The organism is Stappia sp. TSB10GB4 (assembly GCF_900185745.1).
Lineage (GTDB): Bacteria > Pseudomonadota > Alphaproteobacteria > Rhizobiales > Stappiaceae > Stappia.
Window position 1 is genome coordinate 1 of the sequence record NZ_FYAV01000041.1, and the last position, 56170, is coordinate 56170.

Consider the following 56170-nt stretch of genomic DNA (forward strand, 5'->3'; position numbering starts at 1 on the left):
CCACGCCGGCCGGGCTTGAGGGAGCGGCAAGCCGAGAGGGAGATGGAGCGTTCGATCGATCACGTGAGGCGGACACGCCGTGCGACCCGACCGGCCGTCGAGGCCGTGGTTCCGTTAGGCGCCGCCCCACGCGCAACCCATCTTGGGCCATGGCGGTTCACCATGCCGCCGAAACAGGCCGGACATACGAACCGCTGTCGATCCGAGCGAGCCTCAACTAATCGCTTGCCCTCAGGGGGCCGTCCACATACGCCGCCGCCACCACAGCCACAGCACCGGCGTGACCGAAACCGCCGCACCGGAATGACAAACACGCCCGGCCACGCCGGCCGGGCTTGAGGGAGCGGCAAGCCGAGAGGGAGATGGAGCGTTCGATCGATCACGTGAGGCGGACACGCCGTGCGACCCGACCGGCCGTCGAGGCCGTGGTTCCGTTAGGCGCCGCCCCACGCGCAACCCATCTTGGGCCATGGCGGTTCACCATGCCGCCGAAACAGGCCGGACATACGAACCGCTGTCGATCCGAGCGAGCCTCAACTAATCGCTTGCCCTCAGGGGGCCGTCCACATACGGGTCGCCATGCTGGAGACACCCGGAAAGCAACTGGTGGCGTCCTACTATGTCGGCTTCGACCGCGACAAGGCCAGGGATGCCGCCACCGCATTGCTGCGGCGGCATCCGGACCTCGGCTTCATCTATTCCTCCTCCACCGACATCGCACTCGGCGTTGCCGATGCCATAGAAGCTTCCGGCCTTGCCGCCACGGTGGCGACCAACGGCTGGGGCGGCGGCAGCGCGGAGCTCGAAGACCTGGCAAGGGGCCGGCTCGCCCTGACCGTGATGCGGATGAACGACGACAACGGCGTTGCCATTGCCGAGGCGATCTCTCTCGACGTGCAGGGGCGCGGGGACGAGGTTCCCCTGGTCTTCTCCGGTCCTTTTGCCCTCGTTTCCTCTGGTGACGCCCCCGAGCGCATCGAGGAGCTGAAGCGGAGGGCGTTCCGCTACTCGCAATGACACGCAAGGCCGACTTCCGCTTCAATCGTTTCGTGCTCGGCCTGTTCGCAGTTGCCCTGCTGACGACCTCCGCGGCGCTTTTCGCGATCAGCTATATCGGAAGCCTGTCCATTGCCGACCAGGAGTTGAAGCGCTTCGCCCGCAAGGAGGCGACGCTCTCCCGCCTTGTGTTCGACCAGACATTCAGCCGGCTCGACACCTATCTGAGGGCGCTTTCAGAGAACGCCGCACTGCGCCGCGCCATATGGTCGGGCAACGACCGGCTGGCTCTCCAGATTCTGTCCGATGCCGCCCGGGAGCCGATCGGCGCGCAGCTCGAACTGCTGACGATCGACCGGGCCGACAAGCCCGACTGGGTGAATGCCGGCGCCTCGCTCTACGATCTCGACCAGATCCTGACGCCCACCTTGCGCGAGCGGATGCCGACCGGCCAGTGGCACCTTTTCAGCGGCGGCGAGACCGGCGCAACCGGTGCCCCCATTCTGCTTGCGGCCATCACAGTGCCGGTGATCGACGATCTCGACGGCCGGGTGCTGGGCCATCTGATCGGAGGCTATGTCTTCAACGACAGCAAATATTTGCTGTCCGGCCTTTCCCAAGCGCTGGACACGGACAGTCTGGCGCTGTTCCTCGAAGACCGGATCATCTCCGCCAGCGGCCCGTTGCGCGACAGGTTCCGCGACGCACCCGACGTTCTGAAGCAACTGCAGGCAAAAGACCATCTGCTGGCGGATGATCGGCTGCTGATCAGTTCCCGGCTCGGAGAAGCGCCGGCCGGCCGCGCCCTTCATCTGGTCAGCGACCGCCCCGGCGAGACGATCGACAATATCCAGAGCACCTATCAGACGCTGTTCACCCCATTCCTGCTCTATGTTCTGGCCGGATCCGTTCTCGGCGCCTATGCCCTGCATCGCTTCACCAGTCCGGCACTCGAACGCCTCGTCAAATATGCGGATCGCATCCGCCAAGGCACATCCGACCTCACCTATCGACCCGGCAAGATCCGCGAATTCAACGCTCTCGGCCTCGCCTTGCAGGAAACCTTCCGCGACCTCAAGGAGACCGACGCCCAGTTCCGCGCCCTGATCGACGAATCCCTGCAAGGGGTCTGCATCCATTCCAACCAGAGGGTTCTTTATATCAACGACGCCTTGCTGCATCTGCTCGGCTATGACCGCGAAGAACGGCACAAGGTGATCGGCCTGTCGGTGCTGGACCTGTTCGCGCCGGAAGAACACGAGCGTCTCAAATCCTATGGCCGCGCGCGCGAATCGGGTGCCTCGGCACCCGAAGTGTACGAGGCGCGCGCCCTGTCGCGCCATGGCGAGCGGGTCTGGGTGGAACTCCATCTCCGCCAGACCCGGTGGAACGGCGCCAATGCATTTCACGTTACCGTTTCGGACATCTCGGAGCGAAAGCGGCAGGAGGAGTTGATCGTCCGCCAGGCCAATTTCGACGGACTGACTGGTCTGCCGAACCGCACACTGTTCCGGGATCGCCTGATCCAGGCAATGTCCCGTGCCCAATGGGACGGCAACATCGTCGCCCTGCTGTTTCTCGATCTCGATCGGTTCAAGAATATCAACGACAGTCTCGGACACAGCATCGGCGACCAGTTGATCCAGGAGACGGCCGCACGCATCGGTGCGGTGCTGGATGATCACGACACCGTCGCGCGCCTTGGCGGCGACGAATTCGCGGTGATCCTCAGCAATGTGCGCAGCGTGATGGATGTTGAGATGGCCGCTGCCCGGCTGTTGGAACACCTGGCGCGGCCGCTGGTGGTGGGAGACGGCGTCGAGGTCTTCACCACCGCCAGCATCGGCATCACCGTCTTTCCCAGCGATGGCCGCGACGACGAACTGCTGTTGCGGCAAGCCGACACCGCCATGTATCACGCCAAGGCGGAAGGCGGGAACAAGCTGCGCTTCTTCTCGGCCCACATGAACGAGCAGGTGGCACGGGCGCTCGAAATGGAGGGAGCCCTGCGCAAGGCTCTCGAAAAGCGGCAGTTCACGCTGAACTTCCAGCCGGTGATCGACATTGCGCACAACCGGGTGGCCGGCTGCGAGGCGCTGCTGCGCTGGAGCGATCCGGAGCGCGGGATCATCTCTCCGGCCGAGTTCATACCGATCGCCGAAACCACCGGCCTGATCGTGCCGCTCGGCGCCTTCGTGCTCGAGGCCGCCTGCCTCTTCTATCAGCGCTGCAGGGCGTTGGGGCTCGACCTGCCCGGCATCAGCGTCAACGTCTCGCCGCGCCAGTGCCGGGACGAGAATTTCGTCGAACTCGTCCGCGATACGCTGGAGCGAACCGGAATGCCGCCGGAGCGGCTGCACCTGGAGATCACCGAGAGCGTCATGTTCGACGAGACGGGCAGCAATCCGGTCGACACGCTGAATGCGATCCGCCGGCTCGGCATCGGCCTTTCGCTCGACGATTTCGGCACCGGCTTTTCCTCGCTCAGCAACCTCAAGCGGTTTCCCATCGACATCCTGAAGATCGACCGCTCCTTCATCCGCGACCTCGAAACCGACAGCGACGACCGGGCGCTGGTCGAGGCGATCTTGGCGATGGCGACGAGCCTGGGCATCACCGTCATCGCCGAAGGGGTCGAGACGGAGGGGCAGTGCACCTTGCTCGGCCGGCTTGGCTGCACCCGCATCCAGGGCTTCTATCTCGGCCGCCCGATGCCGGACGAGCAGTTCCGCGAGTATCTGCAGGCGCATGACGGCCCGCATCGGACACAGAGAACCGGCACTGCCTGACCGGCCTGCGAAACGTCCCGCAGCCCGCCCTTGGCCACCATTCCCCGCCCCGCGCTGTCTTCCCTCTCCGCCGATGCCGTAAGGGCCATTGGCTCGGATCCGCTGCCCGCGATCGGCCGCATGGTCGGATGCAAGGCCGGGCGATCATTCTTCAACCTTGAAATGGCAGCCAGCAGGCGTACTATACCAATCTGATAACACTTTATGGAGGCGGCGCGCGATCATGCTAGCATTGCGAGAGGCCGGCGGGGATACCGGCACTCCGACTCCACTTGACGAGCCGCTCATCGCGGCGGCGCGGACATTGTTGGCGGCCCTGCGGCGGCGTGCGCCGGATGACGAGCGCGCCTGCCGGCTCGATGCCGAGACGGTGGCCGAGTTCCGCGCGAACGGATTTTTCTCGCTCCTGCAGCCGCGCGCCTTTGGTGGCCAGGAAGCCTCGCCGCGCACCTTGCTGCGCCTGCAGGCGGTCCTCGGCGAAGCCGACATGTCGGCAAGCTGGGTTCTGGGCAACATGGGCATCGTCGCCTTCCATCTGGCCTTGTTTGCCCCGCAAGCCCAGGCCGATGTGTGGGGCGAGGCGCCCGAGGCCATTCTTGTCTCCAGCAACATGCCGGGCGGCCGCGGGCGGCGACTGCAGGACGGCAGCTTCGAGCTGAGTGGCCAATGGCGGTTTTCGAGCGGCGTCGACCACGCGGACTGGGTGGTTCTCGGCGCCCTGTGCGAGGCCGAAGACCCGGGTGCTGCGCCGATCCCCTCTGCCGTGCTGCTGCCCCGGCGCGATATCGTCATTGCCCCCGACTGGGATGTCGTCGGCCTGCGCGGCACCGGCAGCCATGGCATTCGCGTCGACACCGTCCGGGTGCCGGGCCACCGCGTGCTGCCGCATCGCGAGCGCTTTCTCGGTCGCTGCCCCGGCCATGCCGTCAACACCGGCCCGCTCTACCGCATACCCGTCCCGCAACTGCAGTTTCGTACGATCTCGACGGCCTCGATCGGCGGACTTGCCGGCATGCTCGCCGATTTCCTCGCCGCAAATGGCGCGCGCACCTCGATGTTGTCGCAAAAGATCGCCGAGGATCCGCACGTTCAGAGCCTCTGCGCGACGATCGACGCCGATCTCGCCGCCATGCGGGCGGTGCTGGAGACCGACATCGGCACGCTCGAGGCGGATGCGGCGAACGAGCGGGACACACCGCTCGCCGCTCGCAGGAGCTTCCGGCTGAACGCCACCCGTGTCGCCGACCGGTGCTTCTCCCACGCCGCCGGACTGTACCGCGCGGCGGGTGCTGAAGCGCTCTACCGGGGCAGTCCGCTGCTGCGTGTCTTCAACGATCTGCTGGCCGCCCGCCAACATGCCGCCAACCAGTACGAAGTCCATGCGCGCATCGATGGCGCGGCCTTGTTCGGCGCCGAGCGGGAGGACATGCTTCTATGACCTCGCACCCTCACCCGGCCGATCCCGCGACGGCGGCGGCTCTGGCGAGCTCGCACGGGCCGCTCGCTTTTTCGGTGGCGTTCGATCCCCGTGACGAGGACGAGGTGCTGGCGCGCTGGCGCGCGCTGCTGCGCTCGAACCGCTGGAGCGACGGCGACCAGACGCGAGAATTCGAAGCGCTGTGGGCCGAGCGGACGGGACTGGAGGCGGTCGCCTTCAACAATTGGAGCGGCGGCGCCCTGGCGGCGCTGGATTTCATCGGCTTGTCGGGCGAGACCGCGCTGTCCCCATCCAATACCTTTCTCGCCACGCCCCGATCCATCCAGAAGGCCGGTGGAGCCGTGGCCTTCTACGACTGCAATCGCCATGACCTGTGCGGCTCCTTCGAGGATTTCGTCGCCAAGGCGGAGCAGCATCGGCCGAAGGCAGCGTGGATCGTCCATGTGGGCGGGCATATCGCGTTCGATATCGAAAAGATCGCCACCTACTGCCGGGAGAACGGGATCTGGCTGCTGGAGGACTGCGCCCATGCCCACGGCGCCCGATGGCACGGCCGCGCGGCGGGCAGCTTCGGCGATGTCGGCGTCTACTCCTTCTATCCTACGAAAACGATTTCGACGGGCGAAGGTGGCATGCTGGTGACGGACAATCCGGACCTGGCGGCCCATGCCCGTTCCTATCGCGACTATGGGCGCGGCTCCCGCTACCGCATTCAGGGCATGAACCATCGCATCGACGAATTTACCGCCGCCCTTGGCGTGGTTCAGACCCGGCGGCTCGATGACATCCTCGCGTGGAAGGCGGCCTATGCGCGGGACGTTCTCGACCTTCACCATCCGAACCGGGTGCGGCTGCCGGACGGCATGACCAGCGGATATTACAAGTACATCGTCTTCGATCCCGTCGAATCCTCGACCGGCAAGGTCTACGAGTTCCCCTGCCACCGCATCCTGGAGCACGATGTCACGCTCCCGAACACCGAGTGGATCGCCCGCAATCATTGGTGCGTTCCGCTCTACTATCCGCGCGACAGGAGTTAGGTTGGTATGAGATTGGCATCATTCCGGTATGGCTCTTACCGGAAGTCCGTGCTAGCATGGCATAACTAGCTCGAGTTTGCGCCCCACAGTTGCATTCGGAGGTGGTTCATGATCCCTGAACGATTGCGCGCAACAGACGCTTCCGTCTCCGGCTCGCCGATCTGGCTCTGGCTCGACCCGACATCCCGCTGCAATCTCGCCTGCCGGCTGTGCTACACGAAGCAGAGCCATGGCAAGGAGGACATGGCGCCGGAGGATCTGCGCAGGATGCTCACCGACCTGCGCGACAGCCGGTCGGTCGACGTTCAGAGCATCCACCTCAACTGGCGCGGCGAACCTTTGATGAACCCGCGCTTTGCCGAACTCCTGGCAACGGTGGCGGACGTGATGCCCGAGGTCGCCCTGCAGTGGCACACCAACGGCATCATGCTGACCGAGAAGCGCGTGCGCGAGATTCTCGCGGTCCAGTTCCCGCACAAGATTTTCGTCTCGCTCGACGGCGGCAACGCCTATTCGCACGACCTCAACCGGGGGCCCGGAAGCTTCCAGAAAACCCTGCGCGGGCTGGAGACCCTGCTCGACGCGGCCGAGAGGACGCGCCCCGACCTGACCATCGGCGTCTACCAGATCGACCTCGACGAGCCGCTGGAGGACTACGACCCGCAGTTCCTGAAGCTGCTGGCGCGCGTCCACCAGCATGAGAAGGTCAAGCCGCTGCTGCCCGGCGGAGCGGAGCAGGCGGTCGACCGGGTGGAATCCCTGCAGGACGACGGCACCCTCGACCGCATGCTGTCGGAGGTTGTCCTCCCGCATCTTCCGGTGCCCCAGCTTCCCTGCTTCTGGGCAGGACACGTGTTCTGCGTCGGCCCGACCGGCGAGGTCGCCGTCTGCGTCATCAGCCATGGCAAGGCAGGCGTGATCGGCAACCTGCTGACGGATGGGGTCGACCGTGTCCTCGCCGGGGCCCTCGCCTTCCGCTGCCGTCTCGCCGACCACGGCCGCGCCTCCGTCGGGCACTGCAAGAACTGTCGCAAGCCCGCCGGCCGAATTTTCCCGCAACACATGCAACGCCGACAAGCCGCAGCTTGACCCGACACGACAGGAGGAATGCGACATGAAGCCAGCGTGGGCGATCGGTCTGATGACCGGGACCGTTCTGGATGGCTATATCGACATCGCGATGATCAAGACCGATGGGCAGAGCATCGAGGCCTTCGGCCCCTGGGAACTCGCGCCCTATCCTGTCGACATTCGCGATCTGCTGGCACGGACCTTCACCGCGGCCCTCGAATGGCGTTTCGAGGGGCCGGAGCCGGCGATCTTCCGCGAGGCGGAGATCGCGCTGACGGAGGCCCAGTCGCTCGCCGTCAACGCCTTTCTGGACAAGCATGGCTACACCGCCTCCGACATCGCCGCAGTCGGGTTCCACGGCCAGACGGTGCTGCATGTGGCGCCCCAAGACGGTATCCGCGGCCACACACGGCAGCTCGGCGACGGCGCCCGCATGGCCGAGATCGTCGGCACCAATGTGGTCTACGACTTCCGGTCAGCCGACATGGCGGCGGGCGGGCACGGCGCGCCGCTGTCGGCGATCTATCACAAGGCCGCGCTGCGGAAGGTGCGCGCCGGCTCCGAAACCGCGATCCTCAACCTCGGCGGCGTCGCCAACCTGACCTGGTGCGACGGCGACGAGATGATCGCCTTCGATACCGGCCCCGCCAACGCTCCGGTCAACGACTGGATCGCACAGCACACCGGCGGCGACATGGACGTGGACGGCGCCTTGGCCGCCAGCGGCTCCGTCGACGAGGAGCGACTGAAAGCCCTGCTCGAACACCCCTTCCTGGCGGCTCCCTACCCGAAGTCGCTCGACCGGTTCGACTTCTCCGCCTCCATGGCCGACGGCCTTGGGCTTGAGGACGGGGCTGCCACCTTGACCGCCTTCACCGCCGGTGCGGTCGGCAAGGCGCTCGATTTGCTGCCCGTCCGTCCGCGCCGGATCATCGTGTGCGGCGGCGGGCGCAAAAACCCTGTGATGATGCGTGAAATCGGCAAGCGCACCGGCGCGGAGGCCCTTCCGGCCGAAAGCGTCGGCTTGCGTGGCGACGCGGTCGAGGCGGAGTGCTTCGCCTATCTCGCGATGCGCTCGCTGCGTGGCCTGCCGATCAGCTTCCCGCACACCACGGGCGTGAAGACGCCGCTCGCCGGCGGCGTTCTCGCGGCCGCGCGCTCGGCGGCCTAGGACCGTTTCCGGCGGCCGCCGCGAATTGTGGCCGCCCGGCAACGGGTTTCGCACATGCCACGCACCCGCTTGCGGTGCGGATAGGAGACGCAAGGAACCAGGCCGCAGGGGACCAGGCAATGGGTTCGATCGCTGACTACATCGCCGACCTGAAAGCCCGCTTCAGCGCCGCCGAGGGATGGGACGCGCGCATGAAGCTGATCCTTGCCCTGTCCGAAGGGCTGCCGGCGATGGACCCAGCGCGCAAGTGCGAGGAGACGCGCTTCCACGGGTGCCAGTCGCAGGTCTGGCTGGATCTCGGCTGGAACCGGATCGACGAAGTCGTCGAGGTTCAGGCCGATTCCGATGCGCGGGTGATGCGAGGGTTGCTTGCGATTGCCGTCGGTCTCTACCACCGACGCCGGCCGCAGGAGATTGCGGCCCACCCGCCCGATCTGCTGATCGAGGCCGGCCTGGTGGAAGCCATGGCGCCGAACCGTGCGAACGGTGTCTACCGGTTGCTGCGCCACGTGCACACCTACGGGTCGGCGCGGGTGGCGCATGATTCCGCCGCCGGCCCGCCACTCCGGCCCGACAGAGCGATCTCCGCATGACCGACGATCTGCATCCCGATGAGCGGCGTTACTATCAACGGCAGATGATCCTGCCGGGCTGGGGCATGGAGGGCCAGCGGCGCCTCAAGGCCGGCCGCGTGCTTGTCGTCGGCGCCGGCGGACTGGGCGCGCCGGTTCTGCAATATCTCGCGGCCGCCGGCGTCGGCACAGTCGGCATCGCAGATGGAGACTTCGTGGAACTGTCCAACCTGCACCGCCAGGTGATCCATACCATCGACGACATCGACCGCGCCAAGGTCGACAGCGCGGCCGACAAGCTGCGCCGCCAGAACCCGCATGTGGCAGTGGTCACCCATGCCTTTCCGGTCACCGCCGAAAACGCCGCCGACCTTGTGGCCGCCTATGACCTGGTGGCGGACTGCACGGACAATTTCGCGACCCGCGATGCCTTGCAGGCGGCGTGCCTCACGGCACGCAAGCCGTTGGTGAGCGGCGCCGCGCAGATGACCGACGGAACGGTGACCACATTCACTCCCTATCGCGGCGCCGGTCACCCCTGTTACCGATGCCTCTATCCCGCCGCCCTGTCCGCGACGCTGACGCCGTCATGCTCCGAGATCGGAGTTGCCGGCCCCGTCCTCGCGGTGATCGGCGGGTTCCAGGCGATGGAGGTGATCAAGATCCTGATCGGGGACGGAGATACCCTCTCGGGCCGTATCCTGATTGTCGACGGCATGGCTGCGCGGGTGACGGAGGTCGCGATCGAGAAACGCGGTGGCTGTCCGGTCTGCGCGGTTGCCTCTTTCAGCCCCCGGTGACCGGCGGGTAGATCTCCAGAACGGCGGAGGACGCAAGCTCATGATCGGGGGTCACATAGCGACGGTCGACCACATAGCGCAGGGCCTCGGGAGCGCTGAACAGCGCTGCGGCCTCGGCATGCCGGTCGGCAAGCAGCGCCGTCAGATCGGAGATGGTGCGAACATCATCGGACAGCTCAAGCTGCTCAATGGCGCACCCGGTCTTTGTCTTCAACCAACTCTGAAAGCGAACTTCCATGAAAAATCTCCTACTTTCTCCTTTTATCAAGACACAAGATAAATAAATGTCAAGCAAGACCGCAAATAATTCTGCGTTGATCGGCATAAACGTTCTCGACCTCTCGAGATATATTGCCGGCCCCTTCTGTGGTCAGGTGCTTGGAGACCTTGGCGCAGATGTCGTCAAGGTGGAGCGCCTCGATGGCGGCGAGGAAGGCCGACGCGTTGGCGAGATGATCGACGGGGAGACCCTGTTCTTTCTCGGCGCCAATCGCAACAAGCGGAGCCTTTCGCTCGACTTCCGCCATCCCGACGGTCAGGCGCTCCTGCGCCGGCTCGCCGCGACGGCCGACATTCTCATCGAGAACTTCCGGCCCGGTACGCTGGAGAAGATGGGCTGCGGCTACGATGTGCTCAGCGCGGCCAATCCGGGGCTGGTTCTGGTGCGCATCTCCGGCTTCGGACAGGAGGGACCGATGGCCTCGCATGCCTGTTTCGATGGCGCCGCCCAAGCGCATAGTGGCATCATGACGTTGACCGGACAGGCGGACGGGCCGCCGACCATGGCTGGCGTTTTCGTCAGCGACTACTCCACCGCGCTCTATGCGACGATCGCCGCACTTGCGGCGCTCCAGGCACGCCAATCGACCGGCCGCGGCCAGGTGGTCGAGGCGACATTGATGGACAGCGCCTTGTCGATGCTGACCACGCAGATCGCGGAGTCTCAGTTGCTGGGGATCGACCACACGCGCCTCGGCAACCGCGACCGCTATCTGGCACCGTCCCACTGCTTCAAGAGCCGCGACGGCAAATGGGTCTACATCGTCGCCGGCAACGACCATCACTTCGCACGGTTCGCCGAGGCGATGGGGCGGCCGGAACTGACCGAGGACGCCCGGTTCTCATCCTTTGTCGCCCGCAATGCCCATGTCGCGGAGTTGGAAACGATCATCGACGCCTGGGGGCTCGCGACCGATGCTGCCGACATCCTCGACCGCCTGCATGCCGTGGGCGTTCCCTGCGAACCCGTCGCCGAGATCCCGGACGTCATCACCAATCCGCAGCTCCGCCATCGCGGCCAGATCGCCGATGTGCCGCACCCGTCCGGCGGCACGGTTCCCGTGCCCGCCCCGGCGATCCGGATGTCGGAGACGCCCCCCGCCGTGCATCGCGGCCCGCCCGCGCTCGGCGCCCATACGGACGAGGTGCTTGCCGACTGGCTCGGGCTCGGCGAGGATGCCATCGCCCGGATCCGGGCATCGGGCTGCATCTGAGGGAGCGCCGCATGCCCGCATTCGCGCTCAAGGGCGCCGTGGTCGACTATCCGCAACTCGCCGACAGGGCGGCGGCGCTGGTGCGCGCCGGACTGCCGGTGGTGCTCGAACTGCACACTTTCGGCCCGCGGGATCTTCAGCAGGATCGCGCGCGCGCCACCTGCCTCGCCAATCTCGACCGGCTGCGCGCGGAGTACGGCCCCCTCGTCCTGACCGTTCACGTGCCGCTGCAGGAGGTCGGCCGCGTCACCCGCCTCGATTTCGATGCGGATCAGGTTCTGGATGCGATCGCCTTCGCCCGCGATGCGGGGGCGAAGGACGTGGTGGTGCACCGCTACTGGGGTCTGGTGTATGGCGACGCGCCGCAACGGGCGAGCCGCGCCGAGGCGAGCGACGGCTTCAACGCAACGATTGCGCGGCTCGCCCGGCAAGCCGATCCGATCCGGCTTCTCGTCGAGAATGTCGGCCATTACGCATTGCTGCCGCGCGATCGCGCCTCGTTCCTCGCCGGACCGCTCGATCATTTCTTTCCCTGGGAGATCGCCGCATTCCGGACGTTTCTCGACCGCGAGCGGATCGCCAATGTCACGCCGTTCGTCGACGTGGCCCATGCGACGCTGTCCGCGAACCTGTTCAACTGGCGCCGAACCTATCCGGCCGAAACCCGCGATGATGTCCGCTTCTCGGCGATCCTCGACGAGGATCTGGAGCGAGCCGACCGGCTGCATCCGTTCGATTTCGTCGACCCAAAGATGCCCTGGCTGCATGTCAGCGACAGCCGCTTCTACCCTGACCCGGCGCTGGCGCCGGCGGAGATCCCGCTCGACGCGTTGACCAGCGAAGGACTCGAACTGGGGGCGGGCAATCTGCCCTGGGCGGATCTGCCGCGACATGTCGGAGAGACGGCGGTTTTGGTGCTGGAGGTCGATCCCTCAGTCGGCGAAAGCCATCAGGCAAACGGGGCGCAACATCGGTCGCTGCAGGCGCTGCAACGGCAATTCCAGGCTCCCAGGTGAGACGGCGCGATTATCCTGTGGTCAGACCGTCCGCGGCGGGGGCCAATGCGCGGGCGGAACAAACGGCGCGAAGACCTGACCGGCATCGCCAAGTCCTCGGGCATGGCGGCACCCACACGCCGGATCGATGCGCTGCGGACGATTGGTCACATCGAGGCAGTCGGCGACGAGGTTCATCTGCATGCGCTCGAACGGCGGATCGAACCGCCCGGTGAGCCAGCCGATCGCGTAGCCGGCCGCCAGCGTGCCGCTCACCGTGGTGATGTAGCCGACCGTATCGATCTGCGGGATGTCCGCGGCCTCGGGCGGCACAGCGCCGCCGGCGCTTTGTGCAAGCAGCCGGGCCCGCTCCTGTGGCGACATCAGTTCCTGCGCCACCCGTACATCATTGATCATGCCTCGGCAGCGCGGACAGGGGTCGTCGGGGCGGAACAGGACAAGCTGGATGATCTGACCGGTGACGTGGCCGTTCGCCCCCTCGATCAGGCCGCCACAATCGATCGCCGGAACCAGGAAGCGCCGCGCCACGTCGCTGAGGGCAAGCCTGCTCGTGTGCTGGTCGGTGCAGCCGAGCAGCACATCGGCCTCGGCGATGGCCTCGACCACCGCCCGCTGCGGCAGGCGACCGTCGATGGCGACGACGTCGATGTCGGGGTCGATCTGGCGCACATGGTCGCGCGCGAGCACGGCCTTCTTAGTGGGCGCCGCCACATGCTCGGGAAAACTGGCATGGGTCCGTTCGAGATTGGACGCGCTGATCTCATCCGTGTCGACGATAACGATCCGTCCGACCCCGGCGCGTGCCAGGATCGGGATCGCGACCGAGCCGGTGCCGCCCGCACCGATCACCACGGCGCAGGCGCGGCGCAAGCGCTGCCAGGCCTCCACGCCAAAGGAACTGGTAAACCGGGCCACACGCTCCGGCGGAAGATCCGGCAAGGCCGGCGGATGTCCCTCCCGCCACAGGCGAACCTGCGGCACGCGCTCGATGATGACACGCTCCACCGCTGCTGCGGAGCCGCCCGCGCCATGGACCGCCGCCACCTCCACCGGCGCGTCGGCGGTCTGCCCCAGTTCCACCAACACCATGCAGGACGTGTCGGCGATCCGGGTCGCGACCGTCCGTTGCCAGTCTTCGAGCGCTCCAGCGAAGCCCGCGCCGGCATCCGCCGGAACGATGCGAACACGGCCGACGGTCAGACCATCCCGGCCAGCTTCCGGAGCTACGGCCGCGTCCACGCCGGTTTCGACGACGGTCAGAACCAAGGCCTCGCGCGTCTCGCTCGCCACCAGCAGTATGGGCAGATCGACGAACGTCCCGGTCGCGGCCGCAAGAGCGGCGCCGAAACCGTCGAGGTCGCGGCGCGACAGCCGGAGAACCACCCGTTTGTCCCGGTCGGACATGCTCCTCCCTCCTTCGATGGACCTGATGTGGCCGCCTCAGCCGCCCATCACGAACTCCCGGGTCACCAGGAAATGCATGCCCGTCTCGACGGGTATCTCGGCGCCAGGGGCAAGCCGCTCATAGGCGCCGGGGCCGACTTCCCGCTCGACAATGGCGTTGCGCACCGGCACGCCGACAAGCGTCGCGATGGCTTCGGCTGTCATCGCCGCATGCACGCCGGCCTCGCGGTCGAAGCGCCGGCGGTTGACGGTAATCTCCAGAGGGTCTTGCATCAGCAGCTCCCATGGTTACATGCGATCCCCGCCAGACGCCTCAGGCCTGGCGCAATCGCGGGTCGAGTTCGTCGCGCAGCGCATCGCCGAAAAGATTGAGCGCAAAGGCGACGATCAGGATGGCAAAGCCCGAGAAGACCGCGGCCCAGGGCGCAAGGAACAGAAAGCCGCGCCCCTCCGACAGCATCATGCCGAGCGAGGGCACCGGCGGCTGGGTGCCGAGCCCGAGAAAGGACAGGGAGGCCTCGACGAGAATGGCCGACGACAGCAGCAGGCTGAACTGCACCAGGATGACGCTGACCAGATTGGGCAGGATGTGCAGGAAGATGATGCGCGCGTCCGAGGCCCCGATCGCCCTTGCGTTCAGGACATAGTCGCTTTCCGCGACCACCAGGGCGGGGCCGCGCAACAGCCGCGCGAAAATCGGCGTGTAGACGATACCGATGGCCGTCGCCGTCGGGGTCGCGCCCGGGCCGAGCAAGGCGATCACGCCGATTGCCAACAGCATCACCGGGAAAGCGAACAGCACGTCCATCAGCCGCATGATGATGCGGTCGGCCCAGCCCTTGTAATAGGCAGCCGTCAGCCCGAGCAGGCTGCCGGCAAGAAAGGCGGCGAACACCGCGCCGCCGGAGATCATCAGCGACGAGCGCAGGCCGAACAGGATGCGCGACAGCACGTCGCGCCCGAACTGATCCGTCCCGAGCCAATGCGCCGCCGACGGTCCCTTGAGACGGGCCAGAATGTCCTGATAAAGGGGATCATAGGGCGCGATCACCGGCGCGAAGATCGCAGCCATGGCCAGCACGACGATCATACCGAGCGACATGTTGTAGAGCGTGGGGGCCGGAAGACGCGGACCTCGGCGGTGCGGAAGCACTGCGGCGGGCGGTTCGGGCGGGGGGGAGGTGCCACTCATCCCTGGATCCTCGGATCGATCATGGCGTAGATCACATCGACGATGAAGTTGACCAGCACGAAGCTGCAGGTGACCAGCAGGATGGTCGCCTGGATAAGCGGATAGTTGCGCTCCGCGATCGCGCCCAGGATCAGCCGGCCGAGACCGGGTATCGCGAACACCTGCTCAATGACGATCGCCCCGCCGAGCAGATATCCGGCCATGATGCCGACCGACGTGACGAACGGGATCAGCGCGTTGCGCAAGGCGTGGCGATAGAGAATGCGGCGCGCCGGCATGCCCTTGGCGCGGGCGGTGCGGATATAGTCCTGCTGCAGGGCCTCGAGCAGCGTCGAACGCAGCAAGCGGGCAAGATTGGCGGTGATTGGCAGCGACAAGGCAAAGGCCGGAAGGATCAGCCGCGTGAGATTGCCGAGCGGATCCTGCGAGAACGGCACATAGCCGAGCATCTGCACGCCGGGAGCAACGCTCGACAGCACCAGGATCATGAGGATGCCGAGCCAGAACGGTGGGATGGTCAGGCCGACGACCGACCCCGCCTGCACGAGCGCTTCTCCCCGCCTGCCCCGGATGCGGGCCATCAGGATGCCGAGCGGGATCGCCAGCACGATGGCGGTCAGCAGCGCCAGCAGCGTCAGTTGCAGCGTCGGCCAGACATGGGCTGCGATTTCCTCGATCACCGGCCGCCCCGTCCAGATCGAGACACCGAAATCACCCGCCAGCACGTCGGAAAGCCAGGCGATGTACTGTTCGTGGATCGGCAGATCGAGGCCGAGCCGGCTGCGAACCGCGGCGATGCGCTCCGGCGTCACCTCCGCGTTGGAGCCGAGCATGATCGCCACGGCGTCGCCGGGAATCATCCGGATGAAGGCGAACACCAGCACCGACACGCCGATGATGACCAGTGCCAGGTCGAAGAGTCGCCGTCGGAGCCGATTGAGAAACAGCATGGATCTTTGCGCCGTTGGTCCGTATGTCGTTCCTAGGGAGGCGAGACGGTCGCTCCCCGGCCTGCGGCCAAACCGTCAGCCAACGCTTTCGGAGAGGCCGTCCGGCACGGGCCCGCCCGGGACCCGTGCCGGCGGTATGGGTGCTCGCAGCGCAGGCGAGCGCGGGCTCAGTTTCCGAGCGAGACAGCCTTGAGCGAGGCGAGCGACCGGTTCGGATAGATCTGATAGCCGTCGACCTGCGCGCGCATGGCGGTGTAGATCTGGCCATAGGTCAGGAACAGCACAGGGCCGTCGCAGGCGAGCGTCTCCTGCGCCTCGCGATAGATGGTCTGGCGCTCGGCCACCTCCGTCTGCGTGCGGCCGGCTTCCAGCAGCGCGTCGAGTTCCTCGTTCGAGTACTTGAAGACGTTGGTCGACCCGCCGGTCTTGAACGTCCGGTAGAAGTAGTCGTCCGGCTCGATCGTGCCCGAGTTGAGCGAGACGAACAGGTCGAACTCCGAGTTCCGCCAGTCCTGCACGAACTGGCCGATCTCCGGAATGTTCAAGGTGACGTTGACGCCGATGGCCGCGAACTGCTGCTGGAGCACCTGGGCCATCGCCTTGGTGGAATCGCGCGGCAGGACGAGCAGCCCCAGATCGATCGGCGTCGTGACGCCGGCGTCCGCAAGCAGGCTCTTCGCCTTGTCCGCGTCCGGCGTGAAGCAGGCGAACTCGCTCGTCGGAACCGCGAAATTCGTCAGGGCGGGAGACAGCGGCCCGCCCGGTCTGCCGGCACCGAAGAGCGCGGCCTGAACCAGATCGTCGCGGTTGATGGCGTAGTTGAGCGCCTCGCGCACCTGCGGATTGTCGAGCGGCGGACGACTGACGTTCAACCCGACCAGCGAATAGGCAAGTTCCAGCGTGTCGGCGATCTCGATGCCCGGCTGCCCCTGCAACTGCAGTGCGTTCACCCCATCGATGTTGGGCAGGAGGTGATACTGGCCGCTGGTCAGGCCGACCTGGCGCGTCGCCGCTTCCGGAACGATATTGAAGTTGATGCCATCGAGCTTGGGCAATCCCTCCTGCCAGTAGCCTGCATTCGCCTCAAGCCCGATCTTCACGTTCGGCTGCCAGGTGGCGAAGCGGAACGGACCAGTGCCATCGGGCGTGCGCTGCAGCGTCTCGAGATCTTCCGCGTATTTCGCCGGCACGATCGCGATCGTCGACAGCGAAGACAGGAGCGGCGCGGAGGGAGCCGACAGCTTGAGCACGACGGTCAGCGGATCCGGCGTCTCGATCGCCTCCACCGCCGTCAGCCGGCTGGCAAGCGGTGAGCCGGTCGCCTCGGCGCGAACTCGCGCCAGGCTCGCAGCGACATCCTGCGACGTCATGGTTCCGCCGCTGTGGAAGGTCACGCCGTCGCGCAGCGTGAACGTATAGGTCTTCTTGTCGTCCGAGATGGTCCAGCCGGTGGCGAGGCCCGGAACGATGTTGAGGTCGCCGTCGAGCGCTGTAAGACCTTCATAAACGGTCCCGTCGATGATCTGGAACGACGAGAATGCCGTGACGATATGTGGGTCGAGACCGGACGGCGAACTGTCGACCGCCACCTCCAGCGAGGCAGCCCAAGCCGGGACCGAGGCCGCGGCGCCGATGGCCAGCGCGGCAGCGGATGCAATGAGGAACGCGCGCAGACTAACCATGAACCATAACCCTCCCGTGATGGATCAATTCCTGATGCGTCAATGTGGTGGCACGCGTCCCGGAACAGGGTTCGCGTCCCTGCGAAAACTGGCAATATCCCCTCCGGGGCACTCATGCCAACACCGTCTTGCGGCTCGTCGCCAAGCGTGTGTATGGTAGTCCACCTAAAAACCATTTACAAGTTTCCGGCGATTTAGAGCGGACCAATATCGGACAAATTTTGCGGATCACTCACAGAACGGGACAGCCGCCTGGATCGCGCGTCCGGATGTCGCACCGGAGGAATGGGCAGATGAGTTTACCGGCAACCGCCGCAACCACAAAGCAGGTCGTCCTTGCGGTCGATGGGCTTCGGCTGGAAGCGCGCATCGGAGCGCTGGTGGAGGACGTGTCGCTCGCGCTTGAGGAGGGCGAGATGATGGGTCTTGTCGGCGAGTCCGGAAGCGGCAAGACGATTACGGCGCTGTCGATACTCGGCCTGTTGCCGGCGGCTGCGGTCCGGCATGCCGCGGGGGACATCCGTTTTCGCGGTCGCTCCCTGTCGGGACTTTCGGAAACCGAGTTCAACGCCATTCGGGGCCGCGACATCGCGATGATCTTCCAGGAGCCGATGACCTCGCTCAACCCGATCATGACGATCGGCGCTCAGATCGGCGAGGTGCTCGAGATCCATCGCGGCCTGACCGGAACCGCACGCCGCGACGACGTCCTCCGACTGTTGGATCTCGTCGGCCTGCCCGCAAGCCCCGACCAGCTCGACCGCTATCCGTTCCAGCTCTCCGGCGGACAGCGCCAGCGCGTGATGATTGCCATGGCGATCGCCTGCGAGCCGGCGGTGCTGATCGCGGACGAGCCGACCACCGCACTCGACGTGACGATCCAGGCGCAGATCCTCGAACTGATCGCCCGCATGAGGGAGCGCTTCGGCATGGCGTGCCTGCTCGTCACCCATGATCTCGGCGTCGTCGCCGAGACATGCGACACCGTCGCCGTCATGTATGCGGGGCGCGTCGTCGAGCAGGGTCCGGTCGCCGCGGTGTTCCGGACACCGCTGCATCGCTATACCGAAGCGCTGTTGCGCAGCATTCCCGCAGCCAATCCGCCGGGTGTGTCCCTGCCGGCGATCCCCGGCACCGTGCCGGCGCCGGGCGCCCGTCCGCCCGGCTGCGCCTTTGCCGATCGGTGCGGCGCGGTGATCGCGCGCTGCCGCGCGGACCTGCCCCCCCGCATCACCCGCGATGATCGGGTGGCCTATTGCTGGAACCCTGCCGCATGACCCCAATGCTGTCGGTCGTTGACCTGGTCAAGCACTACCCGGCCCCCGGCGGCAAGTCGGTGCTGGCCCTCGACGGCGTGTCGTTCTCGCTCGCCCGCGGCGAGATCTTCGGCATTGTCGGCGAATCGGGATGCGGAAAGAGCACGCTGGCGCGCACATTGATGCGGCTGGCGACCGCGAGTTCCGGTCGGATCCTCTATGAGGGCGAGGACGTGATGGCCGCGCGCGGCCGGGCGCTCAAGCGCCTGCGCGGCGAAATCCAGATGGTATTTCAGGATCCGTTCGGCTCGCTCAATCCGCGCCATACGATCGAACGCATCATCGGCGAGCCGCTGGTGGTTCACAACCGGCCCGGCCGTGCGGCGCGCGTGCGCGAGCTCCTCGATCTGATCGGCCTGCCCCAGTCGGCGGCGAGCCGGCTGCCGCATCAGTTCTCCGGCGGTCAGCGCCAGCGGATCGCCATCGCCCGGGCCCTGGCCCTGTCGCCCAAGATCATCATCGCCGACGAGGCGGTGTCCGCACTCGACGTGTCGATCCAGAGCCAGATCATCAACCTGCTCGCGCAGTTGCGCCGCGATCTCGGCCTTGCGATCATCTTCATCAGCCACGACCTGTCCGTGGTCCGCCACCTCAGCGACCGGATCGGCGTGATGTATTTCGGGCGGTTCGTGGAACAGGCGAGCGCGGCCGACCTTTTCGCCACGCCGCGTCATCCCTATACACGGGCGCTGATTTCCGCCGTGCCCAAGCTTCCGGGTGCGGCAGGCGGGCCTTGCGGCAAACGCATCGTTCTGAGCGGCGATGTACCCAATCTGGCTCACCGCCCCGGCGGCTGCCTGTTTCACCCGCGCTGCTATATCGCCCAGGACCGCTGCCAGAAGGATGTTCCGCCTCTCGCCGCGACCCGGCCCGACAAGCCCGACTGGCTGAGCGCCTGCCACTATGCCGACGAGATCGACGGGTTGGTCGCGGAAACGGCGTCCGAAAACCGGTAGCTGCCAGCCGGCCAGATCACGGGATCGGCCGACCGCCGATCAGCACCGAGGCGACCGTCAGATCGGCATTCAGGGCCACGATGTCCGCACTTGCGCCACGGCGCAAATGACCGCGATCGGAAAGCCCGAGCAGAGCCGCAGGCGCCCGCGAGGCCATCGCGAGCGCTGCCGGCAGGGCAACACCGCAGCGCTCGACCATGAACCGGACAGCCGAGGCCATGTCGAGATCGGATCCGGCAAGCGTCCCGTCGGCGACGGTCAGACGACCACCTTCCCTGCGCACGGTTCGTCCATTGAGCTCGAACGTGTCGGCGGCACAGCCCACGGACGACATGGCGTCGGTGACCAGCGTCAGCCGTCCGACCGGACCAGTGCGCGCGACAAGATCAAGCATCGCCGGGTGAACGTGATGGCCATCCGCAATCAATCCGCAGAAGACCGCCGGATTTGCCAGCGCCGCGCCGGCAAGCCCCGGCTCCCGGTGATGCAGTCCGGACATGGCATTGAACAGATGCGTCACGGCCCTCGCCCCGGCGGAAAAGGCCGCTGTCGCGCGTTCGAAATCGGCCGCGGAATGACCCAGAGAGACGATCACTCCCTGGGCGGCAAGCAGGGCGATGTCGTCGAGATCGACGCATTCGGGCGCTAGCGTCGCCACCACGACCCCAAGGTCGGACCGGGTGAGCCGTGCAATGTCGGACGCCGCAAGCGGGCGGATGAAGCGGGCATCATGCACACCGTTTTTCTGCGGCGAGATATGCGGACCCTCGAAGTGGATCCCGACAATGCCGGGAACGCCCGCGGCAATCGCCGCGCCCACGGTGTCCGCGGCACGCTCCGTCACGGTCTGCGCATCGGTGATCACCGTCGGCAGCAATGCCGTCGTGCCGAAACGGGCATGCGCCTGCGCGATCGTCCGCACGCCGTCGACCGTCGGCACATCGTTGAGCAGCACGCCGCCGCCGCCGTTCACCTGCCAGTCGACGAAACCCGGCGCCAGAACCGCCGCCTCCACCACACGGGAGGGAAGCCCCTTCGGCAGGGCGTTGATCGGAACCAGGCCCTGCACGCGCCCCGCCGCGATCACGAGAGCCGTGTCGCGATGCATCGTGTCTCCGTCGAACACCGCCGGAGCGATGAGCGCCATACCGTCTGTCATATCGTCTCCGTCACTTTCTTCAGGAGCCTCGGCCGATCCGGATCGAGCCCCCGCCCGCGGGCCAGGTGGTCCACGAAACGGTAGAACGAAGTGATCTGACACAGCGGATCGAGGAGGGGGTCGGGAGCGGCGACACAGGGCAGTGCGGTAACGCCCGCCGACCCGCCAACCTCACCGAGCGGATCGGCGACGAACACCCGCGTGCCCGTCGCCGCCAGCCGCTCAACCGCCGAAACCAGACCCGGCCGCGCCGCGTCACGGGACAGGAAAACCAGTGCGCAGAGATCGCCGGCAGCGAGCTGGATCGGCCCGTGCATCACCTCGGCGGCGCTGAAGCTCTCCGCGTGCAGCTCGCAGGTTTCCTTCAGTTTCAGCGCCGCCTCCTGAGCGACCGCAAGCCCCGGCCCGCGCGCGATCACATAGACAGAAGAAGCGTGCGCCGCGACCGGCAGCAGCCCTGACCAGTCGCAGGCAAGCGCGCGGTGCAGGCACTCCGGCAGATCGGCCAGCGCGGCAGCCAGACCGCTGTCGCCGGCCCAGGCATCGACAATGGCCGCGGCGGCGCTGAGCGTGCAAACGAAGGACTTCGATGCGGCAACCGCTTCCTCGACGCCTGCACCGATATCGGCCACGTCCAGCGACACCTCGGCGAGCGGCGAGGCCACGGTGTTCACGAGCGCGATGGTTCTGGCTCCCTGCTCGCCGGCCATGCGCTGGAAAGCAACCAGATCGGGACTGCGTCCGGATTGCGACAGGGCGAAGGAGACCATATTGGCGAGCCGCAGCCGGCAGCCATAGACCGAGGCGAGCGACGGCCCAAGCGAAGCCACCGGAACGCCGACGCGCATCTCGCAAAGATATTTCAGGAAAGTCGCGGCGTGGTCCGAAGACCCCCGCGCCAGCGTCGCCGCCGCCACCGGCCGCATCGCCTTCAACCCGGCTCCGATCTCCCGATACCGCAGAGCCTGCGCGTCGATCTGCGCCGCGACCCGCTGCGGGATTTCCGCCGTCTCTCGGGCAAGGCGCGTCCCGACATCGCGTGAGGTCTGCTGCACGATCGGCTCCTAGAGCTTCTTCGGGAGGGTCAGTTCGACGACGAAATCGTACTTGTCGCCCCGGTAGTACGAGCGCGTGAACTCGACAGGCCGGCCCGAAGCAAGCCGCGAAAGCCGCTCGATATAGAGCACCGTTTCCCCCTCCTCGGCTTCGAGCAATTCGGCCTCGAAGGCAGGCAGACGGCTTGCACGCATTCGCTGCAACGCCTTTTCAGGCAGCGCCCCAACATTGGAAAGCGCCTCATAGAGCGAATTGCCAAGCGTTTCGAGATTGGGCAACAGACTGGCGGGCACGACAGCGAGTTCGACGGCCAGCGGCTGGCCGTCGGCAAGCCGCAATCGGTGCAGCTTGAGCACCTGCTCGCCAGGAGAAAGCCCGAGCATCATCGCCTCTGTCGGGGTCGGCATGGCATAGGCACGCTGCAGCCATTTCACCGACGGGATGTGTCCGAGCGACGTCATGTCGGCGCTGAAGCCGGTCAGCACGCCAAGCGACTGCTCGATGCGCTCGGGCCGGTCGCTGACATAGGTGCCCGAGCCGTGTCGCTGGCGCAGCAGCCCCTCGCGCACCAGCACGTCGAGCGCCTTTCGGATCGTCACCCGCGACAGGTTGGTGGCGCTTACGATCGCCCGCTCCGGCGGAAGGGCGTCGCCGGGTTTCAGCGTCGAGTCGCGGATCGCATCGCGCAGGTGACTGGCGAGCTGGATATAGCGCGGCGTCGGATTGGTCTCGTCGATCGGAAGCGCGTTGAGAAAAAGACGCTCGGCTTTGTTCATCCGTGTTTTTTCCTTTCTTGCGGACATCATGCACACCCGCAGGCCCGACATGTCTCGCGGTCATCGCCCGGAACGGGCCTTGCACCCGGCCTCATGCCATGTCATCCAGCGGCGGACGGCCGGCGAGGATCGCCGCGCCGTCGAGCGCATCACCTCGCGGCGGCGCCAGCCTGCGCCGCAGGTCCGGCGCGAGCCAGGTTTCCATGACACTGCCGAGCCCGCCGAGCAGCGACAGTCGCGGAGCGCCGTGCTCGATCAGCGCACGGCAGATGCCATCGATCTTGGCCGCCGCGTCCTGCATGATCCGCCGCGCGGCCGGGTCTCCGTCGTCCACGTGTCGGACCACCATCGGCGCGAAACGGGCATAATCCGTCGCCGTCGCCCCATCCATCCATTCGACCACCCTGGCGGGGTCTCCCGCGAAATGATCGAGCAACTCGCCGAGCAGCGCGGTGCGCTCTGCCCGCCCGTCATGGCACAGCATCGCCAGCCGCAAGGCACGCAGGCCGAGATAGGCTCCCGACCCTTCGTCGGAAATCGGAAAGCCGTATCCCCCGACCTTGATCGACCGGTTGCCGATCCGCGCGATGCCGCAACTGCCGGTGCCGACGATGACAATCCCCCCGTCCCCGCCATTGTGTGCGCCGAGGCAGGCAATGACGCCATCGCTTGCGAAAGCGATGCTGCGAAAATCGTGCGGCATGGCCTCCAGCGCGGCTAGCGCGCCGGACCGCGACAGTCCCGCAACGCCGATGCCCGCCCGGATCGGAACACTGCGCGCATCGGCAATGCCGGCTTCCGCGAGCGCATTGGCTACCGCGAGCGAAATCGCGGCCCAGGTCGCATCGATGCCGAAGCGCGTCGCCGCAGGTCCGGCAAGACCGCGCCCGAGAACCCGCCCGTCGCCCGTCTCGATCCGCGCCCGGCACCCAGTGCCGCCGCCGTCGACAGCGAGAAAGAGCGGCACCTCCGCCCCCTGCGGGCCTGGGATCGCGCTCATCCGCGAACCCGCTCGATGCTGGCCCCGCAGCGCGTGAGCTTGCCGTCGATGTCCTCATATCCCCGATCGAGGTGATAGACCCGGTGGACGATCGTCTCTCCCTCGGCGACAAGCCCGGCAAGCACCAGCGACATGGAGGCGCGCAGGTCGGTTGCCATGACCTGCGCACCATGCAGCGCCTTGACGCCGCGCACGGTCGCCATCGATCCCGATTGCCGGATGTCTGCCCCCATCCGCTGCAACTCCGGCACATGCATGAACCGGGCTTCGAAGATTCTCTCGCGGATGACGGATACCCCATCGGCAAGGCACATCATCGCCATGAACTGGGCCTGCAGGTCCGTCGGAAACCCCGGAAATGCCTCTGTCGTCACGTCGACGCTTCTCAGCGGCCCGTCCCGTTCCGCGATCAAGCCACGGTCGCTCGGGAAGATCCGGATGCCGGCTTCCTCAAGCGCCTGGCAGGCGGCGCCGAGATGTTCCAGTCGGCCGCCCATGACTTCCACCCGCCCGCCCGTCATGCCGGCGGCGATCATATAGCTTGCCGCCTCGATCCGGTCGGGCAGGATCGTATGCGCGACGGGACGCCAGCTCTGCGCCCCTTGCACCAGAATACGGTGGGTTCCGGCCCCTTCCACGGTCGCGCCAGCCGCCGTCAGGAACGCGGCGAGATCAGCGACTTCGGGTTCGCGCGCGGCATTGACGATCTCCGTTTCCCCGCGCGCCGCCGCCGCCGCCATCATCGCTGTATGGGTCGCGCCGACCGAGGGCGTCGGAAACACCACGCGCGCGCCGGAGAGGCCACCGGGCGCCGCGACCTCGATCACGCCGCCGTCCTGGCTGATGTCCGCTCCAAGGGTCTTGAGCGCCTGCAGATGCAGATCGACCGGGCGCGTGCCGATGGTGCAGCCGCCGGGCCGCGAAATGCGGGCTCGCCCGAGCCTGCCTACAAGGGGGGCGAGGACAAGAAACGATGCCCGCATGCGGCGAACGATATCGTAGGTTGCCTCGGATCCGGCCACCGCCGCCGAGGACAACGAAAGCCGGCCATTTTCGGCCTCAGTCACGTCCGCGCCCAGCATGCGAAGCAGATCCAGCATGGAGGCGACGTCGGTGACAGCCGGGACGTTGGACAGCGACACGCGGCCTCCCACCAGCAGAGAGGCGGCCAGCACCGGAAGCGCCGCGTTCTTGGCCCCGGCAACCTGCACCGAGCCGGAAAAGGGGCGCCCGCCGCGGATAATCAGCCTGTCCAAAACCAACTCCGTTGCTTGCCCGAGACGGACGGTGATATAAATCCAATTATCGTCCACTTCAAACCATTCCACAAGGCCGGCCTCGGCCAACAGAGCGCGGCGAACCGATTTATAGGCCGTGAATTGATCCGGTCTCGCCGATGACTGTCATAGCCAAGTGGTAGCATTTTGGTATTTTTGTATTTTCGATCGAAAGAGCCAGGCCAGGGAGCACGAAATGAGGCAAGGCGGATTGGGCGCACGGCCGCGGACGGAGACGGTGGGACGGCATGCCGCACCACTCGACCAACTGGATGGCGAGGCGATGACGACCGCTCTCATCGAGAGCCAGGGCACAGCGCTCGCGGCGCTGCGCGCCGCGCAGACGCAGATCGACCGGGCAATCGCCATGGCCGCGTCGGTGATGCGCCGGTCCGGGTCGCGGCTGATTTATTGTGGTGCGGGAACGTCCGGGCGAATCGCCCTGCTCGATGCGGTCGAGCTGAAGCCGACCTTCAACTGGCCCGACGAGCGTCTGGAGGTGCTTCTGGCCGGGGGCGCGCAGAGTTTCTACGAAGCCCAGGAAGGGGCCGAAGATGACGGCGCTTCCGCGCGCGCGGCGCTGATCGCGCTCGATGTCAGCGCCAACGATGTGGTCGTCGGTCTGGCGGCGAGCGGAACCACCCCTTACGTCCTTCAGGCCATGGAAACCGCGCGGGAGCGCGCTGCCACGACCATCGGCCTTGCCAACAATCCGGGGGCGCCGCTGCTGTCGATGGTCGACTGCCCCGTCCTGCTCGATACCGGACCGGAGATCCTGGCCGGGTCCACCCGGTTGACCGCCGGCACCAGCCAGAAGATCGCGCTCAACACCTTCTCGACCGGGCTGATGGTGCGTCTTGGCCGCGTCTACAAGGGTTACATGGTCGACATGCGCGCGACCAATGCCAAGTTGCGCGTCCGTGCCGTGACGATCGTTTCCGACATCGCCGGATGCGATGATGACGCGGCACAGGCCGCGCTCGATGCGACCGGCTATGACATCAAGCGCGCGGTACTGGTGGCTGCCGGAGCCACTCCGGACATGGCTGCACGTCTGCTCGGTGAAGTCGACGGGAACCTCGGCGCGGCGCTGACACGGCTTGCTGGCGCCTGACCCCAGCGGGGCGGGCTGGTCAATTTCGCGCGCCCCTTAAACCCCATCGTAGCCGGCTCAGTTGAAGCCGTGCTCCGCCATCATTTTCAGCCGGATTTGAAAACCGGACAGAATATGCTTGCGCGCAGCCTGCTCGGCCCGGTCTCCATCGCCGGCGGCGATGGCCTCCACGATTTCCTCGTGTTCTGCCTGAGCCTCATCGATGCGTCCGCCCGTTGTATAGGTGGAGCCGGGCAGAAGGCTGAGATGAACCCGGAGGTTGCCGAGCGCCTCGATCATGAACTTGTTGTGCGAGGCCTGGACAATCTGCCGGTGCAGCAGCTTGTTGCGCTCCAGAAGCTTGAGCGGATCCCTAAGTTCGCGATCCCCCGCCACCATGTCGTGCAACAGATTGACCTCGGCCCGGGAGGCGTGCTCAGCCGCAAGGCGGGTCGCCATCCCTTCCAGTCCTTCACGCACCGCGAACAACTGGCGGATCTGATCATAGCTCAGATGGGCTATGATCAGACCGCGCTGAGGGCCGTGCTCCGCAAGACCCATTGCATGCAGCCGGTGCAGCGCTTCGCGCACTGGCGTTCGGCTGATGCCCAGTCTCTGGGCCAATTCGGTTTCGGTCAGGCGGCTGCCGGGCTGCAATTCGCCTGCCTCGATCAGATCCATGAGGTGATCCAGGGGACTGCGTCGGATCAGCGTGGACTTGGACACCTGCGTCATACGTTTGGCTCGGCCTTTCCCGGCAGTTCTGGCCCGATCGGAGCGGGCGAAATCAACTCCCTTCTGTATACAAATGTTTCCTCTGCGAGGCCAGAACGTTGGCACACAGCCTCCCGGCCGAAGATCGCGGACAGCTATTGCCTCAGACGGTCAAAACCGCGACGCAGCTCATTGATCAGATCCTCCGGATCCTCGAGGCCGACATGAATGCGCACGGTCTGCCCGCCGGGAGACCAGGTCGTGGCGCTGCGATAGACGGACGGGTTGGACGGCACCAGCAAGCTTTCGAAGCCGCCCCAACTGGATCCCATGCCAAACAAGGTCAGTCCGTCGAACATCCGCCCGAGCGCAGGCCGATCAGCAGAGCGCATCACGAAGCCAAACAGCCCCGAAGCGCCGGAGAAGTGCCGCTTCCACAGCTCATGTCCGGGATCGCCAGGCAGGGCTGGATGCATCACCCGAAGCACTTCCTCTTGCTGCGACAACCATTGCGCGACTTTCAGGCCGCTGGCGTGATGATGAGCCATGCGCACAGCCAATGTCCGCAAGCCACGCAGGGCGAGGAAGGCATCGTCTCCTCCAACACAGACGCCGAAGCGCAGATAGGTTTCGCGGAGACGCTCATACTGCTCAGCCCGACAGGCCACGGTGCCAAGCATCAGGTCTGAATGACCCGAGATGTATTTCGTGCCGGCCTGAACGGAAATGTCGGCGCCCTGCGTCAGCGGCCGGCAGAAATAACCGCCGCTCCAGGTGTTGTCGATGGCGGTAACCACATCGTGCCGTCGAGCCGCCTGGCATATGGCCGTCACATCCTGAATTTCGAAGGTCTGCGATCCGGGCGATTCCATCCAGATCAGCTTGGTCTGCGGACGGATCAAGCTTTCGATATCCGCGCCGATGGTCGGGTCATAATACGTCGTCTCGACGCCGAATTTCCTTAGCGTGAACTCGCAGAACTTGCGGGCAGGCCCATAGGCGCTGTCGGTCATCAGGAAATGGGCACCGGGCTCGGCATAACTCATCAGAACGACGCTGATCGCATTGACGCCCGAGGGTGCAACCAGTGCTCTGTCGCCCATCTCGAGGGCGCAGATCGCATCCTCAAGCGCGTGGGTCGTGGGTGTGCCCCGGCGCCCATAGCGCAGCTTGACTCCCTCTTTCGCCTCCAGCGCCGCCAGATTCGGAAAGAGGATGGTCGAAGCGCGATAGACCGGCGTGTTCACGGCGCCGGAATGGAGGGCGGGCGAGCGGCCGGCATGGGCCAAGATCGTGTCATATCCCAGATTCTCTGTGTCCATTTTCGCGCCCTCCTGCGAGGTGCTCCCTATTGAATACCGATGAAAACATATGTATACAATGATCCTGGGGGCGTCAATCGGATGCCAAGCAAGACTGCAATGCCCCCCAACAGAGAGGGAATGAGATGATCAAGACAAAGGTTGTCGGGCTTTCCATCATGGCTAGCCTCATGCTCGGCGTCGCGGGGGCTCCGATGGCTCGGGCCGGTTCGGGCGATACGCTGGCGGCGGTCAAGGCGCGGGGCGAAGTGCTGTGCGGCGTCCACCCGGCTCGTCATGGCTTTGCGGCCCCGGACAGTCTGGGCAAATGGAGCGGGTTCGAGGTCGACTTCTGCCACGCCATCGCTGCCGCGGTCTTTGGCGATGCATCCAAGGTCCGCTTCGTCGCGCTGTCCTCCCAGCAGCGCTTTCCCGCCATCCAGTCCGGCGAGGTCGACGTGCTGGCCCGCAACGTGACCGCGACCCTCAGCCGTGACACGGCACTGGGACTGAACTTCGCCCCGCCGGTCTTCTATACCGGAACCGGTTTTCTGGTTCGCAAGGACGACGGCATCGCCAAGATCGAGGATCTGGATGGCGCGGCGATCTGCATGGCGCCCGGCTCCACCACCGAACGCAACGTTGCCCAGATCTTCGCTGCCCGCGGCCTCACCTACACGCCCGTCGTGATCGAGAACAACAAGCAGTTGGTCGATGCCTATGTCACGGGCCGTTGTGACGCGTTGACCAAGGACAAGGCGGCCCTGCCTGGCGTGCGCGCCTTCGACACCGAAGACCCTTCTGCACATATCATGCTGCCCGGCATCTATTCCAAGGAACCGCTGGCAATGGCCGTCCGCCAGGGCGACGACAATTGGTATGACCTGGTGAAGTGGGTCACCTACGCCACCTTCAACGCAGAAGAACTGGGCGTGAGCCAGGACAACGTCGACGAGATGAAGAATTCGGAAGACCCCGACGTCCAGGCATTGCTCGGCGTGATCGGCGACAACGGCGCCAAGCTCGGTGTCGACAATAGCTGGGTCTATGCGATCGTGAAGCAAGTCGGGAACTACAAGGACATCTACATGCGTCACTTCGGCCCCTACAGCCCCGTCGCGCTGGACCGCGACCAGAATGCGCTGTGGACCGAAGGTGGCCTGCTCTACGGCTTCCCGATGCAGTAAGCCCGCAGGCCGCCTCTTCCGTATCCTCCGCAGCCGGCTCGCCGGATGCGGAGGCTGTACATGCCTTGCCCTGATGGGAACGACACATGACAGACGCCAGTCCAGGCCGGAGCGGAGCACGCCCCGCGCGGAACCTGAAGGACATTCTCTACAGCGAAAGCTTCCGAACAGTGATCTATCAGGTCGCTTTGGCAGCGGCGGTGGCGCTTCTGGGCTTCTACCTCTACCAGAACGTCATCGCCAACCTCAGCCGCCAGAACATCGCCACCGGGTTCGGCTTCCTGGATCAGGTCGCGCAGTTCGAGATCGGCGAGACGCTGATCGCATATTCCTCGCGCGATACCTATGGCCGAGCTCTGCTGGTCGGGTTGATAAACACGCTGACCGTCTCGGCGGCGGGCATCGTCGTTGCCACCGTCATCGGCTTTTCGGTCGGCATCGCGCGGGTCTCGACCAACTGGCTGCTGCAGCGCATCGCCACAGCCTATGTCGAGATCGTACGCAACATCCCGGTCATCCTTCAGGTGATCTTCTGGGCGGCGGTGATCCGCAACCTGCCCGCTCCGCGCCAGGCCATCGAGCTGTGGGGATTGGGCTTTCTGTCCAATCGCGGGCTGACCTTCGTGATGCCGGTCGCCCATGCCGCCCATGTGTGGATGCTGGCCGCACTGGTCACGGGCATCGTTCTGGCCGCCGTCGCCAGCCATCTGGCCAAGCGTCACCGCGAAGCCACCGGTCGCTATGTCGACATGCTGTGGCCAAGCATAGCCCTGATCGCCGGACTGCCGCTTCTCGTCTGGCTGGTCTTCGGCGCCCCCCACGCCATCAGCTATCCGCAACGCCAGGGCTTCAACTTTGCCGGCGGCGCAACCATCAGCCCGGAATTCGTGGCCCTGATGGCGGGAATCTCGCTCTATTCCTCGGGCTTCATCGCCGAGATCGTCAGAGCCGGCATCCAGGCCACTCCCCGCGGTCAGGTCGAGGCTGCCCGCTCCATCGCGCTGCGTCCGCGTTTCATCCTGCGCTATGTCGTGCTGCCACAGGCCCTTCGCGTGATCGTGCCGCCGCTGACCAGTCAATATGTCAGCCTGATCAAGAACAGTTCCATCGCCGTCGTCATCGGATATCCGGATCTGGTCAACATCGGCAACACCGTCATGAACCAGACGGGGCAAGCGGTCGAAGCGATCGCGGTGATGATGATGGTCTATCTCATCATCAGTGTTGTCACCTCGCTCCTGATGAATGCCTACAACCGCCTCGTGGCGATCAAGGAGCGGTAAGTCATGACCACGATTTCCTCACAGATCGCCACCCCGGCCCCCACCTATGACCCGCATGCCCGCATCTCCGGCACTGTCTGGCTGAAAGCGAACCTGTTTGGTTCCATCTGGCAAAGCCTTCTGACGGTGATTGTCGCTGCTGGCCTCATCCGCTTTTTCTGGTTCGTGCTGGACTGGGGCGTGATCAATGCCGTGTTCTATACCACCGATCCCGATGTCTGCCGCGCCGCGACCGGCGCCTGCTGGGCGGTGATCGTCGAGAAGCACCGGCCGATGCTGTTCGGGCTCTACCCCTATGACGAACACTGGCGACTGGTGCTGATGATGGTGATCTACCTGGTCACGGTGGTCATCTCGCTCTGGCCGCGCTTCTGGAACCTGCGCCTTCTGGTGCCGCTCTGGATCTTTGCGACGCTGTCTATCGGCGCGCTGATGTTCGGGGGCGTTCTGGGTCTGCGCTATGTGGCCACATCGGAATGGGGCGGGCTGCCGCTCACCATGCTGCTGTTCACCGGAACCGTCCTGATCGGCATGCCCGTTGCGGTGCTGCTGGCGCTGGGGCGCCGTGCCCCCCTGCCGGTGGCGCGGGGCGTGTCGGTGGTGTTCATCGAATCCCTGCGCGGGGTGCCGTTGATCACCATCCTCTTCGTGGCCGTGAACGTGTTTCCGCTGTTCTTGCCCGCCGGTATGGAGGTGAACAAGCTGCTGCGCATCACCGTGGGCATCGCGATCTTCTTCGCCTGCTATCAAGCCGAGGTGATCCGTGGCGGGCTTCAAGCCATCCCGCGCGGTCAGTACGAGGCGGCCCAGTCCCTCAGCCTCAGCTACTGGCAGACGACGCGCACGATCATCCTACCGCAAGCCTTGCGCATCAGCCTGCCCGCGATCACCAACCACATCATCGCGGCAATGAAGAACACTTCATTCGTGATCATCATCGGTCTCTTCGACATCCTGACAGCAACCACGGCCGTGATGCAGGACCCGCTCTGGCGCAAATTCTATGTCGAAGCGTATCTGTTCGTGGCGGCGGTCTACCTTTTCTTCGGCTATGCGCTCTCGCTCTATGCGCGCCAGGTCGAGAAGTGGATCGCCTCGGGTCGGATCTGACGACCAAAACTGGAGATAAGACATGCCCCAATCCTCCCTTCCAGATCAGACCTCCACCCCTGTCATCAGCATGCGCAACGTGTCGAAGTGGTTCAGCGCCTTTCAGGTGCTGCACGATGTCAGCCTCGATGTGCGCAAGGGCGAACGCGTCGTCGTCTGCGGCCCCTCAGGCTCGGGAAAGTCGACACTCATTCGCTGCATCAACCGGCTTGAAGCGCACCAGTCCGGTCAGATCTTCGTCAAGGGACTGGAGATGACGGACAATGTGAAGAACATCGATACGATCCGCCGTAACATCGGCATGGTGTTCCAGAACTTCAATCTGTTTCCGCATCTGACCGTTCTGGAAAACCTGACGCTCGGCCCGATGCTGACCCGGCACATGAAGAAAGTGGCCGCCGAAGATCTGGCGATGCACTTCCTGAAGAAGGTCCGCATCCCCGAGCAGGCGAACAAATATCCGCTCCAGCTTTCGGGGGGACAGCAGCAGCGGGTGGCCATTGCCCGAAGCCTGTGCATGGAGCCCGAGATCATGCTCTTCGACGAGCCGACCTCCGCACTCGATCCGGAGATGATCAAGGAAGTGCTTGACACCATGATCGAGCTTGCCGAAAGCGGCATGACCATGATCGTGGTGACGCATGAAATGGGGTTCGCCCGCACTGTTGCCGACAACGTTGTCTTCATGGCCGATGGCCGCAAGGTGGAAAGCGCCCCTCCCGAAGACTTCTTCGGAAACCCGCGCGAGGAGCGGACCCGCGTTTTCCTCGACCAGATCCTGAAGCATTGACCTGCGCCGGCCCGCCGCCGGCGGGCCGGGCATAGCAACCGGAGTTTCCTCGTGACGTCCTTGACGCTTGAGCTTGCAGCGCGCGCTGCAGGCCTGTCTTCTTGCGCCCTGAGCCCGGCGGTGCGGGACTGGGCCTGCCGCGCTCTTGCGGATACCGTCGGCTGCGGGATCGCTGGCGCCAACGAGACTGTGACACGCCTTGCCGCGTCCATCCTGCCGGCCACCACCGGCAAGGCGAGGCTGCTCGGCCGCCGGGGGCATGCACACGTCCTGGATGCTGCCCAGATCAACGGCGTTGCCGCCCATGCCCTTGATTTCGACGACTGCAATCTTGAGATGGATGGCCATCCGTCGGTCAGCATCGTACCGGCGCTGCTGGCACTGGGCGACGCGCTGGATTGCAGCGGCAAGGACCTCCTGACCGCCTATGTCGCAGGCGTGGAGGCCGAGATCCGGATCGCCCGCCTTTCGAATCCTGCGCACGCGGAACGAGGCTGGCACCCCACCGTCACCTTCGGCGTTCTGGGGGCCGCAGTCGCTGCCGGCCGCCTGCTTGGCCTGTCCGCCGAGCGCATGTCGGTCGCCCTCGGCATCGCCGCCTCGAGCGCGGCCGGGCTGCGGGCGAATTCCGGCACGATGACCAAGCCCCTTCACGCCGGCCAGGCCAATCGCAACGGCCTGCAAGCAGCACTGCTGGCGCAGGCCGGCTTTACCGCCAGTACCACCGTTCTGGAGCACAGGTTCGGCTTTATGGCCGCATTCAACGGCGGCATCGCCGAGGACTTCGCTCCGGCCCTCGACGGCTGGGGTGAGGACTTCGCGTTGCTCTCCCCTGGAATCGCGATCAAGCAATACCCCTGCTGTGCCTTCATTCACTGCGCCATCGACGCCGCGGCCGAACTGCAGCCGCTGATCGGCGGTGCCGGCATCGAAACGGTTAAGGTGGCACTGCATCCCAAGCGGCTCAAGAATATCGACCGCCCACGGCCGCGCGACGGCCTGGATGCCAAATTCTCCACCCAGTACCTGACAGCCCGCGCCCTGCTTTCGGGCACTGTCGGCTTCGCCGAGTTTGAAGAGCCGCTTCTGTCCGACCCGCAGACACAGGCGCTTTCGGCGCGGATTCATCTAGCCGCGCATGAGGACGCGGATCTGTCCTTCGGCCAGGTGACCGTGACCCTGTCCGACGGGCGCAGGCTTTCCGCCAGCGCCAGCGTCGCCATGGGCCGCAGTCCGGCCAATCCAATGACCGAACCCCAGTTCCGGGCCAAGTTCGACGATTGCGCGCAGCGCGTATTGCCGACCTCGACGATGGCCGAACTTTACACGCGGTTGGCGACGCTGAGCGAGCAACCCTCCGTCCGTCGCCTGACCGCGCTCATGCAGCCCCCCTCGGACAACCACACCCAATCCCAGCCCCGCATCGTCGCCCTTACGACAGAAGAAAGGTAAATGCGATGTCCCTGTCCCGCGAACTCGCCAAGCGGGTTGTCGCCCTTGATCCGGCAAGCTTTGACCCCGAGGCCGTGAAATGGGCCCGCAATGCAATTGCCGATATGATCGGCTGCACATTGCTGGGCGCCCCCACCGCAACGACCGACGCCGTGCTGATGCCCGAACTTTATGGCACCGGCCCGTGCCAAGTGCTGGGTCGCAAGCAGCGGCTGAGCATGCTGGACGCCGCGTTCGTCAATGGCACGGCGGGCCATGCCTTGGACTATGACGACACTTCCAAATCGCTGTCGGGACATCCGACCGTCATCATCATCCCCGGCCTTCTGGCTTTGGCCGAAGTGCGCGGCGCGACGGGTCGGCAATTGACAGAGGCCTATATCGTCGGCGTCGAAGCCGCGACTCGTTTCGCCCGCGGCGTCAACTTCCAGCACTATGAGAAGGGCTGGCATCCGACGGCAACGCTCGGCATCTTCGGCGCGGCAGTGGCCGCGGCAGCACTGATGAACCTGTCCGAAGACCAGATCGCTCACTCGATTTCGATCTCCGCCTCGCTCGCCTCGGGCATCAAGGCAAATTTCGGCACCCCGACCAAGCCGATGCATGCAGGCATTGCCGCCCGCAACGGCCTGCTCGCGGCCCTGGTGGCGGCGAGAGGCGTGAAGGGGTCTCCCGCCGCGCTCGAACATCCGCAAGGGTTTCTCGAGGTCTTCAACGGCGCCGGCAATTACGACCCGCAGAAGATGCTGATGAACTGGTCTGCGCCACTGGATCTGCTCGCCCCAGGGATCTCGATCAAGAAATACCCCTGTGTCTACAGCGTTCACGGCGCCATCGACGCGGCCATCCACATGCACGACAGTTCCCTATCCGACAGTCTGGCTATCCGCGATGTCCTGGTGCGGATGCACCCCCGCCGTCTGCTGCCGCATGTGCGCAATCCCGCGACCAGTGCCCTCAACGCCAAATTCTCGCTGCCCTATGCAGTGTCGCGGGGCCTCGTGAACGGCGCTGTGCTGCTCGATCACTTCGAGGATCATGCCCTGCACGATCCCGAGGTGACCCGCATCATGGGGCTGATCCGAATGGAACCACATGACGACGACGCGAACGATTACGGTGCCGAGGTGGTGGTGACACTCTCCGACGGCCGCGTCCTGCGCCAGTCGGTTGCCGCCCCGCTGGGCCGTGGTCCCGAAACTCCTCTGCCGCAGGACATGCTGGAGGCGAAGTTCGGCGATTGCGCCCGCGCCAGCCTGACGGAAACCGGCGCCGCAGAGGTGTTTGCCCTGCTGATGCGCCTGGACCAGCTTCCCCGCGCAGCCGACCTGACCGCAGCCATTGCAGCCGCGACCCGTTGAAGGAACGAAAGACATGAGCTTTGCACGCGAACTTGCACGTCGGGCGCTCGGGATTCGGCTCGACACCGTTCCGGCCGACGCAGTGCATATCGGCCGACGCGCCTTTGCCGACACCGTTGGCGTGGCGCTGGCCGGGGCCGACGCGCCCTATCTCGATGCGCTGGAGGAGACGCTGGCGATCGATGCCGCGCCGGGCACGGTCACGCTCTGGGGCCGGGCGGGACGCCGCGCCTCGGTGCTGCATGCCGCAATGATCAACGGCACCGCCGCCCATGCGCTGGATTTCGACGATTGCTCCACCACCATGGGCGGGCACCCCTCGGCCCCGGTCGTACCTGTGGTGCTCGGCCTTGCCGAAGTCCAAGGCGCAACGGCCGGCAGGGCGCTGGAAGCCTGGATCACCGGCGTCGAGGTGGAAACTCGGCTGGCGCGCGGGCTGTTGCCGCATCACTATGAAAAAGGTTGGCATCCGACCGCGACACTGGGCGTCTTCGGCGCAACGGCCGCGGCAGCACGGATGCTCGATCTCGACGAGGAGCAGATGGCCATGGCACTGGCCATCGCGGTCTCGATGGCCTCGGGGCTGAAATCCAATTTCGGCACCCCGGTCAAGCCGATGCATGTCGGTCATGCGGCGTATAACGGCATCATGGCAGCGCTAGTCGCCCAGCGGGGAATGACCGCCAATCCGGATGCCTTCGAACATGAGTATGGCTTCTTCAACCTGTTCAACGGGGCAGGCACCTATGACGCAGACGCCATCCTGAACGGATGGGACGGCCTGCTCGAAGTGCTGTCGCCCGGCATCGCGATCAAGCAGCACCCCTGCTGCGGCAGTGCGCATTCGGCCATCGACGCGGCGTTGCGGATCGTTGCCCGTGAAGGCCTGCTTGCCGCAGACCAGATTGCCAGGATCGAGATCCGCACCCATGAGCGCCGTCTGGCGCATACCAACCGAAGCGCCCCCCGCTCGGGTCTCGACGCCAAGTTCAGCGTACAGTTCCTGACTGCCAAGGCGCTGACCGCCGGCCGCATCCGTCTGGCCGATTTCGATGACGCGACTTTCCTCACCACCGATCTGGCGCCGCTCCTGCCACATGTCACCGCGACCGGCCATCGGGAGGCAGACGCCTATCTAGGATACGTCGAGGTGGTGATGAAGGACGGACGCAGGTTCAGCGACAGCGCCTCGACCAATTTCGGGCGCGGACCGATGAACCCGATGTCGGACGCCGAGGTGACCGACAAGTTCATCGATTGTGCGCAGGCGAAACTTGGCACGGCTGCGGCCGAAACTGTCTGCGCGACATTCCTCGCGCTTGAGACGGACAGCCTGCTTGGCCCGCTTCTGGCGCGGCTCTCCGGCAAGGGAGCATAACGGGATGCTGACGGTGTTTGGACGGCGCAACTCCTCGAACAGCGCCAAGGTGTTCTGGCTGTTGGATGAATTGGGGCAGGACTATCGTCTGGTGCCCACCGGCCGCGGCTTCGGCCCCACCGACACGCCGGAGTTTCTGTCGATGAACCCCTTCGGCAAGGTGCCTGTGGTGCGGGATGGCGATACCGTGGTCTGGGAATCCAACGCAGTGCTGCGCTATCTGGCCGGTCGGCAGCCGACCCTGCTCTGGCCGCAGGAGACCGGGGCCCGTAGCAGGGTCGATGGCTGGATGGACTGGGCCTCGATCTCGTTCACTCCGGTCATGACCCGCCTGCGCAAGGCCCGGGCAGCCGGCAAAACAGAGGATGCAGACCTGCCGGCGGTCAAAGCGGCGGTCGCCGCACTGGACAGTTGGCTGGCCGATCACCGCTTTCTGGCGGGGGACCAGTTGTCGCTCGCCGATATAACGGCCGCCCCATCGGTTCACCGCTGGTTCCTGTTGCCCGAAAGCGGCGCTGAGTTCCCGCATCTGCGTGCCTATGCCCAACGGCTGGGGACAAACCCCCACTATCAGCGCCATATTCGCGATGCGCTGAGTTGACCTGCCGGCCCAAGACGGCTTCCCACGATGCAGTCGCGGCAAGCCCTGCTCATGCTGAAGCGCAACGGGGATCTGACCGGGGCGCGCAGCAAAGTGCGCAACGACGGTCCGTCCGGACACGTTCCTGACCGCCGTCCGCCCAGATCACTTGCGCAGTCGGCGGGCAATCTCGCGGCGCTCCCAATCCGGGCCGAAGAACGTGGAGATCTGGAAGGCGGACAGGCCATGCGCCGCCAGCCCAATCCCCCACCCGATTGCCGGAAAGACCACCCACAGGAATCCCGGCGAGACCCACAGATTGATGACGAGAAGCAGGAACATCACCAGCGCATAGCGAATGGCATGCAGATAAAACGCCTTGATGTCCCTGACATGGTCCTCGACTGCGGGAGCGATGGGGCTGGTTGAAGAGAGGGCTTCAGGCATGTCGTCGTCCTTTCTGAGTGCGGCGAAATCGACATCGAGAGCAGCAGCCAGGCACTTCAAGGTCTCGGGCGTTGCCTTCGCACCGCGCTCGAGGCGCTGGATGGTGCGGGCACTCACGCCGGCCATATCGGCGAGCTGTTCCTGGCTCAGGCCTTTTTCGAGACGGTATTTGCGGATGACCATGAAAAGCCTGCGGTGATGTCCGATACCGAACCCATGCCCTAACGGCCGTCATTCCACCACGACAGCAGCACGACTTCAACACGCCACGGTGGCGACAAATCGTGCTGATCGGCCCGGCGACAGGCGTGCGCCCAAAGCATTGCGAAACGATCCAACGGCTTCTTTGGTGAGAGCTTTTGCCGGGCAAGCAAGGTCGATGTCGTCGGATGATTTCCTGCTGCGCCCTGCGCGCGCATCCGCCACGCGGGACTGCGCCGAGCCCCGCGTGCGGTCGATGTTTCCAGATGATCTGTTTCGGCTCCCGCCGCCTTGTTACTGCGTGCGTTCGAGCACCTTGCGCAGGGTGCCGATCAACTGGCCGATCTCCGCCTCGCCGATGGAGAGCGGCGGTGACATGGCAATGACGTCGCCGGTGACGCGGATCATGCAGCCTTCCTGGAAGCAGGCGGTGAACACGTCATAGGCGCGGGCGCCCGGCGCGCCGGGGCGCGAGGCGAGTTCGATGCCGCCGATCAGGCCGAGATTGCGGATGTCGACGACATGCGGCGCGTCCTTCAGCCCGTGCAGCGCCTCTTCCCAGGCTGGAGCAATGGCGGCGGCGCGGGTCAGCAGCCCGTCGCGCTCGTAGATGTCGAGCGTCGCAAGACCCGCGGCGCAGGCGATCGGATGACCCGAATAGGTGTAGCCGTGGAACAGCTCGATCGTGCCTTCCGGCCCGTTCATGAAGGCGTCGTGGATGCGGTCGGTGGTGAAGACCGCACCCATCGGCACCGCACCGTTGGTCAGGCCCTTGGCGGTGGTGAAGATGTCCGGCATGACGCCGAAGAACTGCGAGGCGAAGGGCGTGCCGAGACGGCCGAACCCGGTGATCACCTCGTCGAAGATCAGCAGAATGCCGTGCTTGTCGCAGATCTCGCGCAGGCGCTGCAGATAGCCCTTCGGCGGCACCAGCACGCCGGTGGAGCCGGCGACCGGCTCCACGATGACGGCGGCGATCGTCTCGGCGCCGTGCAGGCCGACAAGGCGCTCAAGATCGTCGGCAAGATGCGCGCCCCATTCCGGCTGGCCGCGCGAGAAGGCGTTGTGCTCCGGCGCATGGGTGTGCGGCAGATGGTCGACGCCGGTCAGCAGCGTGCCGAAATGGCGGCGGTTGTTGACGAGGCCGCCGACGGAGATGCCGCCGAAGCCGACGCCGTGATAGCCGCGCTCGCGGCCGATCAGGCGGGTGCGCGAGCCCTCGCCGCGCGCCCGGTGCCAGGCCAGCGCGATCTTCAGCGCCGTGTCGACGGATTCGGAGCCCGAGCCAGTGAAGAAGACATGCTCGAAGCCGTCCGGGGCGAGTTCCTTGAGCCGCTCGGCGAATTCGAACGCCAGCGGATGGCCCATCTGGAAGGAGGGCGCGTAGTCCATCTCGAGCAGTTGGCGGTGCACCGCATCGGCGATCTCGGCGTGACCGTGGCCGGCATTGCAGCACCACAGGCCGGCAGTACCGTCGAGGATCTCGCGTCCGTCATCGCTGGTGTAGTGCAGGCCCTTGGCGCCGACCAGCATGCGCGGCGAAGCCTTGAACTGGCGGTTGGCGGTAAAGGGCATCCAATAGGCATCGAGCTTGCGGTTGCTCTTGCCCCGGGGCGTATCGTCCAGCATGTCCATTGCGGCCTCTCCGGCGGTTTTTGTCAATCTGCAGCCTGCGCTCTTTTTCCATCCTGAAACAGTCTGTTTCTTGATTTTTGCAAGCCATTGTTTCTACTAGGGAAGATAGGAGAGCGTTGAGGATCGTAAACATGTCTAACGGCAGGCCCGGCGGCAGCGACACGGAACTCGACATCGGCGGCCGGCTGCGGGCCCTGCGCGCCGCGCATGGGCTGTCGCAGCGCACGCTGGCGAAGCGGGCCGGTGTCACCAATGCAACGATTTCGCTGATCGAGTCCGGTCGCATGAACCCGTCCGTCGGCGCGCTGAAACGGGTGCTCGACGGCATCCCGGTCAGCCTCACCGATTTCTTCGCCTTCGAGCCTGGCGCCGAGCGGCAGGTGTTCTTCCAGGGCGAGGAGCTCAAGGAGATCGGCAAGGGGCGAATCTCCTATCGCCAGGTCGGCGGCAATCTGTTCGGCCGGCGGCTGCAGATCCTGCACGAGCGCTACGAGCCGGGCGCCGATACCGGGCGGGCACCGCTCTCCCACGACGGCGAGGAAGGCGGCGTGGTGATCTCCGGCCGGCTGGAAGTGACGGTCGGAGATCAGCGCAAGATCCTGGGGGCGGGCGATGCCTACGCCTTCGACAGCACTGTGCCGCACCGCTTCCGCGCAGTCGGGCCGGAGCCCTGCATCGTGGTCAGCGCCTGCACGCCGCCGAGCTTCTGACAGTCTCCGGGGGCGGGGTCAGCGGCCGGTCGCCGGCGCCGGTGTGGAGGCCGGAACCGTCAGCGGAGCACGCCCATAGCGGGCCAGCACCGCCAGCAGGTCCTTCACTGGCAGCGCCCGGCAGACGTGACCGGCGGGCTTTGCCATCGGCGCGTCCTCGGCTGCCAGCATGGCGTTGAGCACCGCCTCGTCCACCGCCTCGACGGCGGCCAGATAAACCGGATCGAGCAGCTCGTCGTTGAGCGTGCGCATGTCACGCCAGGGCCCGGAAAGCTGCGGCAGGTCCATGCGGTTGGCGGTGCTGAACGCCAGGAAGATATCGCCGGAACTGTTGCCGCCGGGCGTGCCGCCGCGGCCGATGCCAAGAGCGGCACGGCGGGCGAGACGCTCCAGTTGCGAGGGGCCGAGCGGCAGGTCGGTGGCGACGACGGCGATGATCGAGCCGCGCTCGCTGGGCATCTCGGCAATGCGGTCGCGCTCGAGATGGCGGCCAACCGGAGCGCCGAGCACGGTGAGCCAGGGCCGGTGGCCATGGTTGGCCTGGACCAGAACGCCGAGGGTGAAGTCCTCACCCGCCACCGCGAGGCGGCGCGAGGATGTGCCGGTGCCGCCCTTGAACTCGTAGCAGATCATGCCGGCCCCGCCGCCGACATTGCCTTCCGCCACCGGGCCGGAGACGGCCGCTCCGATCGCCGCCAGAACGTCGTCCTCGCCGACATGCTGGCCGTTGATGTCGCTGAGGACGCCGTCATAGGTCTCGGCGATCACCGGCATTGCCCACAGGTGGTGCCGCGCGAACGCTTCGGCATGATGGGAGAGGATCCAGCGGGTCGCCGCATGATGGGCGATGCCAACCGAATGGGTGTTGGTAATCACCAGCGGGCCGAGGAAATGGCCGGCGTCGCGCACCCAGTGGCTGCCGGTCATCTCGCCATTGCCGTTGAGCGTATATTGCCCCGCCCAGACCGGACTTGGATGCGTGTCGAAGCCGCGCGGCAGGATGGCGGTGACGCCGGTCAGCACCGGCGGCGTGCCGGAGCCGGCCGGTCGCTGCAGGGTCTTGAAGCCGATCAGGACGCCGGGCACGTCGGTGATGGCATTGAAGGGACCGCAGCAGCCGGGCAGGTCGAGGCCCAGATCGCGGGCGCGCGGCTTCAGCGGGGCGCTTCGGGCGGTCATATCATTTTCCTCGCGATCTGAGATAGAGGCCGAGCGATGCGACGACGAAGGAGAAGACCAGCATGACAGTCGCTATCGCGTTGATTTCCGGCTTAATTCCCCGCCGCAACATGCCATAGATGAAGACCGGGAGGGTGGTCGAGTCGACTCCGGAGATGAAGTAGGTGATGACGAGATCGTCCATCGAGATGATGAAGGCGAGCAGCGCACCGCCGATCACGCCGGGCAGGATCAGCGGCAGCGTCACCTTGCGGAACGTGGTCCAGCCGTCGGCGCCGAGATCGGCCGAAGCCTCCTCCAGCGACCGATCCATGCCGGCGAGCCGGGCACTGACCACGATGAAGACATAGCTGGTCAGGAAGGTGCAGTGGCCGATGATGATGCTGACGAGGCCAAGGCTCATGCCGAAGCTGACGAAGAAGACCAGCAGGGCAATGCCGAGGACGATGTCGGGCATGATCATCGGCATGAACATCAAGGCCCGGTAGAACGAACGCAGGCGGAAGCGAAAGCGCGCCACGGCCAGCGCCACCGAGGTGCCGAAGACGGTGGCAACGAGGGTCGTGGTCAGGGCCACGATCAGGCTGTTGCGCACCGCCTTCAACAACTGATCGGTCGACTGCACATAGAGCGACAGTTCGTCGAGGCCGGTGGAGAGGCCGAAGATCGAGCGGTACCAGTCGAGGGTGAAGCCGCTCCAGATCATCATGTTGACCGGATTGGCGTTGAACGAGAAGACGACGATCAGGATGATCGGCGCGTAGATGAAGGCGAAGAAGAGAACGCCGTAGAGACCGAGAAGGCCGATCCTGTTGCGCGGTGCGGACATGGGCTCAGCTCCTTGCGCCGGAGGGAGCAGCATCGTCGTCGCGCGCCAGCAGCCGCACATAGACGACGAGCAGCAGCAGCACCGCGGCCATCACCGTCATGCCGAGAGCCGCACCGAATGGCCAGTTGCGCGCCGACAGGAACTGCTGCTCGATGAGGTTGCCGGTCATCATCACCTTCGCCCCGCCGAGCAGCGAGGGCACGACGAAATTGCCCAGACTAGGGATGAAGACGATGATCGAACCGCCGACGATGCCCGGCAGGGTCAGCGGCAGCACCACCTTGCGGAAGGTCTGGAAGCGGCTGGCACCGAGGTCCTGCGAAGCCTCGACCAGGCTGGCGTCGAGCTTTTCGACGCTGGCATAGAGCGGCAGGAACATGAAGGGGATGAACACATAGATCATGCCGATCACCACGGCGGCTTCCGTGTAGATGATCTCCAGTGGCCGCTCGACGAGGCCGAGGCCGAGCAGCGCCTGATTGACGAAGCCGGTCGGCCGCAGCAAGAGCACCCAGGCGAAAAGGCGCACCACCAGGCTGACGAAGAACGGCAGGGTGATGAGGAAGATGAAGAGGTTGCGGGCGCGTGGACCGAGCCGGCTGACCCAGAAGGCGGCCGGATAGCACAGCAGCAGGCAAAAGAACGAGGTCTGCAGCGCCAGCCATAGAGAGCGGGCGAAGATGCGCAAATACACCGGATCGAAGCTTTCGTAGCGGGTGTTGGCCCAGCCGAAGATGCGACCGAAGTTGAGATGGTAGAAGGTCCACTCGACGCCGCCATAGAGGCCGGGCTCCAACCAGCTATAGACGAACATCAGCGCCAGCGGCCCGACAAAAAACACCGCCAGGAACAGGGTCGGCGCCGCGAGCAGGAGGGCGAGCGCGGCCTGCCTGCGCAGCGCGTTGGGGCCGTGCACGATGGCCTGCCGCCCGGTCATGGCTGCCCCTCCAGCACATGGATCGCCGCCTGCGGCACGAAGAGCGAGACCGGGCGACCGGGGGCAAACCCCGCGCTTGCCGCGCCGATGCCGCCGCGGGCCGTCACCTTCAGCGGATCGAGCCCGGCCACGTCGACGGCAAGGCGATAGTCCGTGCCGCCGAAGAACGCCTGGGCGAGCCTGCCCGACAGGGCAAGGCCATCGTCCCGGCGGGCCGCGCCGGCGGACGCGCCACCGGTTTCGCTCGCCGCGGACAGGTCGATCGCCTCGGGCCGCACCAGCAGCGTGGCACGCGCTCCCGGCGTGAGGGAGCGGCCGGCAAGGTGCACCCGGGTTCCGTCCGCGATCTCCACCAGACTACCCCCGGCATCGGCGGAGACGACAGTCGCGGCCAGCAGGTTGCTCTCGCCGATAAACCGGGCGACGAAGGCATTGGCCGGACGATAATAGACGTCCTCCGGCCCGCCGCATTGCTGGATCCGGCCGCCGTCGAGGACGACGATGCGGTCGGACATGGTCAGCGCCTCCTCCTGGTCGTGGGTAACGAAGATGAAGGAGATGCCGAGCTCGTGTTGCAGCAGCTTCAGCTCTTCCTGCATCTTCTGACGCAGGTTGCGATCTAGCGCGGAGAGCGGCTCGTCGAGCAGCAGCAGCTTCGGCCGGGCGACGATGGCCCGGGCAAGCGCCACCCGCTGCTGCTGGCCGCCGGAGAGCTGGCGCACCGAGCGTTCGCCGAAGCCGGACAGGCTGACGAGCTCCAGCGCCTCGCCGACACGGCGGGTCCGCTCGCGGGCCGGCACGCCGGCGACCTCCAGGCTGTAGCCGACATTGCGCGCCACGTTCATATGCGGAAACAGCGCGTAGTTCTGGAACACGGTGTTGACGGGCCGCGCATGGGCCGGCCGGCCCAGAATGGAGGCGCCGTCGATCAGGATATCCCCGGAATCGAGGTCCTCGAAGCCGCTGATGGTGCGCAGCAAAGTGGTCTTGCCGCAGCCCGAGGGCCCGAGCAAGGTGACGAATTCATTGTCGGAGACAGTGAGCGACAGGCCGTCCAGGGCGGCGACGCGCACCCCGTCGGGCGTCACGAACTGCCGGGCGGCGTCGCGGATCTCGAGAAGCGGTGGCATGCAAGCTCCCGGATGAATCGGAGGGGAACCGGAAGGATCCGGCGGCGCGAACACGCCGCCGGGGGAGGGAGACAAGGCCGCTACTGCGCCGTCTTCACCCGCGTCCACTCGCGGTTGTAGAGCTTCAGATCCTGTCCCAGATCCTCGAAGATCTCGAGCTTGTCCATCACCTCCTGCGGCGGATAGATGCTTTCGTTGCCTCGGATGGCCTCGGGAATAAGTTCCAGCGCCGGCACGTTGGGTGTGCCGTTGAGCTGCTGCGAGACATTGAGCGCGGCGATCTCCGGGCGCAGGTAGAACTCCAAGAAACGGATGGCGTTCTCCTTGTTCGGCGCCGAGGCGAGCACGCACATGTCCTCCTGGTACATCGTCGCCCCCTCCTTGGGGATGATGTATCTGAGGGTGTCGGGCATCTCCTGGGCGAAGATATTGGCGCCGACATACCAGTGCGCGGCGGCGACGTCGCCCGACTGGACCAGCGGGATGCTGTCATAGGTGAAGGCGCTGATATTGCCGACCCGCTCGATGATGTAGTCGGCGGCCTGACGCACCTCGTCCTCGTCGCGCGAGTTGACGGAATGGCCGTTCATGATCAGGCCGATGCCGAGCGTCTCGCGCAGGTCGTCGAGCAGGATGATCTTCTCGCCCTTTTCAGCCAGCGCGAAGAGGTCCGCCCAACCCTCGATGCCTTCCGCCTTCTGGCGGTTGTAGACGATGCCGACGCTGCCCCACGCATAGGGCAGGCAATACTCGGCCTGTGGGTCAGTCCTGGCGCGGATGAACTGCGAGTCGATGTTCTTGAAGTCGGGATGGCTGCCGATGTCGGTCTTCGCCAGAAGGCCGAGTTGGTGCATGATGTCGTGCATGTGCACGGACGGGAAGACGATGTCATAACCCGTCGCCCCGGCCTGGATCTTCGCCAGCATTTCCTCGTTGGTACCGTAGGTATCGAGGCTGACCTCGACGCCGAACTCCTCCTTGAACGTCTCGAGGATCTTGGGATTGATGTAATCGCCCCAGTTGTAGAGGCTCAGCTTGCCCTCGGCGGCGGCCTGCTGCGGAACAACCGCAAGGACGCCCGCAGACAGCGCGATGACGGCGCCGAGCAGCGCCGTCGACGACTTGGGCTTTACGCCCAATGAGAGTTCCATTGTTCGGCTCCCCTTTTGGAAGGTGAAGGAGTGACCGGGTTTTCTTTGGTCCCGAGCCTTTTTTGTTTGACGAATGAAAGGTGCCATTTAAATTACAAAATCTGCAAATGTTATTTTTCTGTCATGAGAGGTCACCATGCGGGAAGGTTTCGCCAGCTATCCGACCGTCAGCTTCCAGGAACTGGCGGAGAAGATCGAAGCCGCCCTGCCCGGCCTGCCGACGCAGGAGGCCCGGCTTGCCCAGTTCATGCTGCTGAACCTGGACACGCTCGGGCTGGAGACCGGCCGGACCCTTGCTGCCAAAGTGGGAGTGAGCGAGGTGACGGTGGGGCGGCTGCTGCGGCGGCTGGGCTGCGACGGCATGCGCGGCCTCAAGGCGATGATGCGGGAACAGTATTCCCTGTCACCCGGCCACGGGCGACAGGCGGGGGCCGTCGCGCCGCCCCTCGGCGACCGGCTCGAGCGGGTTCTGAAGGCGGAGGTCGAGGCACTGCACAGCGTCTTTCAGCAGGCCGGCGGCCCGGCCTTCCGCACGCTGGTCGACCTGCTGGCGGGCTCGGCCGCCATCCATGTCACCGGCTTCCAGTCGGTGCGGGGCATCGCGGAAGATTTCTCAAGGCGCTTGGCCATCGCCCGCCCGGCAGTGCGCTACCTCTCCGCCCATGACGGCATGCTGGCCGAATGGCTGCCGGAGAGCGGTACCGCGCCGGACCGGGTGCCGGGCGCCACCTGCCTGCTGCTGGTCGATGTGGTGCCCTATGCGAGGGAGTCCCAGGATCTTGCGCGCATCGCCCGTGCGCAGGGGCGGCGCTGCGCCGTGGTCACCGATGAATACTGCCACTGGGCCAAGGATCTCGCCGATGCCGTGATCCATGCCCCCTCGCGCAGCGGCCTCTACCTGGAATCGACGGTCGGCGTCATCTCGGCGCTGAACCTGATCGTCGACGCGGTGGCCGAACGGCAGGACGACGGCGGCGCCGCCCGAATCCACCAGTGGAAGCTGCTTGCCCGCGACATGCGGCTGTTCTAGCGGGGCGAAGATCGGAATCCGAAGCGCCTGCACAACCGGCACAGGCCGGGCGCGCGCGTCGCAACCGGTTCGGACAAAACGGAAAGCCGTGGTATCGTCCTCGGTCGGCGGGCTTTGTTCCGCCGCTCGCCTGTGCATGCAAGCCGCCTCCCCGGCAGCCCGCCTGACCTCACATGAGCGCCAAGCCCGTCCATGATCTTTCTCCGTCTCCTTCGCTCCATTGTCCGCCGCGGCAGTCTCAGGGTCGTCGACATGGCCGGCCGCTCCCATCTTCTGGGCGACGGCTCGCCCCCGGTCGCGACCGTTCGGCTGTCGACCGAGGCCTCCGACTGGAAGCTGGTCCGCAACCCGGTGCTCGGCCTCGGCGAGGCCTATATGGATGGTAGCCTCACGGTCGACGACGGGCGGCTCTACGAGGTGCTGGACCTTCTTGCCCGCAACTATGGCAAGGAGGCCGGTCATCCCTGGATGTCCTTGCTGGAGCGGGTCACCGCCAGGCTGAAACAGTCCAACCCGCTGGGCCGGGCGCAGAGCAATGTCGCCCATCACTACGATCTGTCGCCCGCCCTCTACGACCTCTTCCTCGATAGCGACCGGCAGTATTCCTGCGCCTATTTCCGCTCCCCTGACGACACGCTGGAGGAGGCGCAACTCAACAAGAAGCGACATATCGCGGCGAAGCTGATGCTTGACCGGCCAGGTCTCAAGGTGCTGGACATCGGCTCGGGGTGGGGCGGCATGGCGCTTTACCTTGCCGAAGCCTATGGCGCCGAAGTGACCGGGGTGACGTTGAGCGAGGAACAGTTCGCCCATTCCCAGGCGCGCGCCGCCGCGTCGCCGGCAGGGGAACGCGTGTCGTTCCACCTCAGGGACTACCGCGAGCAGCAGGGGCCGTTCGACCGCATCGTCTCGGTCGGCATGTTCGAGCATGTCGGCAAGCGGCACTACCTGGAATATTTCACGAAGCTGCGCGAGTTGCTTGCCCCGGACGGGGTCGCGCTGATCCACGCGATCGGCTATTCGGACGTGCCCGCCCCGATCAACCCCTTCATCCGCAAGTACATTTTCCCCGGCGCCGATCTGCCTTCGATGTCGGAAGTGTTCGCGGCGGTGGAGAAGACGGGGCTCTTTGCCACCGATGTCGAGATCCTGCGGCTGCACTATGCCGAAACGCTGCGCCACTGGCGCGAACGCTTCCTCGCCCACCGCGAGGAGGTGCTGAAGATCTACGACGCGCGCTTCCTGCGGATGTGGGAGTTCTATCTGGCGCTGTGCGAGGTCGGCTTCCGGCAGCGCACCAACATGGTGTTCCAGTTGCAACTGACAAAGCGGATCGACACGGTGCCAATCACCCGCGACTACATGGCCGAGGCGGAGCGCGCGGCCGAGGCGCGCGAGGCGAAACGTTAGAAGCCGAGCGCATCCTTGAGCGCCGGAGCGCGGCCCTGCGGCGCAAGGTCGAGATCGGCCTCGATATGGTCGATATGCTCGCCAACCAGCCGTACGAGCCGATCCGCTTCACGGGCAGCCAGCGCCTCCAGAATGCCGCGATGCTCCGCATGGGCGCAACTGGAGGCATCCGAGCGACCATAGAGTGCGATGACCAGCGAGGAGCGCGCGACCAGTTCCTCCATGAAGCGGTGGAGGATGGCGTTCCCCGCGACTTCGGCCAGCAACAGGTGGAAGTCTCCTGACGCCTTGATCTCCGCCTGGCGGGCCGCCGGGCCGGGAGCGGCGATCTGGCTCGCCTCCTCGGCAATCAGTGCGGCAAAGCGCTCCAGCGCGGCGGCATTGATGCGCGCGCAAGCCTCGCGGGCAATGCCCGGTTCGATCAGCCGGCGGGAGGCAAAGATCTGGCGCGCCTCGTCGGGCGAGGGATTGGCGACGAAGGCGCCGCGGTTGCGCTCGCTGCGCACGAGCCCCTCGAAAGCGAGCATCTGCAACGCCGCGCGCACGACGGTGCGGCTGACATCGAACAGAGCGCCGACCTCGGCCTCCGACAGCTTGGTACCGGGCGCCAGCTTGCGGCCGACAATGGCCAGCCGCAGCCGGTCGCGGATGGCGCCGGCACGGTCGTCGGAAAGCTGGCCGCCGGGGGCGGCGTGGTCGTGAACAGTCATCTCATCTGATTCCCCGCAACCCTTTTAGCGCGTTTCCGCCGCCTCGCACAGGGAGCGCATACGACCCTCACCAAGATTGCATACAATCTTTTCATGTTTTGCCGACAATCGCACAGAATCTGTGCAGCGCGGCAAGATGGCGCTCCGCACCTCACAGCCAGCCTCGCAGAACCATTTGAAAAACCGTTGAAAAGCTCGGAGTTCCGCGACTGGCACGCATGATGCATCGCAGCAGCCACGCCAGAGGGGAACGCGCATGAGCAAGGCTGCCGCCATCGACATTGCCTCCGTCACCAAGGTCTACGGGTCGACCACGGCCGTGCATGCGATCAGCCTGAAGATCCCGGCCGGCAGCTATTGCTGCCTGCTCGGTCCATCGGGCTGCGGCAAGAGCACGACGCTGCGGATGATCGCCGGCCACGAGAGCATTTCGGACGGCGACGTGCGGCTCGGCAACCAGGTGGTCACCGACCTGCCGCCGGCACGCCGCGGCACCTCGATGATGTTCCAGTCCTATGCGCTGTTCCCGCATCTCGATGTCACGGACAATGTCGCCTTCAGCCTGAAGATGAAGGGCGTCGGCAAGCAGGAGCGGCGGCGGCGGGCGCTGGACATGCTCGAACTGGTGCATATGGAGCCCTATGCCGCGCGCCGGCCGGCCCAGCTTTCGGGTGGCCAGCAGCAGCGCGTGGCGCTCGCCCGCGCGCTGATCACCGATCCGCAGGCCCTGCTGCTCGACGAGCCGCTATCGGCGCTCGATCCCTTCCTGAAGGTCAAGATGCGGGCCGAGTTGAAGCGGCTGCAGGCCTCGCTCGGCATCACCTTCGTGCATGTCACCCACTCCCAGGAGGAGGCGATGGCGCTCGCCGACCTGATCGTGGTGATGAATGCCGGGAGGATCGAACAGGCGGCGGCGCCGCGCACCGTGTTCGAGCAGCCCGCCAATGCCTTCGTCGCCCGCTTCATGGGCGATCACAACGTCATCACCGGCCGCCTTTCGAGCCGCGACGAGCGCGGCGTGACCATCGCCCCGGCCGGTGGCGGGCTGTTTGCCGCCGACGGCACGCCGCCGGACGCGAATGAGGCCATCGACATTGCCGTGCGCACCGACCGGGTGCGGATCGGCCCGGCTAGCGCGCCCGGCCTCGGCTTCACCGGTGTGGTGCAGAACATCGAATATCGCGGCTCGTCGGTGAAGCTCACCGTCGCCGGAGCCGGAGTGGACGACTTCACAGCAATCGTCAGCGACGCCGATTTCTTCGCCGCGCCCGTCAAGGTCGGCGATGCGGCGCCGCTCGCGTGGAACCGGGAGGACGCCATCGTCCTCGGCCGCCTCGCTTCCTGAAAATCCAAGGCCGACCATCAAAAGAGAGGGGAACTGAAATGACGACGACACCGACCACCAAGACCGCCACCGGCGCGAGCGGCCTGTCCCGCCGCTCACTGCTGAAGACGGGTGCGGCTGCCGCCGGCCTTGTCGCCGGCAGCGGGGCCATCACCGGCTTCCCGACCATCTGGGCGCAGAACCCGATCACCCTGCGCCAGTTCGGCACCGGCGTGTCGAACCTCAACGCCATCGCCGAGAAGTGCAAGGAAGACCTCGGCATCACGCTGGAAATGACGGCAACCGATTCCGACGCTGCCGCCCAGCGCGCCGTCACCCAGCCGGACAGCTACGACATCGCCGATATCGAATACTGGATCGCCAAGAAGGTGTTCCCGGCCGGTGTGATGCAGCCGATGGAGGTCTCCCGGCTGAAATACTACGACAAGATCGTGCCGCTGTTCATCGACGGCAAGCTGACGCCGGACAGCGTCATCGCGCAAGGAACGGCGCCGCACACCGTCGGCTTCGTCGAGGGCAAGGACTCCACCACCTTCGCCAGCGGCCCGACCGACTGGCTGACCATGGTGCCGACGATCTACAACGCCGACACGCTGGGCATCCGTCCGGACCTCGTCGGTCGCGAGATCACCACCTGGGCCGACATCATGGACCCGGCCTTCAAGGGCAAGACCTCGATCCTCAACATCCCCTCCATCGGCATCATGGACGCGGCCATGATCATGGAGGCACTGGGCGAGGTCCAGTATGCCGACAAGGGCAACATGACCAAGGAGGAGATCGACAAGACCATCGAGTTCCTGATCAAGGCCAAGAAGGATGGCCAGTTCCGCGCCTTCTGGAAGTCCTTCGACGAGAGCGTCAACCTGATGGCCTCGGGCGAGGTGGTGATCCAGTCGATGTGGTCGCCGGCGGTGGCCGCCGTGCGCTCGCGTGGCATTCCCTGCGTCTACCAGCCGCTGAAGGAAGGCTACCGCGCCTGGGGCGGCGGCATCGGCCTCGCCAAGCACCTGTCGGGCGCCAAGCTCGATGCGGCGTACGAGTATATCGACTGGTACCTCTCGGGCTGGGTCGGCGCCTATCTCAACCGCCAGGGCTACTACTCCGCCGCCATGGAGACGGCGAAGGAATACATGTCCGAGGACGAGTGGGGCTTCTGGGTCGAGGGCAAGCCGGCGGCGGGCGACATCCTGTCGCCGGACGGCAGGGTGATGGAAAAGGCCGGTGCCGTGCGCGACGGCGGCTCCTTCAACGAGCGCATGGGCAAGGTCGCCTGCTGGAACTCGGTCATGGACGAGGACCGCTACATGGTCCGCCGCTGGAACGAGTTCATCGCCGCCTGAGGATGATCTCACCGCTCTCCCGGGACGACCACCGTCCCGGGAGAGCGGCTTCCCGCATCCTGAAACCCCGCACGGAGCCGAGGCATGACCGCCGCCGCCAATCCGCCTGCCCTCCCGATGAGCGAACCGGACGGGACGCTGCCCGCCCGCCGTCTCGCCCGCTTCGGCAGGTCCGCCGCCGCCTATCTGCAGGCAGCGCCGCTGGCGCTCATCCTCGGCGCCTTCCTGCTGGCGCCACTGGCGATGATCGTCGCGGTGAGCTTCTGGGACTACGACTTCGCCCGGCTCTATCCCGACTTCGTGCTCACCAATTACATCGAAACGCTGGGCTCGGCGGTGACCTGGCGAACCTATCTCAACACGTTCAAATATGCGGTGATCGTCTGGGTGCTGACTCTCGTCATCGGCTTCTGGGTCGCCTATTTCCTCGCCTTCCACGTGCGCAGCCAGACCATGCAGATGGTGCTGTTCCTGGTCTGCACCGTGCCGTTCCTGACCTCCAACATCATCCGCATGATCTCGTGGATCCCGGTGCTCGGACGCAACGGGCTGGTCAACACGGCGCTCGTCGACCTCGGCATCGTGCCGGCCCCGGTGGAATGGCTGCTCTATTCCGATTTCGCCGTGGTGCTGGCCATGGTGCATCTCTACACACTGTTCATGGTGACGCCGATCTTCAACACGTTGATGCGCATCGACCGCGCGCTGGTGGAGGCGGCGCGCGATGCCGGCGCCTCCAGCCTGCAGGTGCTGACCAACGTGATCCTGCCGCTGGCCAAGCCCGGGATGGCGATCGGCACGATCTTCGTGGTGACGCTGGTGATGGCCGACTTCATCACCGTCCAGGTGATGTCGGGCGGGCAGAGCGCCTCTGTCGCCCTGATGATGCGCAACCAGATGTCCTTGCTGCAATATCCGGCCGCCGCCGCCAACGCGGTGGTGCTGCTGGCCATCGTCCTGCTGCTCGTCGCCGCGATCCTGCGCGTCGTCGACATCCGCAAGGAGCTGTGAGATGGGCGAGACTCGCGGCCTCGAATTCTGGATCCTGGCGCTGTTCTTCGCGCTGTTCGTGGTGTTCCTTTACGGACCGCTGTCGGCCATCGTCATCCTGTCCTTCCAGGGACCGGATGGCGGGCTGACCTTCCCGCTCAACGGCACCTCGCTGCACTGGTTCCGCAACCTGACGGAGCGCCAGGCGGTCGGCGATTTCGGCGGCAGCTTCCGCCGCTCGCTGACGCTGGGCGTCGGCGTCATGCTGGTCACCGTCGTGGTGTCGCTGCTGGCGGGCCTCGCCTTCCGCCGCCGCTTCCTCGGCGCGACGCCGCTGTTCTACCTGTCGGTCGCGAGCCTCGTGGTGCCCTCGATCATCGTCTCGCTCGGCATCGGCGTGATGTTCCAGCAGGTGGGCCTGCGCCCGGCCTGGTACAGCTCCGCCTTCGGCGCCCACCTGACCTGGACCCTACCCTTCGGCGTGCTGATCATGTTCGCCGTGTTCAACCGCTTCTCGCCCGCCTACGAGGAGGCCGCCCGCGACCTTGGCGCCAGCGCCTGGCAGACCTTCCTGCATGTGCTGCTGCCGATGATCGCGCCGATGCTGATCGGCGTCGGCCTGTTCGGCTTCACCCTGTCCTATGACGAGTTCGCGCGCTCGCTGATGACGTCGGGCACCTACAACACCCTGCCGCTGGAGATCTACGGCATGACCACCAATGTCACGACGCCGGTGCTCTATGCGCTCGGCACCGTGACGACGCTGTTCTCCTTCCTCGTCATCGTGGCAACGCTCGGCGCCATCGTCTGGCTCGGCCGCCGCCGCGCCCGCGGCCAGGGCACCGCGTGACGGACCGCAGACAATGGACCTCCTGATCGTCAATCCGAACAGCACCGCCTCGATGACCCGCACCATCGAGGCCGCAGCCAAGGCCGTTGCGGGGCCCGGCACGCGGATCGTCGCCGCGACCTCGCAGGCAGGGCCCGCCTCCATCGAAGGCTATTACGACGAGGCGCTGTCGGTGCCGGGGTTGCTCGCCGAAATCCGCGAGGGCGAACGGGCCGGCGCGAGGGCGGCGGTGATCGCCTGTTTCGACGATACCGGGTTAGATGCGGCACGGGCGATGGCCCGCATTCCCGTGCTCGGCATCTGCGAGGCGGCGCTGTCGCTCGCCGCCTTCGTCGCCCGCCGCTTCACCGTGGTGACGACGGCGGAGGCCGCGCGCGTGCCGGTCGAGGATCTGGTCGCGCGCTACGGCATGACGGGCCGGGCGAAGGTGCGCGCTGCCGGCATGTCGGTGCTGTCGCTGGAGGATCCGGCCTCCGGATCCGGCGAACTGCTGCGAGTTGAGATCCGGGCGGCACTCGCCTGCGACCACGCGGAGGCGATCGTGCTCGGCTGCGCCGGCATGGCCGACCTCGCCCGCCGGCTCTCGGACGAGTTCGGCGTGCCCGTGATCGACGGGGTGAGCGCCGCGGTGAAACAGGCGGAGGCGCTTGCCGCGCTCGACCTGTTCACCTCCAAGCGCGGCGCCTATGCTGCCCCCTCGCCCAAGCGCTACAGCGGCGCCATGGCCTCTTTCGCTCCGATGCCGGCAGGGACCAAATGACCGAACCGACACTGCGCACGCTTGCCCTTGATGAACTTCCGCTCCTGATCGACTGGGCCGCCGGCGAAGGCTGGAATCCCGGCCTCGACGACGCCCCGGCCTTCCATGCCGCCGATCCCGGCGGCTTTCTCGGCCTCTTTGTCGACGGCGAGATGGCGGCGGGCATTTCCGCTGTCGCCTATGGGCCGGGCTTCGGCTTCATCGGCCTCTACATCTGCCGGCCGGACCTGCGCGGCAAGGGGCTCGGGCGCCAGGTCTGGGACGCCGGCATGGCACGGCTCGGCGAGCGTTGCATCGGCCTCGACGGCGTGCCGGCGCAGGAAGACAATTACCGCCGCATGGGCTTTGCCGTCGCCTATCGCACCTTGCGCTTTTCGGGACACGCACCCCAGGCGACCCCACCGGCCGGCACCCGCATCGTCTCAGGTGATCCCGGCGGCGCCGGCCTTGCCGCCTATGATGCCGCCATCTTCCCGGCGCCGCGAGAGGCCTTCCTGTCTGCCTGGATCTCGTCTCCGCGTATCACGCGCATGGCCCTGCGGGACGGGCGCATCGTCGGCTACGGCACCGCGCGAAAATGCCTTCAGGGGTGGAAGGTCGGGCCGCTCTTCGCCGACACGCTGGCGGAGGGAACAGCCCTCCTTGCCGCCCTCGGTGAGGCGACGGGCGGCGAGGAGCTGCATCTCGACGTACCCGACACGGGGCACGGCTTCGGGACCTGGCTGGAGCAGGCCGGCTTCGCGCAAGGCTTCGCCACCGCGCGCATGTACCGCAACGGTGTACCGGGGGGCGACCCGGCTCGCGTACTAGCAACGACGACGCTGGAGCTCGGCTGAGGCGTGGGACCTCAGGCGCCCGCGAAAGCCTTCATCCAGCCGAGACCCTCACTGGTCGTACCGCGCGGCCGGTATTCCGCGCCGAAATGGCCCCGATAGCCGGCATCGCGCAGGGCCGGCAGCAGCCAGTCATAGTCGACCTCGCCGCGGCCCGGCTCGCCCCGGTCCGGCACGGCGGCAAACTGGATATGGCCGATCAGGTCGATCCAGCGCTCGGCCTGGCGCAGCAGGTCGCCGCGCATGATCTGCATGTGATAGCAGTCGTACATGATGCGGATGCCCTCGCCGCCGCACTGCGAAATGATCGAAGCGGCGCTCTCGCAGTCCGACAGGAAGTAGCCCGGCACGTCGCGGGTGTTGATCGGCTCCAGCAGCAGGCTCACGCCCCTGGGGGCGGCGAGATCGCGGAAGCGGCGAAGATTGGCGACAAAGGTGCAGCGCGCGGCCTCCCCGTCCGCCTTTCCGGCCATGACATGGATGTTGCCTGCGCCGATGGCCACCGCATAGTCGAGCGCCTGCGTGAAGGCGGCGAGCGCCTCGTCCTCGCGCCCGGCAAGGGCGGCGAGCCCGAACTCGCCCTTCGCCACATCGCCGCGCACCGTGTTGAGCCCGAGCACCGGCAAGCCGGTCTGCTCAAGGGCGGCGGCAAGCTCGGCCGCCGGCACGTCGTAGGGCCAGTGCAGCTCGACCGCGCCGAAGCCGGCGGCGGCCGCCGCATGCACCGCCTGGGGCAGCGCGAGATCGGTCCACAGGAAGCCGAGATTGGCCGAAAGCGGCAGGGAGGTCTTGTTCACGGTCATCGCGCCTCAGTCCCATTCCACATCGAAGTGATCGACTATCGAGCGGATCTCGCCTTCGCTCAGGAGGCGCGGGTTCATCCCGCGCAGCAAGAGGGCGAGACGGGCCGTCTCCTCAAGCTCCTCCATGGCGTAGACGGCCGCCTCCAGGTCCTTGGCCGCCACCACCGGGCCGTGATTGGCCAGCAGCACGGCGCTGCGGCGGCCGGCAAGCCCACGGATCGCCTCGCCCATGGCGGCATCGCCCGGACGGAAGAAGGGCAGCAGCTTCACCTTGCCGAGCCGCATGATCGAATAGGGCGTGAGCGGCGGCAGCACATTGTCCGGATCGACCTCCGGCAGCATCGACAGGGCGACCGAATGGCTGGAATGCAGGTGAACGATGGCGCCGGCCCTGGCGCCGCGCGTCTCGTAAAAGGCCGAATGCAGCGGCATTTCCTTGGTCGGAGCGTCGCCGTCGACATGCTGCCCCCCCGC

General features: G+C 65.9%; 53 protein-coding genes (1 of these 53 cut by a window edge). 30 read left to right on the forward strand and 23 right to left on the reverse strand.

What is annotated here, in order from left to right; translation table 11 throughout:
• Positions 1-579 precede the first annotated feature (579 nt).
• The 8 genes from TSB10GB4_RS08235 to TSB10GB4_RS08270 all read left to right on the forward strand — a co-directional run bounded on the left by TSB10GB4_RS08235 (position 580) and on the right by TSB10GB4_RS08270 (position 9877).
• Entirely contained in the window at positions 580-1017 is a 438-nt protein-coding gene (locus TSB10GB4_RS08235) for a substrate-binding domain-containing protein (protein WP_186395346.1), read from the forward strand.
• A complete protein-coding gene (locus tag TSB10GB4_RS08240; protein ID WP_186395347.1) occupies positions 1014-3785 on the forward strand; it encodes an EAL domain-containing protein in 2772 nt (923 codons plus the stop codon). The genes TSB10GB4_RS08235 and TSB10GB4_RS08240 overlap by 4 nt, the downstream gene beginning before the upstream one ends.
• A gap of 307 nt (positions 3786-4092) precedes the next feature.
• Positions 4093-5223 carry a flavin-dependent monooxygenase gene (locus TSB10GB4_RS08245; protein WP_186395348.1) on the forward strand — a complete coding sequence of 377 codons (1131 nt, stop codon included), beginning with the start codon at positions 4093-4095 and terminating at the stop codon, positions 5221-5223.
• Positions 5220-6263, forward strand: coding sequence for a DegT/DnrJ/EryC1/StrS aminotransferase family protein (locus tag TSB10GB4_RS08250; RefSeq protein WP_186395349.1), 1044 nt, complete (start codon positions 5220-5222; stop codon positions 6261-6263). Before TSB10GB4_RS08245 ends, TSB10GB4_RS08250 begins: the two co-directional genes overlap by 4 nt.
• 108 nt (positions 6264-6371) lie before the next feature.
• Positions 6372-7352, forward strand: coding sequence for a radical SAM/SPASM domain-containing protein (locus TSB10GB4_RS08255; RefSeq protein WP_186395350.1), 981 nt, complete (start codon positions 6372-6374; stop codon positions 7350-7352).
• 25 nt (positions 7353-7377) lie between these two features.
• Positions 7378-8505, forward strand: a complete 1128-nt coding sequence (locus TSB10GB4_RS08260) for an anhydro-N-acetylmuramic acid kinase (RefSeq protein WP_186395351.1) — start codon at positions 7378-7380, stop codon at positions 8503-8505.
• A 119-nt stretch (positions 8506-8624) separates the two neighbouring features.
• Positions 8625-9098, forward strand: a complete 474-nt coding sequence (locus tag TSB10GB4_RS08265; protein WP_186395352.1) for a SufE family protein — start codon at positions 8625-8627, stop codon at positions 9096-9098.
• Positions 9095-9877 carry a molybdopterin-synthase adenylyltransferase MoeB gene (locus tag TSB10GB4_RS08270; RefSeq protein ID WP_186395353.1) on the forward strand — a complete coding sequence of 261 codons (783 nt, stop codon included), beginning with the start codon at positions 9095-9097 and terminating at the stop codon, positions 9875-9877. Before TSB10GB4_RS08265 ends, TSB10GB4_RS08270 begins: the two co-directional genes overlap by 4 nt.
• Here TSB10GB4_RS08270 and TSB10GB4_RS08275 read toward each other — a convergent pair.
• Positions 9864-10115, reverse strand: coding sequence for a MoaD/ThiS family protein (locus TSB10GB4_RS08275; RefSeq protein ID WP_186395354.1), 252 nt, complete (start codon positions 10113-10115; stop codon positions 9864-9866). The two genes, TSB10GB4_RS08270 and TSB10GB4_RS08275, sit on opposite strands and share 14 nt — an antisense overlap.
• A 46-nt stretch (positions 10116-10161) precedes the next feature.
• Here TSB10GB4_RS08275 and TSB10GB4_RS08280 point away from each other — a divergent pair, with 46 nt between their 5' ends.
• On the forward strand, positions 10162-11370 hold the full coding sequence (locus TSB10GB4_RS08280) for a CaiB/BaiF CoA-transferase family protein (protein WP_186395355.1): 1209 nt from the start codon (positions 10162-10164) through the stop codon (positions 11368-11370).
• Positions 11371-11381: 11 nt separating this feature from the next.
• Entirely contained in the window at positions 11382-12386 is a 1005-nt protein-coding gene (locus tag TSB10GB4_RS08285; RefSeq protein ID WP_186395356.1) for a TIM barrel protein, read from the forward strand.
• 21 nt (positions 12387-12407) lie between these two features.
• Here the strand turns inward: TSB10GB4_RS08285 and TSB10GB4_RS08290 are convergent, their stop codons facing one another.
• The 5 genes from TSB10GB4_RS08290 to TSB10GB4_RS08310 form a co-directional block, all read right to left on the reverse strand.
• Positions 12408-13790, reverse strand: coding sequence for a ThiF family adenylyltransferase (locus TSB10GB4_RS08290; protein ID WP_186395357.1), 1383 nt, complete (start codon positions 13788-13790; stop codon positions 12408-12410).
• 36 nt (positions 13791-13826) lie between these two features.
• Entirely contained in the window at positions 13827-14063 is a 237-nt protein-coding gene (locus tag TSB10GB4_RS08295) for a hypothetical protein (RefSeq protein ID WP_186395358.1), read from the reverse strand.
• A gap of 40 nt (positions 14064-14103) precedes the next feature.
• Entirely contained in the window at positions 14104-14892 is a 789-nt protein-coding gene (locus TSB10GB4_RS08300; protein WP_244570855.1) for an ABC transporter permease, read from the reverse strand.
• A gap of 86 nt (positions 14893-14978) precedes the next feature.
• Positions 14979-15932: an ABC transporter permease gene (locus TSB10GB4_RS08305; protein WP_186395359.1), complete on the reverse strand. Its 954-nt coding sequence runs from the start codon at positions 15930-15932 to the stop codon at positions 14979-14981.
• Positions 15933-16099: 167 nt separating this feature from the next.
• Positions 16100-17614: an ABC transporter substrate-binding protein gene (locus TSB10GB4_RS08310; protein ID WP_186395360.1), complete on the reverse strand. Its 1515-nt coding sequence runs from the start codon at positions 17612-17614 to the stop codon at positions 16100-16102.
• A gap of 293 nt (positions 17615-17907) precedes the next feature.
• Here TSB10GB4_RS08310 and TSB10GB4_RS08315 point away from each other — a divergent pair, with 293 nt between their 5' ends.
• On the forward strand, positions 17908-18891 hold the full coding sequence (locus tag TSB10GB4_RS08315) for an ABC transporter ATP-binding protein (RefSeq protein WP_186395361.1): 984 nt from the start codon (positions 17908-17910) through the stop codon (positions 18889-18891).
• Entirely contained in the window at positions 18888-19886 is a 999-nt protein-coding gene (locus TSB10GB4_RS08320; RefSeq protein ID WP_186395362.1) for an ABC transporter ATP-binding protein, read from the forward strand. Before TSB10GB4_RS08315 ends, TSB10GB4_RS08320 begins: the two co-directional genes overlap by 4 nt.
• A gap of 16 nt (positions 19887-19902) precedes the next feature.
• On the opposite strand, the gene nagA is transcribed toward TSB10GB4_RS08320, so the two are convergent.
• The 5 genes from nagA to murA all read right to left on the reverse strand — a co-directional run bounded on the left by nagA (position 19903) and on the right by murA (position 25133).
• On the reverse strand, positions 19903-21045 hold the full coding sequence (gene nagA / locus TSB10GB4_RS08325) for an N-acetylglucosamine-6-phosphate deacetylase (protein WP_186395363.1): 1143 nt from the start codon (positions 21043-21045) through the stop codon (positions 19903-19905).
• Positions 21042-21971 (reverse strand): SIS domain-containing protein, encoded by a 930-nt coding sequence (locus TSB10GB4_RS08330; protein ID WP_244570862.1) that lies wholly within the window; start codon positions 21969-21971, stop codon positions 21042-21044. The genes nagA and TSB10GB4_RS08330 overlap by 4 nt, the downstream gene beginning before the upstream one ends.
• Before the next feature lie 138 nt (positions 21972-22109).
• Positions 22110-22928: a GntR family transcriptional regulator gene (locus TSB10GB4_RS08335; protein ID WP_244293126.1), complete on the reverse strand. Its 819-nt coding sequence runs from the start codon at positions 22926-22928 to the stop codon at positions 22110-22112.
• A gap of 40 nt (positions 22929-22968) precedes the next feature.
• The gene (locus TSB10GB4_RS08340; RefSeq protein WP_186388656.1) at positions 22969-23877 is read right to left on the reverse strand and encodes a BadF/BadG/BcrA/BcrD ATPase family protein; all 909 of its coding nucleotides are present in this window, start codon (positions 23875-23877) and stop codon (positions 22969-22971) included.
• Positions 23874-25133, reverse strand: coding sequence for a UDP-N-acetylglucosamine 1-carboxyvinyltransferase (gene murA / locus TSB10GB4_RS08345; RefSeq protein ID WP_186395466.1), 1260 nt, complete (start codon positions 25131-25133; stop codon positions 23874-23876). The genes TSB10GB4_RS08340 and murA overlap by 4 nt, the downstream gene beginning before the upstream one ends.
• Positions 25134-25350: 217 nt before the next feature.
• On the opposite strand from murA, the gene TSB10GB4_RS08350 reads away from it, so the two are divergent.
• Positions 25351-26268 carry an N-acetylmuramic acid 6-phosphate etherase gene (locus tag TSB10GB4_RS08350; protein ID WP_186395365.1) on the forward strand — a complete coding sequence of 306 codons (918 nt, stop codon included), beginning with the start codon at positions 25351-25353 and terminating at the stop codon, positions 26266-26268.
• Positions 26269-26325: 57 nt separating this feature from the next.
• Here the strand turns inward: TSB10GB4_RS08350 and TSB10GB4_RS23960 are convergent, their stop codons facing one another.
• Positions 26326-26928, reverse strand: a complete 603-nt coding sequence (locus tag TSB10GB4_RS23960; protein WP_256376566.1) for a GntR family transcriptional regulator — start codon at positions 26926-26928, stop codon at positions 26326-26328.
• Positions 26929-27116: 188 nt separating this feature from the next.
• Complete coding sequence (gene metC / locus TSB10GB4_RS08360) at positions 27117-28283, reverse strand: cystathionine beta-lyase (RefSeq protein ID WP_186395367.1); 1167 nt, start codon at positions 28281-28283, stop codon at positions 27117-27119.
• Positions 28284-28438: 155 nt separating this feature from the next.
• On the opposite strand from metC, the gene TSB10GB4_RS08365 reads away from it, so the two are divergent.
• The 8 genes from TSB10GB4_RS08365 to TSB10GB4_RS08400 all read left to right on the forward strand — a co-directional run bounded on the left by TSB10GB4_RS08365 (position 28439) and on the right by TSB10GB4_RS08400 (position 37424).
• Positions 28439-29449, forward strand: coding sequence for an amino acid ABC transporter substrate-binding protein (locus TSB10GB4_RS08365; RefSeq protein WP_371328883.1), 1011 nt, complete (start codon positions 28439-28441; stop codon positions 29447-29449).
• Between the two features lie 86 nt (positions 29450-29535).
• A complete protein-coding gene (locus TSB10GB4_RS08370) occupies positions 29536-30732 on the forward strand; it encodes an amino acid ABC transporter permease (protein WP_186395369.1) in 1197 nt (398 codons plus the stop codon).
• A gap of 3 nt (positions 30733-30735) precedes the next feature.
• Positions 30736-31842 carry an amino acid ABC transporter permease gene (locus TSB10GB4_RS08375; protein ID WP_186388650.1) on the forward strand — a complete coding sequence of 369 codons (1107 nt, stop codon included), beginning with the start codon at positions 30736-30738 and terminating at the stop codon, positions 31840-31842.
• A 22-nt stretch (positions 31843-31864) separates the two neighbouring features.
• Positions 31865-32632, forward strand: a complete 768-nt coding sequence (locus TSB10GB4_RS08380) for an amino acid ABC transporter ATP-binding protein (RefSeq protein WP_186388649.1) — start codon at positions 31865-31867, stop codon at positions 32630-32632.
• A 51-nt stretch (positions 32633-32683) separates the two neighbouring features.
• On the forward strand, positions 32684-34084 hold the full coding sequence (locus tag TSB10GB4_RS08385) for an MmgE/PrpD family protein (RefSeq protein ID WP_186395370.1): 1401 nt from the start codon (positions 32684-32686) through the stop codon (positions 34082-34084).
• 5 nt (positions 34085-34089) lie between these two features.
• Complete coding sequence (locus TSB10GB4_RS08390; protein ID WP_186395371.1) at positions 34090-35445, forward strand: MmgE/PrpD family protein; 1356 nt, start codon at positions 34090-34092, stop codon at positions 35443-35445.
• Positions 35446-35458: 13 nt separating this feature from the next.
• On the forward strand, positions 35459-36823 hold the full coding sequence (locus TSB10GB4_RS08395; RefSeq protein ID WP_186395372.1) for an MmgE/PrpD family protein: 1365 nt from the start codon (positions 35459-35461) through the stop codon (positions 36821-36823).
• A 4-nt stretch (positions 36824-36827) separates the two neighbouring features.
• Positions 36828-37424, forward strand: coding sequence for a glutathione S-transferase family protein (locus tag TSB10GB4_RS08400; protein ID WP_186395373.1), 597 nt, complete (start codon positions 36828-36830; stop codon positions 37422-37424).
• A 144-nt stretch (positions 37425-37568) separates the two neighbouring features.
• Here the strand turns inward: TSB10GB4_RS08400 and TSB10GB4_RS08405 are convergent, their stop codons facing one another.
• Positions 37569-38033, reverse strand: coding sequence for a 2TM domain-containing protein (locus TSB10GB4_RS08405; protein ID WP_186395374.1), 465 nt, complete (start codon positions 38031-38033; stop codon positions 37569-37571).
• A 312-nt stretch (positions 38034-38345) separates the two neighbouring features.
• The gene (locus tag TSB10GB4_RS08410; RefSeq protein WP_186388643.1) at positions 38346-39686 is read right to left on the reverse strand and encodes an aspartate aminotransferase family protein; all 1341 of its coding nucleotides are present in this window, start codon (positions 39684-39686) and stop codon (positions 38346-38348) included.
• Between the two features lie 131 nt (positions 39687-39817).
• Between TSB10GB4_RS08410 and TSB10GB4_RS08415 the strand changes: the two genes are divergently transcribed.
• A complete protein-coding gene (locus TSB10GB4_RS08415) occupies positions 39818-40396 on the forward strand; it encodes a cupin domain-containing protein (protein WP_186395375.1) in 579 nt (192 codons plus the stop codon).
• A gap of 18 nt (positions 40397-40414) precedes the next feature.
• Here TSB10GB4_RS08415 and TSB10GB4_RS08420 read toward each other — a convergent pair whose 3' ends face one another.
• The 5 genes from TSB10GB4_RS08420 to TSB10GB4_RS08440 all read right to left on the reverse strand — a co-directional run bounded on the left by TSB10GB4_RS08420 (position 40415) and on the right by TSB10GB4_RS08440 (position 45622).
• Positions 40415-41575, reverse strand: a complete 1161-nt coding sequence (locus TSB10GB4_RS08420) for a P1 family peptidase (RefSeq protein ID WP_186395376.1) — start codon at positions 41573-41575, stop codon at positions 40415-40417.
• A gap of 1 nt (position 41576) precedes the next feature.
• Entirely contained in the window at positions 41577-42404 is an 828-nt protein-coding gene (locus TSB10GB4_RS08425) for an ABC transporter permease (RefSeq protein WP_186388640.1), read from the reverse strand.
• A 4-nt stretch (positions 42405-42408) separates the two neighbouring features.
• On the reverse strand, positions 42409-43341 hold the full coding sequence (locus TSB10GB4_RS08430; protein WP_186395377.1) for an ABC transporter permease: 933 nt from the start codon (positions 43339-43341) through the stop codon (positions 42409-42411).
• On the reverse strand, positions 43338-44471 hold the full coding sequence (locus TSB10GB4_RS08435; protein WP_186395378.1) for an ABC transporter ATP-binding protein: 1134 nt from the start codon (positions 44469-44471) through the stop codon (positions 43338-43340). Before TSB10GB4_RS08435 ends, TSB10GB4_RS08430 begins: the two co-directional genes overlap by 4 nt.
• 80 nt (positions 44472-44551) lie before the next feature.
• Entirely contained in the window at positions 44552-45622 is a 1071-nt protein-coding gene (locus TSB10GB4_RS08440; RefSeq protein WP_186395379.1) for a PotD/PotF family extracellular solute-binding protein, read from the reverse strand.
• A gap of 136 nt (positions 45623-45758) precedes the next feature.
• Between TSB10GB4_RS08440 and TSB10GB4_RS08445 the strand changes: the two genes are divergently transcribed.
• Together TSB10GB4_RS08445 and TSB10GB4_RS08450 are read left to right on the forward strand one after the other, a co-directional pair.
• The gene (locus tag TSB10GB4_RS08445) at positions 45759-46652 is read left to right on the forward strand and encodes a MurR/RpiR family transcriptional regulator (RefSeq protein WP_186395380.1); all 894 of its coding nucleotides are present in this window, start codon (positions 45759-45761) and stop codon (positions 46650-46652) included.
• Positions 46653-46844: 192 nt separating this feature from the next.
• Positions 46845-48062 (forward strand): cyclopropane-fatty-acyl-phospholipid synthase family protein, encoded by a 1218-nt coding sequence (locus TSB10GB4_RS08450; RefSeq protein ID WP_186395381.1) that lies wholly within the window; start codon positions 46845-46847, stop codon positions 48060-48062.
• Here TSB10GB4_RS08450 and TSB10GB4_RS08455 read toward each other — a convergent pair.
• The gene (locus tag TSB10GB4_RS08455) at positions 48059-48772 is read right to left on the reverse strand and encodes a GntR family transcriptional regulator (protein WP_186395382.1); all 714 of its coding nucleotides are present in this window, start codon (positions 48770-48772) and stop codon (positions 48059-48061) included. The genes TSB10GB4_RS08450 and TSB10GB4_RS08455 overlap by 4 nt on opposite strands.
• A 256-nt stretch (positions 48773-49028) precedes the next feature.
• Between TSB10GB4_RS08455 and TSB10GB4_RS08460 the strand changes: the two genes are divergently transcribed.
• The 6 genes from TSB10GB4_RS08460 to TSB10GB4_RS08485 all read left to right on the forward strand — a co-directional run bounded on the left by TSB10GB4_RS08460 (position 49029) and on the right by TSB10GB4_RS08485 (position 54896).
• Positions 49029-50117, forward strand: a complete 1089-nt coding sequence (locus TSB10GB4_RS08460) for an ABC transporter ATP-binding protein (RefSeq protein ID WP_186395383.1) — start codon at positions 49029-49031, stop codon at positions 50115-50117.
• Positions 50118-50155: 38 nt separating this feature from the next.
• On the forward strand, positions 50156-51460 hold the full coding sequence (locus TSB10GB4_RS08465; RefSeq protein WP_186395384.1) for a PotD/PotF family extracellular solute-binding protein: 1305 nt from the start codon (positions 50156-50158) through the stop codon (positions 51458-51460).
• A 117-nt stretch (positions 51461-51577) separates the two neighbouring features.
• Positions 51578-52471 (forward strand): ABC transporter permease, encoded by an 894-nt coding sequence (locus TSB10GB4_RS08470; protein ID WP_186388953.1) that lies wholly within the window; start codon positions 51578-51580, stop codon positions 52469-52471.
• Position 52472: 1 nt separating this feature from the next.
• Positions 52473-53300 (forward strand): ABC transporter permease, encoded by an 828-nt coding sequence (locus tag TSB10GB4_RS08475; protein WP_186395385.1) that lies wholly within the window; start codon positions 52473-52475, stop codon positions 53298-53300.
• 13 nt (positions 53301-53313) lie between these two features.
• Positions 53314-54060 carry an aspartate/glutamate racemase family protein gene (locus TSB10GB4_RS08480; RefSeq protein WP_186395386.1) on the forward strand — a complete coding sequence of 249 codons (747 nt, stop codon included), beginning with the start codon at positions 53314-53316 and terminating at the stop codon, positions 54058-54060.
• Complete coding sequence (locus tag TSB10GB4_RS08485; RefSeq protein WP_186395387.1) at positions 54057-54896, forward strand: GNAT family N-acetyltransferase; 840 nt, start codon at positions 54057-54059, stop codon at positions 54894-54896. Before TSB10GB4_RS08480 ends, TSB10GB4_RS08485 begins: the two co-directional genes overlap by 4 nt.
• A gap of 11 nt (positions 54897-54907) precedes the next feature.
• On the opposite strand, the gene TSB10GB4_RS08490 is transcribed toward TSB10GB4_RS08485, so the two are convergent.
• Both TSB10GB4_RS08490 and TSB10GB4_RS08495 read right to left on the reverse strand, forming a co-directional pair.
• A complete protein-coding gene (locus tag TSB10GB4_RS08490; protein WP_208984593.1) occupies positions 54908-55696 on the reverse strand; it encodes a hydroxypyruvate isomerase family protein in 789 nt (262 codons plus the stop codon).
• 6 nt (positions 55697-55702) lie between these two features.
• Positions 55703-56170: the 3' portion of an aldolase gene (locus TSB10GB4_RS08495; RefSeq protein ID WP_186395388.1), read on the reverse strand. The gene runs 183 nt beyond the window's last position; the window shows 468 of its 651 coding nt (coding positions 184-651); the start codon falls outside the window, past its right edge; the stop codon is at positions 55703-55705.

Bases quoted from the DNA above. Each gene is read 5' to 3' on its own strand.
- TSB10GB4_RS23960 (WP_256376566.1), bottom strand. From the start codon at position 26,928: ATGGATCTGATCGAGGCAGGCGAATTGCAGCCCGGCAGCCGCCTGACC.
- TSB10GB4_RS08290 (WP_186395357.1), bottom strand. From the start codon at position 13,790: ATGTCCGACCGGGACAAACGGGTGGTTCTCCGGCTGTCGCGCCGCGAC.
- TSB10GB4_RS08480 (WP_186395386.1), top strand. From the start codon at position 53,314: ATGGACCTCCTGATCGTCAATCCGAACAGCACCGCCTCGATGACCCGC.
- nagA (WP_186395363.1), bottom strand. From the start codon at position 21,045: ATGACAGACGGTATGGCGCTCATCGCTCCGGCGGTGTTCGACGGAGAC.
- TSB10GB4_RS08415 (WP_186395375.1), top strand. From the start codon at position 39,818: ATGTCTAACGGCAGGCCCGGCGGCAGCGACACGGAACTCGACATCGGC.
- TSB10GB4_RS08445 (WP_186395380.1), top strand. From the start codon at position 45,759: ATGCGGGAAGGTTTCGCCAGCTATCCGACCGTCAGCTTCCAGGAACTG.
- TSB10GB4_RS08260 (WP_186395351.1), top strand. From the start codon at position 7,378: ATGAAGCCAGCGTGGGCGATCGGTCTGATGACCGGGACCGTTCTGGAT.
- TSB10GB4_RS08450 (WP_186395381.1), top strand. From the start codon at position 46,845: ATGATCTTTCTCCGTCTCCTTCGCTCCATTGTCCGCCGCGGCAGTCTC.
- metC (WP_186395367.1), bottom strand. From the start codon at position 28,283: ATGGACACAGAGAATCTGGGATATGACACGATCTTGGCCCATGCCGGC.
- TSB10GB4_RS08420 (WP_186395376.1), bottom strand. From the start codon at position 41,575: ATGACCGCCCGAAGCGCCCCGCTGAAGCCGCGCGCCCGCGATCTGGGC.
- TSB10GB4_RS08375 (WP_186388650.1), top strand. From the start codon at position 30,736: ATGACCACGATTTCCTCACAGATCGCCACCCCGGCCCCCACCTATGAC.
- TSB10GB4_RS08435 (WP_186395378.1), bottom strand. From the start codon at position 44,471: ATGCCACCGCTTCTCGAGATCCGCGACGCCGCCCGGCAGTTCGTGACG.
- TSB10GB4_RS08335 (WP_244293126.1), bottom strand. From the start codon at position 22,928: ATGTCGGGCCTGCGGGTGTGCATGATGTCCGCAAGAAAGGAAAAAACA.
- TSB10GB4_RS08250 (WP_186395349.1), top strand. From the start codon at position 5,220: ATGACCTCGCACCCTCACCCGGCCGATCCCGCGACGGCGGCGGCTCTG.
- TSB10GB4_RS08310 (WP_186395360.1), bottom strand. From the start codon at position 17,614: ATGGTTAGTCTGCGCGCGTTCCTCATTGCATCCGCTGCCGCGCTGGCC.
- TSB10GB4_RS08455 (WP_186395382.1), bottom strand. From the start codon at position 48,772: ATGACTGTTCACGACCACGCCGCCCCCGGCGGCCAGCTTTCCGACGAC.
- TSB10GB4_RS08235 (WP_186395346.1), top strand. From the start codon at position 580: ATGCTGGAGACACCCGGAAAGCAACTGGTGGCGTCCTACTATGTCGGC.
- TSB10GB4_RS08270 (WP_186395353.1), top strand. From the start codon at position 9,095: ATGACCGACGATCTGCATCCCGATGAGCGGCGTTACTATCAACGGCAG.
- TSB10GB4_RS08350 (WP_186395365.1), top strand. From the start codon at position 25,351: ATGAGGCAAGGCGGATTGGGCGCACGGCCGCGGACGGAGACGGTGGGA.
- TSB10GB4_RS08370 (WP_186395369.1), top strand. From the start codon at position 29,536: ATGACAGACGCCAGTCCAGGCCGGAGCGGAGCACGCCCCGCGCGGAAC.
- TSB10GB4_RS08305 (WP_186395359.1), bottom strand. From the start codon at position 15,932: ATGCTGTTTCTCAATCGGCTCCGACGGCGACTCTTCGACCTGGCACTG.
- TSB10GB4_RS08430 (WP_186395377.1), bottom strand. From the start codon at position 43,341: ATGACCGGGCGGCAGGCCATCGTGCACGGCCCCAACGCGCTGCGCAGG.
- TSB10GB4_RS08330 (WP_244570862.1), bottom strand. From the start codon at position 21,971: ATGCGGCCGGTGGCGGCGGCGACGCTGGCGCGGGGGTCTTCGGACCAC.
- TSB10GB4_RS08440 (WP_186395379.1), bottom strand. From the start codon at position 45,622: ATGGAACTCTCATTGGGCGTAAAGCCCAAGTCGTCGACGGCGCTGCTC.
- TSB10GB4_RS08285 (WP_186395356.1), top strand. From the start codon at position 11,382: ATGCCCGCATTCGCGCTCAAGGGCGCCGTGGTCGACTATCCGCAACTC.
- TSB10GB4_RS08390 (WP_186395371.1), top strand. From the start codon at position 34,090: ATGTCCCTGTCCCGCGAACTCGCCAAGCGGGTTGTCGCCCTTGATCCG.
- TSB10GB4_RS08265 (WP_186395352.1), top strand. From the start codon at position 8,625: ATGGGTTCGATCGCTGACTACATCGCCGACCTGAAAGCCCGCTTCAGC.
- TSB10GB4_RS08425 (WP_186388640.1), bottom strand. From the start codon at position 42,404: ATGTCCGCACCGCGCAACAGGATCGGCCTTCTCGGTCTCTACGGCGTT.
- TSB10GB4_RS08295 (WP_186395358.1), bottom strand. From the start codon at position 14,063: ATGCAAGACCCTCTGGAGATTACCGTCAACCGCCGGCGCTTCGACCGC.
- TSB10GB4_RS08405 (WP_186395374.1), bottom strand. From the start codon at position 38,033: ATGGTCATCCGCAAATACCGTCTCGAAAAAGGCCTGAGCCAGGAACAG.
- TSB10GB4_RS08465 (WP_186395384.1), top strand. From the start codon at position 50,156: ATGACGACGACACCGACCACCAAGACCGCCACCGGCGCGAGCGGCCTG.
- TSB10GB4_RS08300 (WP_244570855.1), bottom strand. From the start codon at position 14,892: ATGTCGCTCGGTATGATCGTCGTGCTGGCCATGGCTGCGATCTTCGCG.
- TSB10GB4_RS08320 (WP_186395362.1), top strand. From the start codon at position 18,888: ATGACCCCAATGCTGTCGGTCGTTGACCTGGTCAAGCACTACCCGGCC.
- TSB10GB4_RS08400 (WP_186395373.1), top strand. From the start codon at position 36,828: ATGCTGACGGTGTTTGGACGGCGCAACTCCTCGAACAGCGCCAAGGTG.
- TSB10GB4_RS08485 (WP_186395387.1), top strand. From the start codon at position 54,057: ATGACCGAACCGACACTGCGCACGCTTGCCCTTGATGAACTTCCGCTC.
- TSB10GB4_RS08240 (WP_186395347.1), top strand. From the start codon at position 1,014: ATGACACGCAAGGCCGACTTCCGCTTCAATCGTTTCGTGCTCGGCCTG.
- TSB10GB4_RS08475 (WP_186395385.1), top strand. From the start codon at position 52,473: ATGGGCGAGACTCGCGGCCTCGAATTCTGGATCCTGGCGCTGTTCTTC.
- TSB10GB4_RS08340 (WP_186388656.1), bottom strand. From the start codon at position 23,877: ATGAGCGCGATCCCAGGCCCGCAGGGGGCGGAGGTGCCGCTCTTTCTC.
- TSB10GB4_RS08395 (WP_186395372.1), top strand. From the start codon at position 35,459: ATGAGCTTTGCACGCGAACTTGCACGTCGGGCGCTCGGGATTCGGCTC.
- TSB10GB4_RS08280 (WP_186395355.1), top strand. From the start codon at position 10,162: ATGTCAAGCAAGACCGCAAATAATTCTGCGTTGATCGGCATAAACGTT.
- TSB10GB4_RS08410 (WP_186388643.1), bottom strand. From the start codon at position 39,686: ATGGACATGCTGGACGATACGCCCCGGGGCAAGAGCAACCGCAAGCTC.
- TSB10GB4_RS08380 (WP_186388649.1), top strand. From the start codon at position 31,865: ATGCCCCAATCCTCCCTTCCAGATCAGACCTCCACCCCTGTCATCAGC.
- TSB10GB4_RS08275 (WP_186395354.1), bottom strand. From the start codon at position 10,115: ATGGAAGTTCGCTTTCAGAGTTGGTTGAAGACAAAGACCGGGTGCGCC.
- TSB10GB4_RS08490 (WP_208984593.1), bottom strand. From the start codon at position 55,696: ATGACCGTGAACAAGACCTCCCTGCCGCTTTCGGCCAATCTCGGCTTC.
- TSB10GB4_RS08255 (WP_186395350.1), top strand. From the start codon at position 6,372: ATGATCCCTGAACGATTGCGCGCAACAGACGCTTCCGTCTCCGGCTCG.
- TSB10GB4_RS08315 (WP_186395361.1), top strand. From the start codon at position 17,908: ATGAGTTTACCGGCAACCGCCGCAACCACAAAGCAGGTCGTCCTTGCG.
- TSB10GB4_RS08460 (WP_186395383.1), top strand. From the start codon at position 49,029: ATGAGCAAGGCTGCCGCCATCGACATTGCCTCCGTCACCAAGGTCTAC.
- TSB10GB4_RS08470 (WP_186388953.1), top strand. From the start codon at position 51,578: ATGAGCGAACCGGACGGGACGCTGCCCGCCCGCCGTCTCGCCCGCTTC.